We start from the raw sequence: 57,671 nt of genomic DNA on the forward strand, positions 1-57,671 counted from the left end.
TGCTCCGCCGGTGACGAGGAGACGTGTTTTCATCGCCCGCATTGTAGACCAATGCCAAAAGGAAAATCTTGTGTGAAGACAGACGGTTCCTTAGAATACCTGCAGGGGCAATATTTTTGGAAGGAACCGACTCATGCAGAAGATTGATTTGCGCAGTGATACCGTGACGAAACCAACGCCCGCCATGCGGGAGGCGATGGCTCAGGCCGAGGTGGGCGATGATGTGTATGGAGAAGATCCGACCGTGAATCGATTAGAAGCCATGGCCGCTGAAATGTTAGGCAAGGAGGCCGCGGTGTTTGTTCCCTCAGGGGTAATGGGAAATCAATTGGCTCTCCGCTTGCACACGCGACCCGGAGATGAAGTGATTGTGGATAGTACATCCCATCTCATTCGCTATGAAGGGGGATCGGCATCTTCTCTCTCCGGTGTCCAATTGGTTTGCGTGCCGGGTGATCGCGGTCGCCTTTCGCCGGAATCGGTTGAAGCCGCCATTCGGCCAAAAGGACTTCATAACCCTCCAACCACGTTGGTGTGTCTGGAGCAGACGCATAATGTGGGTGGCGGATCGATTTATTCCTTGGAGCTTATCCATCAAATTGCAGAGCTGGCCCGCACCCATGGATTGGCCCTGCATTTGGATGGTGCTCGGTTGTTCAATGCCGTGGTCTCAACCGGTGTGGCGGCTGCTGACTATGCCCGTCCCTTTGATACGGTGTCGTTTTGTTTGTCGAAAGGTTTGGGTGCTCCCGTCGGGTCGATGGTGGTGTCGGATGCGGCCCGTGTTCAAACATTGCGCCGTCTTCGCAAAGTGTTTGGCGGAGGGATGCGGCAGGTGGGCATTCTGGCCGCTGCCGGTGTGTATGCACTTGAGCATCATATTGCCCGATTGGCTGAGGATCATGTGAATGCGCATTATCTGGCGACACTCTTGGAAGACATCCCGGGTGTGGTCGTTGATGTCAAGGCAGTGGAGACCAATATGGTGATGTTTCAGGTCCCCCATTCTTCTAAAACGACCGACACGTTGTTAGCTGACTGCCGGGAGGCCGGAGTCCTGTTGAATGCCATGGGGGATCGGGCGTTTCGGGTGGTGACGCATTTGGATGTCAATCATGAAGATATGGTTGCTGCCGGGAGGGTGTTCAGGCAGGTTTTTTCAGCCGCGGTGTGAATGTCTCCCCTGAGTTCGTTGACAGGGTCCGGGACAGTTCCTACAATTTCTATTGATCAGCCTGATGAAGGGAGCCAACGTGAGTTTATTGGATACGGTTTCGTTTCAGCATATCACGAGAATTTTAGAAGTGACGGATGAGTTGGATATTTCCCGGGAGGCCGTGGAAATTCCCCTCGCCCCGGCAAGTCCAGGGGTGGTTCGTCGGTTGTCCAACGGCAAGCTGGAAATTGTCGTTGATGCCGATCTGCCCTTCGATGATTGGGTACGGACACTGCCTGAAAAGATTCAGGCGGAAATGCCGGACGATTAAGTCCGATTAGTCAGCATGTGTAACCAAGAGGTAGGCAAAGGAGACCGTACTCATGGCTGTGCGTGATCGAGAGTGGCCTGGGTATACCATTTGGTACTGTTGTCAGGAATGTGGCCGCTTGTGGACGTATCAAGGGTCAGATGTTGTGGCGCTGGACCTCTCCAGTTCATTGGGACCGGCCATGGTCGGGGACGGCGTCCGCGGGCGGATGTGTGCAATTTGTGAGGGGCGATGTCACGCCCCATCGGCTGAAATTTGACGACCGTGATGGTCTGGGGAAGACAGGCGTTTGGCCCAACGACCCCGCGCTTCCCTGACTCATTTATTGAGAACCAACCGCAACGGGTTGTCCCTTCATGTCTGTCTCGCCGGACTGTTTCGTGGTTTTTTCCACTGACCATTCATGGGGCGTAATCTTTAGGAGATGTCCTTTAAGCGTATAGAATTCGCCTTCCGGTATTTCCACCTGATCCGCGCCAGTCACGTTAATAGCCAGCACCCGTTTCTTGTCTCCTCTGTTGGATAAAATGATGCCGTTCTCCAATCGTTCCAGTTGATAGGCTCCTTGTTCGTTAATGACCAGGGAATTGGCTTCTATCTTTGCGTGCATTTTTCCAACTTTATCGAAAATGGCAAAGTTGACTCGAACAGGGGTTCCTCCGGTTTTTCGGAGCTTCATTTCAATTTGGGGGAGTCCGTCAATTTCTACAATTCCATTGGAATTGCGGTACCAATGCGGTCCGACTTTCACATCCATGCCCACCATGCCTCCTTTGTTCTTCAGTGAATAAACTCCAAACTGATCCGTATTGTACTGACCGGATCAGCCTGGTGGCTAGAGGAAATGTTCCTTGGATGAGTGTTGAAAACATATGTGGTACCTCGGGATGGTTGTAGGAATGCGTATGGGCGGCTTGCCCCTGCTCACATACTCCTTCGTGCGCTCCGCTCGTCCAAACGGGCAGCGGCTTTTTTTGAGCATCCTCAGGACAGGGCTGGGCGGGACTTCTTTCGGTCAGGCTCAGGACAGGATTTGAGCATTCCTTGAAATGGTGAGGGGGCTTGGGATGTGTGGGAAAGAATGCGGGAAGGTCGTCACACGTAAATGGAGTTAGGACTTATCCTTTATTCGATTCAAGATGAGGGCTATGCATCCACCCAAGAGGCCTCCCCCAAAGATCGGCGGTCCCAATTCGACCAGTTTAATTTCCCAAATAGGTTCATTAGCCAGCATGAGATCGCGAATCCCGCCTTGAATCATGATGACAGCTAGTGCCATGAGCGCGCCAATCATGAACCACCATCGAAACACTTTAAACGAATCCATGAAATGTCCTTATGCCAATTATGCTTGAATGGGTCGATCTAATGTTCGGTACTGAATCGCTTCGGCAACATGTGTGGATGAAATCATAACCGATTCTCCTAAGTCGGCAATAGTTCGGGCCACACGTAAAATCCGCCCATAGGCCCGTGCGGACAACCCCAGGCGGGTGACGGCTTGATCCAACAGGGTGTTTCCGGCTTGATCCAGTTGGCAATATTTTTTGAGCAAGCGAGGCTTCAGCTGGGCATTGTTGAGGGTCTGCTCAGCGCGGTAGCGGTCGATTTGACGATGTCGTGCCTGGATCACTCGTTGACGAATGGTTGAAGAGGCTTCACCGGTTATCCTGCCCGATAGCTCTTTGACCGGGACTGCGGGGACTTCGATGTGGATATCCAGCCGATCAAGGAGTGGACCGGACAGACGGCTTCGATACCGTTGAATGTGATAGGGCGTACACACGCATTCATGGGTAGGGTCTCCGCAATATCCACATGGGCAGGGATTCATCGCGACGATCAACATAAGTTTGGCGGGAAACGTGAGGCTGGCCTGTGCGCGGGTCAATGTGACGGTTCCATTTTCCAGAGGCTGGCGTAAGCTATCCAAGAGGGACCGCTTAAATTCCAAGGCTTCATCTAAAAAAAGGACGCCATGATGGGCCAGAGAGACTTCTCCGGGACGGGGGATGGATCCTCCTCCAACGAGGCCGGCTTCCGAAATGGTGTGATGGGGGGCACGAAAGGGGCGATGGGCGAGGAGGGCCGCATGAGGTGGAAGGTTTCCCGCCACACTGTGGACCTGACTGGCTTCCAAACATTCCTGAAAGCTCATGGGTGGAAGAATACCTGTTAACCGTTGGGCTAACATGGTTTTTCCTGACCCTGGCGGACCCACCATGAGAAGATTGTGCCCACCTGCCGCAGCCACCTCCAGGGCACGCTTGGCCTGATATTGTCCCACCACATCGGCAAAGTCCTCCTCAGTGGAGGAGAGTCCGGGGTGCACAAGGGGGAAGGTGTTTTTTGCAGGAAGGAGAGTGAGCGCCTCCTGGAGAAATTCCACCACCTGAGGAAGGGTCGAGACGCCAAACACGGTGGCGTGGTCGACCACGGCAGCCTGTGAAGCATTGTCGTGAGGCAGGATCAATGAAAAGGGGTGATGAGTGGCAATAGCCATGGACAGCGCCCCGGGTACCGCTTTGATTCTGCCATCCAGTGCCAGTTCTCCGACAAAAATATAGGAGGTAACGGCGTCTTGGGACAGGACCCCTTCGGCTACCAAAATGCCGATGGCAATTCCCAACTCAAGACCGGCCCCTTCCTTTTTTAATCCGGCTGGCGCCAAATTGACGGTGATTTTTTTTGCAGGAAAATGGAACCCTGTGTTTTTGAGAGCGGATCGAACCCGGTCCCGGCTTTCACGAACGGTCGCATCGGGTAACCCCACGATGGAAAATTGTGGAAGGCCTCCACCAATATCCACCTCAATTTCAATGAGATTGGCTTCTAATCCCACCAATCCCACACTTTGAATTTTGGCTAACATGTTTGTCTTATCTATCCCCGTTTCCGAAGTGTGGTGGCTGTGCATTCACGAATCTTAGGTCACGTTTTTTTGAAAACTCCAACCAACTCATGTGGCGGGTTCGGCCTGCGGGTTGCTGAAAGTTTCTGCCGTCCATAAGGGTTCACAGATATTGTGTAATGGGCTCATGCATGGGGCTTCTGAAAAATTTGCACTGTGAGCGAGTGCTTAGGGGGAAGATACGGGCGGTGAAAGAGCGGGGAGTTTCGGTGCAGGGGTAAGAGACGGGGGATTCGGAGGGGACGGAAGTACAGGACTTGGTCCCTCCGTGGAAAGGGTAGTTCCCTTCTCAGGGATCTGAACGGAATCCAATATGTCTTTGAGTTCCTTGCTTTCAATATTGTCTAACGACTCTGCGTTCGGGGGGGGAGCAGTTGAGTCCTCTAAGGATTGCGGTCTCTTGGGAGTAAGCGCTGAAGACTGTTCAGATTGAGACGCAGGTTTCTCCGTGACTGTGGGGACAGTTCTTTGTTCCGTTGCTGGAGGATTTGTTTTCAATGCCGGTGTCGTGACCGGAGTAACCGGTTTTTGGGAAGATGGTGGATTGGCGAGGTTGGAATGGCCTTGGGATGGCGCCGAGTTTGGTTGATCCGAAACCCGGGTGTCTTCAGATGTATGTTGTGGGCTCGGGTTCAGAGATTGTGTAATAGTGCGTGCCGGAGGAGCAGGCAATGGTGTTTCAGGATGATGTGATGCATCAGGTCTCAGGGAGCGATCCTCCACCACCGTTGTCGGGGATGGGGGTGTCGGGATTGCCCGGTTTGAATTGTCACCATTTGGTGTGTCGCTGGTGTTCACGTGGGGAACTTCTGTCGTTGAGGTATTGAGCGGAGAAGAAATCGGGTTGTCAGGAGGTATGGTCGTGAATGAGTCTCTTGGCGGAACGACAGGAACCGGTTCGTTGATGAGTGGCTGCTCGGGGACCCTGAGCTGATTCGATGCCAGAAAAGGGATGCCGAGTTGTTCCTTATATATATAACCCATGGTGCCACCAATAAAAAGAAACAAGGTGATTCCAATCGTTACGCCTAATTTTTTTCTCGTCTTGGCTCGGTGTATTTCTTGATAGTCGGTAGAGTGTTTCGGCCGGGTCACGGCCGGCGGTTGGTTGGGAGGGGGTACTGATATGGGTGCCTGTGGTGCAAGGCTCGGTGTCTCTATCTTGGCTGTTTGGATTTCTGGCGTTGGTTGAGGTTCTGCAGGGACCTCTGGCGGCCTCAACACTTCAGGGGCAATTTTTACCAATTGCTGATTCAAAATGGTGAGAACATGGGTGGCATCTTGAAGTCGCTGTGAGGACTGATTCCGGGTCATTTGGCGGATAAGCTCACAGATGGCTTTCGGGACATGGTCCGGGAAGTCAAACATCGGGTCAGCCTGGTCGAAAGCCAGTTTCCCCATAATCGATGTCTTCGGAAGACCGGAATAGGGCACTCGCTTGGTGAGCATGTCGTACATCATGAAACCCAAGCAGTACAAATCACTGCCGAGGGTCAGAAGTTCGCTTTTGGCAGTTTCCGGAAGCAAGTAGGGTAATGGTCTGAGTAACTCAGCGTCACCGTTTTTCAGGATGTCCATCAGGATCCATGAAAGTCCGAGGTCCATGACTTTGATCTGGCCTTGAGGGCCGACCAGGACGTGCCCCGGATGGAGTGTGCCGTGAATGATGCCTTGAAAGTGGATATGAACTAACACTTCCGCAATTTCACGTGCCAGCAAGAGCATTTTTTCGACTGAAAGAGGCCCTTCATTCTGAATGACGTGTTGGAGACTGGGCGCGTCAAAAAATTCCATGCAGACGACAGGGGTGCCGTCCTGCTCTTCCACTTTGAAGATTTTAATGAGATTGGGGTGTTCTAATCGAAGGAGGGATTTGGCTTTTTCGATAAAGGCTTTTCCACGAATGAGCCGACCATTGATATGGGTGTGATACACCTTAATCGCCATTTCCTGCCGCAGTTCGAGATCATACCCATAGTAAATGGTTCCGGTTTGGCCTTTGGCAATTTCTCCCTGTATTTCAATTTTTCCAGGCAACAGTTGTGTAGTCATACAAAAAAACCTAATTCTTTACAGAAAATTTGTGATGAATGAGTGCGTCTGGTGGTCGTGGCTCATTGAAACGAAGGCACCCCTAATAATCAAATGTGGAAATCTCGGAGCCATGGAATTCCTGCTCATCTTGTCGGAATACCGTTTGATTTTCTTGAATGGAGGGGATTCTTGGTCTCTTGGAGGTTTCGAATGTAGGACGTAAAGAGAGGGCGTTTCTCAGAATCGGATGGCAGGCATAAGAGGAGCACAGGGGACAATCCTTCGCTCAGAGAACCTTAAGGGCTGTTCCTACCTTCCGTAATGCTCTGAGGGCGGTCTCGAGATGCTCAAGCGAATGATCGGCTGTCACCGTGATGCGGAGGCGGCTGGTCCCTTTAGGGACCGTGGGGGGGCGGACAGCCGGAATCCACACGCCCTCTGCCCGTAAGTGTTGGCTCATCTGGACCCCGATTTCCGGGTCGTTCACCATGATCGGGAGAATAGGGCTCTGAGTGTCGGTCAGTTGGAATCCCATGGTTACTAAGCCATGATGCAAATAATCTCGATTTCGCCAGAGCATCACTCTGCGTTGGGGTTCTTGACGGATGACACCCAGGGCTGCGCTCGCTGCGGCGGCAATGGCGGGTGGTGGGGCAGTAGTATAGATAAATGAGCGTGCGGTATTAACCAGATAGGCCACGAAATCTTTCGGCCCGGCAATAAAACCGCCGCTGGACCCAAGGGCTTTACTGAGGGTGCCCATCTGCAGGATGTGGCGGGAGTCTAAGCCAAAATGTTCCAGCGTGCCTCGACCGGTTGCGCCCATGACCCCGGTGCCATGCGCGTCATCAATGAGCAGAGTGGCACCATACTCTTCTGCCAATCCGGCTATCTCGGGCAGCGGAGCCACATCTCCATCCATACTAAACACCCCTTCAGTCAGAATGAGCGTCGAAGTCCGGGAGCGTGTTTTTGTCAGAAGACGCTTGAGATGGCTGACGTCGTTATGATGGAAGACGCGTAGCGTGGCCCGGCTGAGACGGCAACCATCGATCAGGCTGGCATGGCATAACCGATCCGCCAAAATCAGGCTATCTGCCCTGGCAAGATTTGGGATCACTCCTAAATTGGTGGCATAACCTGAAGAAAAGGTGAGAGCCGCCTCTGTTTCCTTAAAACTGGCCAATTCATCTTCTAAAACGTGGTGAGGCGTGACGTTGCCGGAAATTAACCGTGAGGCTCCAGATCCTACTCCAAATTTTTCGATGGCTTTTATGGCGGCATCTTTTACCTGTGGATGGTTGGCCAGCCCAAGATAGTTATTGGAGGCAAAAAGTAGGACTTCCTGCCCTTCCACTGAAATGACCGGAGCCGAGGGGGAGTTGATGAGAGATAACTCCCTCAACAGGTGTTGTTGCGCTAAGGTTTGGAGGTCTTCTTTGAACATTGAGAGGGCCACAGGATTTTGAAATATTACCTATAGGATCTGTCGTCCACAGGTATTTCGTAATGCGATCAACCCTGTTACAATAAATATTGACTTGAAAAAACCATAATGATTACAATGGTTTATTTATACAGACAATAAATTTACCACAAATGGGGAATTTTTTTTATCGGAGAGGTGATTGAGGGGTTTTCCCGGGACGATGTGGTTCACCAGGTTTCGTCCGTCGTCAAATTAACCAGAGGGTGAGAATTATGAAAATCACTGGTGCAGAAATCTTCTTAGAAGCATTAAAGCGTGAGGGTGTGAAAACCATGTTTGCCTTACCAGGCGGAGTGGTTCTCAAAATATTCGATGTCTTGCACCAGCAAAAAGATATTCGGGTAATTCTGACACGACATGAGCAAGGTGCCGGGTTTATGGCCGTCGGATATGCGAAAGCCATGGGCAAACCCGGCGTGGCGCTGATTACATCCGGCCCCGGCATGACAAATGTTATCACGTCTCTCGCAGATGCGTATATGGATTCAGTTCCCATAGTCGTCTTTTCAGGGCAGGTTCCGACCGCCTTAATCGGCAACGATGCCTTTCAAGAGGCCGACAATATCGGTCTCAGTCGTCCGTGCACCAAATACAATTTCCTGGTCAAGGACGTGAAAGATTTAGCACAGACGATTAAGGAGGCCTTTTATATTGCCACTACTGGTCGCCCTGGCCCGGTTTTAGTCGATATCCCTAAAGACATTTCGCTCGATAAAGCGGACTTTCATTACCCGACTTCTGTTTCCATTCGCGGGTACAACCCCACCTACGACGGAAGTCGGTGGAAAATTAAGCAAGCGGCGGACGCGATCATGAAAGCCAAGCGTCCAATTTTATATGTGGGTGGAGGAGTCGTGTTATCCGGGGCCTCTCCGGAGGTGAAAGAGCTGGCCGAGTTGACGCAAATTCCCGTCGATATGACGTTGATGGCGCTTGGGGCATTTCCTGGAAACCATCCACTCTCTCTGGGCATGCTGGGTATGCATGGGACGTATGTCGCGAACATGGCCATGCATTATTCTGATCTGGTTATTGCCGTTGGGGCACGATTTGATGATCGGGTGACGGGCAAGGTTTCAGAGTTTTGTCCCGATGCGAAAATTATTCACATTGATATTGATCCGACCTCTATTCGGAAAAATATTCAGGTAGATATTCCTATTGTCGGTGACTGTAAGCGAGTGCTCATCGAATTGAATAATATTCTTCGCGCCACGGTGAATGGGAATCAAAAAGAGCAAAGGAAGCCTTGGTGGGATCAACTGAATGCCTGGAGGCAAGCACACCCTCTGCGCTATGATCAAGATCCTGACGGACAAATTAAGCCACAATTTCTTATTGATCGCCTGTATCAGCTGACGAGCGACCGAAATCCTATTTTGGCCACCGACGTGGGTCAACATCAGATGTGGGCAGCTCAATATTTTAAATTACAAAATCCTCAATCCTGGTTAACATCAGGGGGATTGGGGACCATGGGTTTTGGATTGCCGGCCGCTATGGGTGCGCAAGCTGCGTTTCCGGATCGACTGGTTCTGTGTGTCGCCGGTGATGGCAGTATTCAAATGAATACTCAAGAATTGGCGACCGCAGTTGTCGAGCAACTACCGGTTAAAGTTTTTATTATTAATAACCGGTTCCATGGCATGGTTCGGCAGTGGCAGGATTTGTTTTATGAGGGCCGGTATGCGTCAAGTTACCTGGGGACCGTTCCTGATTTTGTGAAATTAGCGGAAGCCTATGGGGCTGCTGGTATTCGAATTGAAAAGGTTTCGGAAATGGATAGCGGGATTCGTGAAGCGCTTTCCATTAAGGGTCCGGTCGTGATTGACGTCCCGACTTATCAGTTTGAAAATTGTTATCCTATGATTCCGGCCGGAGGCTGTAATCACGAAATGTTATTAGCAGATCCCCCGGACTTAAAAAAGCCCAATGCCATGCAAAAAATTGGTACTCAGGCGGATTCGGATTCTGTCATCACAGCTTAGAGTACAACCATAAAGGGTGTTATGGAACACATTATTTCGTTGACGGTAGAGAATAAATTCGGATCTTTGTCCCGAATAGCGGGCCTCTTCAGCGGGCGAGGGTTTAATATCGAAAGTTTGTCAGTTGCCCCGACGCTGGATCCCTCTGTGTCCATGATGACCTTGGTCACCAAGGGGGATGATCCGATTATCGAACAAATCCTGAAGCAGCTGAACAAACTCATTGATGTGATTAAAGTCGTTGATATTAGCGAAAGCGAGTTTGTTGAACGAGAAACTGCACTAATTAAGGTTCATACCCGGCCAGAGGATCGAGCGGAAGCTCTTCGCATTGCGGATATTTTTCGAGCTAATGTTCTGGATTCCTCTCCTACCAGCTACACCATTGAAGTCACGGGAGATGTGAGGAAAGTCCAGGCGATCATCAATCTCCTACAGCCACTTGGCATCAAAGAGCTGGTACGAACCGGCAGGATTGCCATTGGGCGCGAACCGACACGCTCGACACAAACCCAATCCCGACCGCTTGCGAAAGCGAATTAATCAGGCCAACCAACATCTGCCTTTAGACTAAGGGGATCCGTCCACCCTGATCGACGGAACGACTAAGGACTATTTTATCTTTATGAGGAGTGCATGATGAAAATTTATTATGAACAAGACGCAGATCGACAGATTTTAGCCAAAAAAACTGTGGTCGTAGTGGGGTTCGGTAGCCAAGGCCATGCTCATGCCTTGAACATGCGGGATAGTGGTCTTCAAGTGGTCGTGGGCTGTCGGGAGGGTTCGTCATGGAATAAGGCGGAAGCGGCTGGGTTGAAAGTCATGCCGACTGCGGATGCGGTTAAGAGTGCCGATGTGGTGATGCTGTTAGCTCCAGATGAAGCCCAAGCCGCCATTTACAATAAAGATATTGGTCCAAACTTGAAACAGGGAGCCTATCTAGCCTTTGGGCACGGGTTTAATATCCATTTTGGGCAAATTCAACCTGCCAGCCACGTGAATGTGTTTATGGTGGCTCCCAAGGGTCCAGGGCATCTGGTCAGGTCGGAATATACCAAGGGGACGGGCGTACCGTGTTTGTTAGCCATTCACCAGGATCCCGGCGGGCAGACAACGAAGGTCGGATTGGCCTATGCCTGTGCGATTGGCGGAGCCAGAGCGGGTGTCATTGAGACATCCTTTCGAGAAGAGACGGAAACGGATCTTTTTGGGGAGCAGGCGGTCTTATGTGGAGGGCTTACCTCCCTGATTCAGGCAGGATTTGAAACCTTGGTTGAAGCCGGTTATTCGCCTGAAATGGCCTATTTCGAGTGTTTACATGAAGTGAAGCTCATTGTGGATTTGATCTATCAGGGTGGCATTGCCAATATGCGCTATTCTATTAGCACGACGGCCAAATATGGCGATGTGACACGAGGGCCACGTGTGGTAACCGATGAGACTAAGAAAGTGATGAAAGAGATTTTGGGAGAGATCCAAAGCGGTCGATTCGCCAGAGAGTGGGTGCTGGAAAATCAAGCGAACCGGCCCGTGTATAATGCTCTCTTGAGAAGGGGAGAGGAGCACCCGATTGAAGAGGTCGGTTCACGGTTGCGAGGAATGATGCCATGGCTGCAAAAAGATCAGCTTGTGGATAAACAGAAAAATTGATGAGAAGATTGCGGGACGTGAGACCCATTCCCAATGGCTGATCAGGCAAAAGGGATTCCTGTTGCCAAAGAAGGCATCCCTTTTATCGCAGGGGGAGGGCTTCTGACGCTTGGGAGTTGGATGGCCGGATCGGTCTGGCTCACTTGCCTGATGGGATCGTTAACCCTGTTTACAGCCTGGTTTTTTAGAAACCCGGCCAGAACGATTCCTCAGGGGAAAAACCTCATTGTGTCTCCTGGGGATGGGACGGTGGTAGCGGTGGAAGAGGAATTCGAGCACCGGTTCCTCAAAGAACCCAGTATCAGAATCAGTATTTTTTTAAATGTATTCAATGTCCATATTAACCGGATGCCAGCTGCAGGAGTGCTCCAGGATGTCGTCTATGCTCCCGGGAAGTTTTTAGTAGCCAGTCGTCCGGAGGCATCAGCGGAAAATGAGCAAAATGCGCTGATGCTCAGGCGTTCCGATGGAAAAAAAATTCTGTGCGTCCAAATTGCCGGATTAATTGCCAGACGAATTGTCTGTTGGGTCACCCCCGGTGAACGGGTTGAGGCAGGCGAACGGTTTGGACTTATTCGGTTTGGATCTCGGATGGATTTGTATCTTCCTCACGATAGTGCCATTCACGTCAAGGTTGGCGAGAAGGTAAAGGGAGGATCGTCCATCGTGGCGGAGCTGCTATGCGTGGAGCCTTCATGAAACAGCCCAAAAAACGACGTGTCGTCTATTTAATTCCCAATCTGCTGACCACAGGAAATCTCTTTAGTGGCCTGGCCTCAATCCTGTTTGTCTTTGGAGGAGATTATGGGGCTGCGGCCATTGCGATCCTTGTGGCGATCGTCTTTGATGTATTGGATGGGACGTCAGCCCGTCTGATGAAAAGTACGAGTGACTTCGGGTTGCAATATGATTCGTTGGCAGATGTCGTGGCTTTCGGCGTGGCTCCGGGCTTGCTGATGTATTCGTGGGCGCTGAGTGGTCCGAAGATGTTGGGCGCGGCGGTGATGTTTGCCTTTGTCGCATGTGGTGCCCTGCGTCTGGCCAGGCATAACGTTTTGGCGACAACAGGTGGAGACGGCAAGCCGTTTACCGGGCTCCCTATTCCCGGTGCAGCAGGGGTAATGGCCACGTTGGTAATTTTTGATCAGCATGTTGCGCCGTTAGGGGAGAAGGTGAAGCCTATTCTTGGGATTATCTTGACCCTGGTGCTGGCGTTTCTCATGGTGAGTACGTTTCGTTATCGTAGTCTGAAAGAATTGAAAACGCAGGAGCACCACCACTTTAATTATTTGGTGTATGCAGTCCTCATTCTCATGGCGGTCTTAGCGTATCCACAGGCGATGCTATTTGTCGTGTTTGCAGCCTATGCGCTTTCGGGCGTATTGGAGCAAGGCTGGAAGCTGGTGGCAGGTATGATGGGAAAAAAGCCGGGAGAAGAGGTTAGGCCGGATGGACTCCATAAATGAATGATCCGCCATGCAGAGGAGAAGGGGCGTTAGTTGAAGACCAAATGTGGGGGTAATGTGCCATGACACGGATGATTCGAATTTTTGATACCACCTTGCGGGATGGAGAGCAGTCTCCTGGCGCGAGCATGAACATCGAAGAAAAAATCCTCGTGGCGAAGCAATTAGCCCGGTTAAATGTAGATATTATCGAAGCCGGTTTTGCGTTCAGTTCTCCTGGTGATTTTGAAGCGATTCATCGTATTGCCCAGGAAGTGGAAGGTCCGGTTATTTGCAGTCTGGCCCGGGCGAAACCGGAAGATATAGACCGGGCTTGGGAGGCACTCAAAGGCGCACCCAAATGCCGAATTCATACGTTTTTGTCTTCTTCGGATATCCACCTGAAACATCAATTTCGTATGACCAGGGACGAAGCCCTTAAGAGGGCAGTGGAGATGGTTCGCCATGCCCGGGGGTATGTTGAGGACGTGGAATATTCTCCCATGGATGCCACTCGCTCCGATTTGACCTATCTCTGTGAAGTGGTGGAAGCCGTAGTGGAGGCTGGAGCGGGAACGGTGAACATTCCGGATACGGTGGGGTATACCACTCCCGAGGAGTTTGGAAAGATTATTCGGACATTAAGAGAGCGAGTCCGGGGGATGGAGACGGCCATTATTTCCGTCCATTGCCATAACGACTTGGGGTTAGCTGTCGCAAATTCCATGGCCGCCATATATGCGGGAGCAGGGCAGGTGGAATGTACGATCAACGGGATTGGTGAACGAGCCGGCAATGCGTCGTTAGAAGAAATCGCGATGGGACTCCGTACGCGTACCGATTTTTACCAGTCCGATACCAACATACGCACGGAGGAAATCTCCAAAGCCAGTCGGTTGGTCAGCAATATCACTGGAATGGTGGTTCAGCCCAATAAAGCGATTGTGGGTGCCAATGCCTTTGCGCATACGTCCGGTATTCATCAGGACGGGTTGCTCAAGGACAAAAGTACTTATGAGATCATGCGTCCGGAATCAGTCGGATTAACTCAAAGTCGGTTGGTGATGGGCAAATTGTCCGGTCGGCATGCCTTTCGTGAAGAACTGGCGAATCTGGGGTACACCCTTTCTGATCAGGAATTGCAAGAAGCCTTTGAACGCTTTAAGCGTCTGGCGGATCAAAAGAAGGAATTATTTGAAGAAGATCTGGAAACAATCGTCAATAAGGCAATCACCAAAGTTCCTGAGCGCTATGCCTTAAAGGGGTTGCATGTGGAAAGTGGCCTGGATCAGCGCCCGTCCGCAATGGTGGAATTGATGATGGATGGGCGAATTGCGAAACTGACGGGTACGGGTGATGGACCGGTGGATGCGGTGTACCGGACCATTGCGGCCCTGACTGAAACGAAAAGTCTTCTTCGTGCCTATATCGTGAAGGCGATTACAGGTGGTACCGATGCCCAGGGAGAAGTGTCGGTCCGCGTCGAGGAAAATAGTGAAACCGTTACCGGTCACGGATCAGATACGGATATTATTCTTGCTTCTGCCCAGGCCTACCTCAATGCGCTCAATAAATTGGCGGATTTGGCGGAACGGCATGCCAGAGCCGAACAAAAAATCGGGTTGTGTTGAAGAAGGCGTTCCCTTCATCTCAGTCAATGAGCTACTGATATCCTGCCATTTTCTTCTTCCATGGGTGTGTGCTTTCTCTCAGACCGTTTAGGATGCGCGTTTATCGCCGGAATCAAACCAAATATGTTCATAATACTATTGGGGGAATCATGAAGAAACGGATTGCCGTATTGCCGGGTGATGGGATCGGGCCTGAAATCATGCCACAAGCGATTCGGGTTCTCGAGGCCATTGGACAGAAGTGTGGGCATCAATTTACCTTTACCTATGGGCAGGTTGGCGGGGAGGCGATTGACGCGACGGGCTTTCCATTACCGGCCGAGACCCTGAAATTGGCTCAATCGAGTGATGCCGTCCTTTTGGGAGCTGTGGGGGGCCCGAAGTGGGAAGGCCTCGAGTATGAGCGGCGGCCGGAGCGAGCTTTACTCGGGTTGCGAGAACAGCTTGGGCTTTTCGCTAACCTCCGACCGGCCAAAATGTATTCAGCGTTGGTAGGGGCGTCCAGTCTCAAGCCTGAAGTCGTGGCAGGTATAGATATTCTGGTTGTTCGGGAATTGACCGGTGGGATTTATTTTGGCAAACCGAAAGGCATTGAACAAACGGCGACAGGACATCGGGGATTCAATACCGAAGTCTACACGACGGAGGAAATCCGACGGATCGCGGAAGTGGCTTTTCAGGCAGCCCGGAAGCGGCGTGGCCTTGTTCACTCAATCGATAAGGCCAACGTGCTGGAGTCGTCCGAGCTCTGGCGGCGAGAAGTGATCAAGGTGCATCAGGACTTTCAAGATGTGGAATTGCGTCACATGTATGTCGATAACTGTGCTATGCAACTCGTTCGCTATCCGAAGCAATTCGACGTGGTGGTGACGACCAATTTGTTCGGGGATATTCTGAGTGATGAAGCGGCGATGCTGACCGGGTCGATAGGCATGCTCCCTTCTGCCAGCGTCGGAGCGACAGTGGGGATGTTTGAACCTATCCATGGAAGCGCTCCGGATATTGCGGGAAAAAACATCGCCAATCCTATTGGGACCATTGCTTCCGCCGCCATGATGTTGTGCTATGCGTTCGAATTGACGAACGAAGCCGAGATGATTGAATCCGCTATCCAAACGACTCTAGACCAGGGATACCGCACGAAAGATATTGAGAGTCACGGGTGTATGCTGGTTGGAACCGCTGAAATGGGCGATCACATCGTAACGCAGTTAGGACACTAATCAGATGATTGGGCAAGGACAGAGTGGGCAGATTCTTACGATAGCGGGAACGGGGGAGCCCGGATATGAGGGCGATGGACAGCTGGGGACTCAAGCGGTCCTGAATGAACCCAAAAATGTGTGCTTTGACGCTGAAGGCAACCTCCTGATTGCCGATTCAGAAAATCATGTCATTCGCCGTTTGCGGCATTCGACCGGTGTCATCGAAACGATAGCCGGGTTTATGGTCATGCGACGCGCCGGAGGAGAAAATCCACAGTCTCCGACATCATCTCCAACTTCTCACGTCGAAGGGGAGATTGATCCTCTTGCGGATGTGGATGAGATTCCTGGCCAGGCCTACTCTCAAACGCCTGATTTGAGTGGAACGGTGCGCTACATAGTTGGACGGGGGATGGGCAAAGATCGGTTTGCGGGAGATGGGACCTTGGCCACAAAAGCACAATTAAATTTTCCCTCTGCCGTCGCCGTTGATGCGGCAGGTAATCTCTTTATTGCCGATACGTGGAACCACCGCATTCGGCGTGTAGATTCCAAAACGGGGATAATCCAGACCGTAGCCGGGACCGGCCAGGCAAAGTGGACGGGGGACGGCGGTCCAGGAGCTTCCGCTTCCTTGAATGAACCGGTGGCATTAGTCGTGGATGGTACGCGACTCTATATTGCCGATCAGAGTAATAATCGCATCCGTATGCTGGATTTGGAATCGGGTGTCCTTACAACCATCGCAGGAACCGGAGAGTCCGGATATACGGGGGATGGCATGCCTGCGATTGAGTCTGCGCTTGCGGGACCCAGCGGGTTGGCACTGGATCGCTATGGAAATCTCTATATTGCCGATACTTTTAATGGCCGTATTCGAATGCTTGATCATCGCACAGGGATTCTGTCCACGGTGGCGGGGGATGGCGCCGAGTTTCGCTACGAGCGTGGGGCAAATGAACAATCTCAGGCGTTGGCCAGACCTTATGGCATCGCGATAACACCACAAGGCCATGTGCTTATCACGGATTCCGATCATCACTTAATCCGGAAGTGGGATGCCGTCAATAAAGAAATGACTCTGGTCGCCGGCAATGGCCAATCGACATGGGCTGGTGATGGAGGCCCGTCTTCGAATAGTAGCCTCAGTTTTCCGTTTGGTGTGGCTGTTGACGCCTTGGGCAATATTGCGATTGCCGATACCTTTAATCATCGCATCCGCTATATTCCCGTCTAAGAAGAATCCCAGAGGCCATCAGGGGGTATCAGAATTTTCGGCCTCGGGCCTGGGTTGGAATGCTCTCCGGCGATGGGTTTCCCTTTCGTCTTTTTTGAGTCAAGGATTTTGAACTGATAGGATGTGTCTACTACTGAATGCCATCCGTGTTTTTCTTGAGGGAGTGCGCCTGACATGATAAAGAAAAAATCGGCCTATACGGTTGCTGTGGTGGGAGCAACCGGTGCTGTTGGTACGGAAATGATCCAGGTCCTGGAAGAACGGGATTTTCCTGTCGAGGCATTAGTCCCGCTGGCCTCCGCCCGGTCCGAAGGCAATGAGGTGATGTTTCACGGTCAGACCCTTTCCGTCAAGGTGCTGGAGCACAACTCGTTCGTGGGAGTGGATGTGGCCTTGTTTTCGGCAGGAGCCGGTGTCAGCAAAGAGTTCGGTCCAATGGCTGTAAAAGCTGGAGCCGTGGTGGTGGACAATAGTTCCGCATGGAGGATGGACCCCAACGTACCACTCGTGGTGCCTGAGGTGAATGTCCATGCTCTTTCGGGACATCGGGGGCTGATTGCTAATCCCAATTGTTCCACCATTCAAATGGTCGTGGCTTTGAAGCCGCTGCATGATGCAGTCCAAATCAAACGGATTATTGTCACGACATTTCAATCCGTGTCCGGAACCGGCAAGGATGCGATGGAAGAGTTGATTGATCAGTCCCGGCAACTACTCAGTTTTGGAGAAGCCAAAGTGTCGGTCTATCCGCATCAAATTGCCTTTAATTGTTTGCCACATATTGATGATTTTTTACCGAATGGGTACACCAAAGAAGAAATGAAAATGGTCAACGAAACCCGGAAAATTCTGGGTGAATCGATGTTGCCGATTACGGCAACGACGGTCAGGGTCCCGGTCTTCATCTGCCATGCGGAATCCGTGAATATTGAAACTGAGCAAAAGCTGACCGCCAATGACGCACGAGCGATACTGTCTGCCGCTCCGGGCATTCAGGTCTACGATGATCCCAGTCGCAATTTGTATCCTCTACCGATCGATGTGGTGGGAACTGATGCGGTATTTGTGGGACGGGTAAGGGAAGATGAATCGGTGACTCATGGATTGAATCTGTGGATTGTGGCGGATAATTTGCGAAAAGGTGCCGCGCTCAACGCCGTACAAATCGCCGAGGAACTTATCCGGTAATGCGTGAGAGTCGACATGATGAGTGGAGTGGGAAAAGCTCTGATGCTGTTGGGGACTATCCTCCTGGTGCTGGGGGGAATAATTTGGGTCTGGGGGAAATGGTCTGACGGTGAGGGCGGCTTGGGCTGGCTTGGCCGGTTACCCGGCGATTTTATCATCAAGCGGGATCATGTGACGTTTTACTTTCCTCTTGCGACCAGTCTCATTCTCAGTGTGGTGGGAAGTGTGATCTTTTATCTTTTCTTCCGGCGGTAGGCAAGAGTTATGGCATGTGTGACACGTCGCGTCGCCCTAGGTCTACTCCTTGTGAGTGGGGTGATGTTGTATTCTCCGGTCATTTGGGCGAATGAACCGGTTATTCGCGTGGGGCTTGTCCAGGCTGCTCAGGTTCTTTCCATTCAATCTGCGGATTCGTTTTCCCTCCTCCTGCCTTCCGGGAAAAGATTTCATGCTTCAGGTCAAGTGACTGTTCGAAGGCGAGGTGCTGGTCTTCTTCTCAATGACCGTGTCGTGACTGAGTCGAGTTTGCGGATTGAAGGATCCACAGGGACCTATCAGGTACGAGTGGAGACGAAGAACGGAAAGGGTGCCCTCAACAATTCACGGCCAGTTTGGGTGGTTCGCGGTCCGCTTGAAATTCGATTGGACCCATCCGGATTCACCTTAATTAATTGGGTTGAACTTGAATCGTATGTCGCAGGCGTAGTTTCGGGGGAAGTCGGGGCCAAGTGGCCCTTGGAGGCCCTGAAAGCACAAGCCGTTGCGGCCAGAACCTATGTGTTGTACAAAAAAGTTGAAAACCAATTGCAATCCTTCGATGTCGTCGCCGGTGTGCAAGATCAAGTCTATCATGGCCATTCCGTACAAGCTGAATCCGTGCTTCAGGCCGTTAAAGCCACCAGGGGCCAAGTGGTGACGTATGAAAATCGCCCCATCTTTGCAGCCTATTCGTCGACGGCAGCTGGTCCCACTGAGGATGCGTTGTATGTGTGGGCACTGGATCTTCCCTATCTCAAAGGTGTCGACTGCCCGTTTGACGAGCAGGCCCCACGCTATGATTGGCGCACATCATTTACGTTCGACTTTCTTGAGCAGCAACTGCTCACAGAGGGGTATGACGTTGGCAACATTGCAACCTTTACGCCCTATACTTTTACGCCATCGGGTCGTGTTGATCGTGTGCGCCTGCTCCATTCACGTGGAGAAATTATTCTGCGTGGCCAGGACTTGCGACGAGTTGTGGGATACTCCAAAATTTTCAGCACCCAGTTTTCCATCGAATCATTGGGTCAGGAAGTGGTCGTGGTGGGTCATGGGGCGGGACATGCGGTAGGAATGTGCCAGTGGGGTATGCGCGAGATGGCCGAGTTAGGGTATGACTACCAATCGATTATCCGACATTATTACCCCCACACGATACTTCTTCCTATTGACCGTGTACTCTTCACGGCTGTCGACTAATTCTTTTACTTTCTTTTCTTGCCTGGTCATGGATCTTTCTCAATTCAACTTTCCCTTTGACCAGACCCTAGTGGCCAAATATCCGGTTCATCCACGCGATCATGCCAGATTATTAGTGCTGACCCGATCTTCTGGAGAGATTACCGATCGGCAAGTCAAAGACCTCCCAAGTTTATTACGACCAGGGGATTTGCTCGTGGTGAACAATACCAAAGTCATTCCGGCTCGCCTCTGGGCGAAGAAGATCCCAAGTGGGGGCCGGGTGGAATTGCTGTTTGTTAAAGAAATCGGTACAGATCATGCGGAAGTCCTCATTCAGGGAAAAGTTGGAGTCGGACAGATTGTGGAATGTGAAGGGTCTGCCCGCGCGCAGGTCGTGGAAAAAGAGCCTGGTCGAACGGTGATTCATTGGCTTGGCCCGGGTGCATTGCGGACATGGTTACTGTCCCATGGAGAAATCCCCCTTCCCCCGTACTTGAAACGACAACCCGTTTCACGCGATCAAGAAGATTATCAAACCGTCTTTGCCAAAGTAGAAGGGGCTATTGCCGCGCCAACCGCCGGATTGCATTTTACGCCACAATTGATCGCGCAACTGGCAGAGAAGGGTATCGGGACGGCCACGGTTACCCTGCACGTTGGACCTGGAACTTTTCAACCGGTCAAGACAACGAACATCACACGTCACATCATGCATCCGGAATGGTTCGAGGTGTCAGGGGTGACCGCTGAGAGGATTCGTGAGGTTCGGAAGCGAGGCGGGAGAATCGTCGCTGTCGGGACGACCGTGGCACGAAGTCTGGAGTCAGCTCTAGATGACTCCGGCGAGCTCAGGCCCTGTTCAGGAGAGACCCGCCTCTTTATCCTGCCGGGATTCAAGTTCCGGGTCATTGATGGGCTCCTGACTAATTTCCATTTTCCCGAAACGACACTCTTGATGTTAGTTGCAGCGTTTGCGGGATTAGAGGAGGCCAGGAATGCGTATGTCCATGCAGTGTGTGAGCGCTATCGGTTCTATAGCTATGGGGATGCCATGCTTATTCTTGAATAATGGCGATGGCCGGAATAGGGGATAATCCGGAAGTCATTTTCTTTGCAAAGACTATCTCACGTATGGCCAAGGGCTCATGCTATGGAGGCAAGAGGAAAGGTCTGTGCTTACGGTGCATCCACGGGTGGCTCAGTGGGGGATTCCAAACCGATGAGAGTGTCAGGGTGAAGTCGGAGATTTTTTTTACAGCAGTTCCTCGTGAATCGTCACGTCTCCACGAGCTCGAAGAGCCGTCTGAACGGCCTGCATGGCTCGTTGTTTCTTTTGCATGAGGAATTGAAGGCGAATCTGTTCCAAGACGTTGGGGTCAGGTTCGGCCCCATCAAGCGTTTGTCGGTCAGCGAGTTCCTTGACTTCTTTCATTTCCGTCGGGGTGAGTGTTGTGGCTTCAGAGACAAGGAGTCTCGCCTTTTCCGCCAGCAATTCGTTCCGGCGTTGCTCCTCATATTGATGAGGTTTCATCCGGTTGGCCGCTAGGAGTCGCTGGTAATATTCTGTATCGAAGACGCCATCTTTTTGGAAGTCCTTTTGGCTCACAATCGCATCGTGGAGTTCTTGAGCCGAGACAGCTAAATTCATTTCATCCGCCAGTAATTGCCAGGATTTTGTGGTGATCAATCCCTCGAGAGCGAGTTGCTTAATGGTCTCCTCTTTGACGTCTTCTTGTTTGAGTTGGTCGCGATAGAATCGGAAATAGCCTTGCTTCGTCCGAAGATATTCATCCTTGGTGACTTTATAGGGGCCGACGGTTGCCACCGCGTTGCCTTGAGTGGACTCGTACCCATACCAACCCATGCCGATGACAAAGGTGACGGCGATGCCCAGGATGAGTAACTTGAGAATCCAGGGATATTTAGCGGAACCCTCGCGTATAATTCGAATCATGCGTCCTGCCTCCTCGGAATTTCTTTGATGACCATGATGAAATTTTAAGGGCCGGTAACGGGAAAGGCAAGTAAGCAGGTCGTGCCAATTCAGTTCTTTACATCGGTAAGGCGGCATGGTAAAGCAACGGGCCGGAGAATGAGAAATATGACCATGGGAGTCGTCGTGTATGTCGTATGAGGATGTCCCGGAAAAGGCTGTCTTTGATTCTCAGGAGAAAGAGGCGTGGAGAGGCGATCATGGTGCCATGAGAAATCAATGGCACCTATCGGAGTCTCAATCATTATGGGCGTGGATGGTCAACAGAAAGATCGGTGAAAACACATGAGTGAGGTTCGAGTTCGCTTTGCGCCAAGTCCCACTGGATTCCTCCATATTGGTGGGGTGCGGACAGCGTTGTTTAATTGGTTATTTGCGCGACATGAGGGTGGAACCTTTATCCTCCGTATTGAGGACACCGATCGGGACCGGTCCACGGATGAGGCTATTCAGGTCATTCTGGATGGCTTGAAATGGACCGGGTTGAATTGGGATGAGGGGCCTTTCCGCCAAACCGACCGCTTAGAGCTGTATCGTGACCGGGCGATGGATCTCTTGAATCGAAAGCTGGCTTACTGGTGCGTCTGTACGCCTGAGGAATTAGAGACGAGACGAAAAGAAGCCCAGGCTAAGGGCGAATCCATCAAATATGACGGGCGGTGTCGAGATCAAGGCATTTCCGACCCTGTCGAACCGGCGGCTCTTCGCTTTCTAACCCCGCAGGAAGGGCAGACAGTCGTCAATGATCTCATTAAAGGCCAGATTGTATTTGATAACACAGTCATGGACGACCTCATCATCCTCAGGTCCAATGGCTATCCCACCTATAATTTTTCGGTGGTGGTGGATGATGGACTGATGAATATTTCCCATGTCATTCGCGGGGATGATCATGTCAACAACACCCCGCGACAGGTCCCGCTCTTTTCAGCTTTGGGATTTCCGGTGCCTCAGTTTGCTCACCTGCCCATGATTCTGGGGTCTGATAAAACGCGTCTATCCAAACGTCATGGAGCCACATCGGTGATGGCCTATAAAGAGATGGGGTATCTGCCGGAGGCGCTCATCAATTATCTGGTCCGTTTGGGATGGTCCCATGGAGATCAGGAAATTTTCTCAATTCAGGAAATGGTCGAGTTTTTCGATTTCAAGCAGGTGCAGGCCTCGGCAGCCGTCTTTAATCCCGAAAAATTACGCTGGGTCAATGCGCAGTACATTAGAAACAGCGGCCCTAAATTGGTGGCCGACGCTCTCTTGCCTTTTTTGCAGAGCGCAGGCTATGGCCAGGCTGCCTTGTCTAAAATTCCTGGAGGAGCAGAGGCCTTGATCCCGCCCTTGCGAGAGCGATCGGAGACGCTATTGGACATTGTGCAAGGGGCTGTACCCTATCTGGCAGAGCCCATGACGATGGAGGAAGAGGCGGCGAACAAACATCTCACCGAGACGATCGCTCCAATTCTCAAGGAATTTGCCGATCTGGTGGAGGTTGTTGAGGACTTTGCCAAGGAGACTCTGGAGCCTATTCTTCATGGTCTTATTGAGCGTCATGGACTCAAAATGGGCAAAGTGGCTCAACCGTTACGCGTGGCATTGACAGGCCGGGCAGTCAGCCCCGGCATTTATGAGGTGATGGCGTTATTGGGAAAAGAGCGGTCACTTCAACGCATCCGTGCCGGGGTTAGGCGAGCCATCACGGGCAATAACCAGCCTTCCTGATTTGTCTTGCTGCTTCGCTTGACTGCTTCTGAACAGTGAATTAAGCTCAGCCTAGGTTGGGGGATCGTCTAGCGGTAGGACGCCAGATTCTGGATCTGGCTGCCCAGGTTCGATCCCTGGTCCCCCAGCCAACTTTCCAAGATTCCACATTTTCTTCCAGAAAATCCATCGCTATCAGGAAATAATCCACCCGGTTTTATCTTCAATGGACGGATAGGATCCAGGTCCCCGTATTTTTGTCATTTCTTGAGTTCACTCAACCCACGGAGACGGAAAGCTTAGGATTAGGAAGAACTGTTTTTGTCTGATTGTTGAACTGGTTAAGTAATCTTGAGAAAATTAAAGGGCAGAGGGGAATGTTCAGCTCTGAAGGAAGCCTGAGTGTTCGGGGTCGGATGGGAAAAGACACCGTGTCATATTACCAAGAATGATCATGTAAGAGGGAATGCCATGAATCTTCATCAACGGGGGACCGAGCTGATTAATGCATTAAAGGGCCATGTACTCGAGGTCCTTCATGGGCATCCGGATGCAGAGCCGGGAGGAACGGGAGTTTTTCAGGAAGAAATCGCCCGTCGGGCAGGGTTGCATAATATGGGTACCGGGGAATTGGACCACACCTGTGGTGAAATGTTGCGGTTGCTCCATAAGGAAGGCAAGATCAAACTCGTTGATGAGGCCGAGCCGGATGAAAAGAGAAAGCGCTGGCGTTTAACCTCACAATAAGTTTTGGCTCGTTTCTCCAATTTTGCACTTCAATTGATGAGAATTGTTTGAGGGAGGTCGCCAGGGGAAGGCGTGATCATTCACTGAACGCTTTTTTTCTTGAAAATATCCTGGATGAGATTTACTCTTATTTGCTTTTTTCTCCCAAAAGTCGTGGGAGGTCGTTTTTTCTCCAAAGAACGGCCTCTATACCTGTTTACGAAATGGCCTTTTAAGGAAAGGGTAATTTCACACTGATAGCCCCCGCTAACTCACCTTCTTTTCCCCCTTCTTTCTCGTAGCCAGATACATCTCTTTCACCTTTGGGACCCCCATGACAGATTAAGCAAGCTTTCTCATAGTAGAGTGGCAGCATGACCCGTACACTCTTTTCATCTTCAATGGTCTTACTGAAAACTTCATTCCGATCGCCAGGGGCAGAAGTTGCAAAGGTTTGCATCATTTCTCTTTCAAAGGCATCAGCTTTGTTTTTGGGGTTTCTTAAATAATGATCGGGAGCCGTCTGCTTTAAATAGACTTTTGACCAATTTTGGAAACGCCTGGCCGTTTCGGTGCCAAAGGTGGCGGGAATGAGCCCTTTGAATTTGACGCCTTCAAAGTTTATGACTGTTTGATAGCTTGCTACGGTTTTCTGACTTTCTTCTACGAGTCTAGTCAATAATGGCTTGGCTTGATCTGGAATTTGTGCATTCTGCAGGTTATGCAAATCGATTCCCATTCGTTCCTTGTATAAGGCTACCATCTGTTTCTCGAATACCTCCGGGGTAAAGCCCTTGTCACCTTTGCTTGCATCATTGATTAACGCTTGATTCTGGCCGATTGTCACTCGACCTGCATCCAATAATGTGGCCAAAAGCCGACCAGTTTCCACGATGTCGGAATTGGCCTGGGCCATTAAGGGGTTGATCCATACCCACCATATCATTAACGCACTCCATCTTCTCACAACTCGAAGGGACACCTGTTTCATACTGTCTCTCCCTCATAAATAAGGATATCGCAACCTTCTTGTGACAACTTCCGGATTATTCTTTGAAACGTAATATGTAAACTTGGAAAAATAAGGGCGCACGAAAAAAAGCAAATTTGCCGTGAAGCTGAGAGAATGCTGCCTGGGATCTCCTTCACGCTAAGCGCCAAAGAATACAAGAACCTGAAAATCTGTTCAACTCAGAAAAGCAAGTAAGGAAACTGGGAAGACGGAAACGACGTAAATTTTTGCTAACCCATTTGGGGCATAAATAGAGAGCTCGCGGGGTCTACAGCAATTCCCTATGATCTTACACGTGACGATTAATAAATAAATGGGCGTCATTGGGATATTCAGGAAAAACCTGCCAGGTACATATTCATGCAAGGAAGTATGATCGAAGTTCAATATTGAATTTATGACCCGGATAAGTGGAAGGTCTATGATGCTCTGGCGATTTCCGCCCCTAAACACATAAAAAAGCTTATCTTTCTCGATTTCTATCCCTTGTTAATTCTATCCACACCAAAATTTCCACGGTAAATATCCTCGAGGACCATGGGAAGAAGTCATGTGGCTCAATGTACATCCATTCTTAAGAGATGCGTCTCACCCCTAAAGTTCATAAAAAATATGGTCGATAAAAAACCGTATTCATATGTATTTTGCTATTCGTTGCCATCATCGGAATCAAATTGACCTAGACGGTGCTCCTTTCCATCTTCAGAAAGGGAACACTTTTCTTTTTCCAATCCCCCGTCGGACAACAAAGAATAGTCCAATCAGAATGAAGCAATGGCAACTCAACTGCTCTCCTCTTTGAGTCATTCATCCATCCCGACATAGGATTCACTCTAAATCCTGCCTCGAATTTTATAGGGCTGGCAGATAAAAATTGCTGAATTTTCTCTGTATTTTGGGGGAGTCTCAATACCATTTGACCCGTTTTCGCTTGTTAAGAGTAATGAAGAAGGGTTGCCTTCATAATGGTGTATGGGTAGTTTTTATCCTTCAAATTCGGAATCATAATCCCAAGCAATATTTGAACTTACCTCCCCCTAATGAAATCAAGAGAATTCCAATTTGCCGAATCCCTTGCTTTAGGACACAATTCGTGGCATCCACAAGCCTCGCACACATACTTTCTATGGAGTGGTTGGCATTCTTGAGATATACTAATTTCCCTCGCTCATGCATCTTATGCATATCTCCACACAACGTGTGGGGAAAATGGCATACATTTTCAATGAAACATCATGTTTTTTCTTCTTTAGTTGTCATGGACCAAAGGGAATAGTAGATTGAATGAAAATCGCAGGCAAAATAGCTTTTTTGATCGGCTTCCCGCCGAATTCTCTCTCAGAGAGAGTACATAGAACTGTTGAAAGGAGGAAATACAATGAAAATTATGATGCCGGTATCTGTCATGCTTTGGATAATGCTGATTAGTGCCCCACTCCTGAAAGCAGAGGTGATTGTTGAAATATCTGGCGGAGAAGAGGAAGGGATGTCTCTTAAACATCGCCAGGGAAACCCTCGACCTGGTAAAGCCCCAATGCGGATCGAAGAGCCGGATGGGACGCTACGACCTCTTGATTCTGGCTCGATACCCGAGAGTCGTATGAGTACGGAGGGCTTACGGGATGTTCCGGATGCGGGGGGAGGAACAATGGTGAATATTGAGGGCCGGTTTCAGTCAATTCTGAAGGTGCCTGACGGAGCGGACCATGCGATTCATCATCATGAACCTGGGGACCGAGAGCCTTTGAAACCCTGAAGATTATTGGAAGACTCTTTTCATCCATGAATTATTCTAAAGTCACCAGACTGGGAGGCCCCTCTCCTTCTCAGTTACCGATGCCCTTCGGCCTTTGCGTGTCTGGATTTCTGGTCGTTTTATTCTTTGGCTGCTTTGGACCTTTGACCGAGACCTTCGGTGCCACCATTATTATTGTGAATAAAGATGGTCCCGGGGAAGGATTTAACGATCCTGCGCCTTTTACGCCAGTGGGTGGAAATACGGCCACCACTCTTGGGGAGGCACGGTTGAAAGCATTTGAGTATGCGGCAAATATTTTAGCGCAGGTGCTGGTGAGCACGGTGGGCATTCGAGTCGATGCTCGAATTGATTCTTTAGGAACAGGAATACTGGGATCGGCTGGCCCTAATACTGTCCATCGGAATTTTCCCAATGCTCCTGTGGCGAATACCTGGTATGTCCAATCTCTTGCCAATAAGCTTGCAGAACAGGATCTGGATCTTACGACCAGTGATATAAGTGCCACCTTCAGTGCAAATTTCACGAATTGGTATTTTGGGCTGGATGCCAATCCCCCATCTGGACAATTTGATTTTGTGACCGTGGTACTTCATGAAATTATTCATGGCCTTGGATTTTTGTCACTCGTTGATGTGCAAACCGGAGAGAAATTCTTAGGAACCAATGATGTATTTATGGGTTGGTTGGAGCTTCATGGAGCCAGTCCGGCCAATTACCCCGTCATGACCGATAGCCAAAGGCAATTTGCGAATGTGGCGAACCCGGATCTTCATTTTGTCGGTGTCAATCTTCAAGGCGGCTCCGGGACCCTGACAGCCGGACGAACGGATACTCATGTTCAGATGTACGCTCCAAACCCGGCTCAATTAGGTTCATCGGTGTCTCATTTCACGAACACGATTAAGCCTGATCAGCTTATGGAGCCCGGAATAGCTTCCGGAAGGGCGATTCATGATCTCGGGTTAGCTCAACCTCTGTTGCAAGATTTAGGATGGATATTTGAGGCTGGCGTGAGTTTCCCAACTCGGAATGATGTTAATGGTGACGAGAGGGCAGACCTCGTGTGGCGCAACACGAGCACGTGGGCTCTCGCGATTTGGTTGATGAACGGTTTTACGATTGCTTCCTCCGGTTCATTAGGCGTGGTGTCGTCAAAGTGGCAGGTTGCCGGTACTGGAGATGTCAATGAGGATGGGAAAGCAGATGTTATCTGGCGTCACAGCGATACAGGAACGGTCGCGGTGTGGCTGATGAATGGTCTCACGGTCATGTCGGTGGGCTTTCCGGGTAGTGTCTCTATGGATTGGCAAATCGCGAGTGTAGGTGATGTCAACGGCGACGGGAGGGCGGACCTCGTTTGGCGCAACACGAGTAGTGGGGAAGTGACGATTTGGTTAATGAACGGTTCCACGATTGCTTCTTCCGGCCATTTGGGCGCCGTACCGTTGGAGTGGCAAATAGTGGGAACGGGAGATATGAATGCCGATGGAAAAGCGGATCTTATATGGCGGAATAACCTTACCGGCGTAGTGGAAGTGTGGCTAATGCAAGGGCTCACGGTCCTGTCAATAGGTTTCACCGGAGGGGTCTCCACGGATTGGCAAATTGCAGGGGTGGGTGATGTGAATGATGACGGGATGGGGGATTTTGTTTGGCGGAAAACGAGTAACGGGGAGGTTGCAATTTGGTTGATGAATGGGGTGACTCTCAGTTCGCCGGGATTTTTTGGCGTGGTGCCTCAGGGGTGGGAGATTGCTGACACCAGTGATATCAATGGGGATGGGCGGGCAGATATAATTTGGCGTAACAATCAGACGGGTACGGTGGCGGTGTGGATGATGAATGGGCTCACTATCATGTCGGTTGGCTTTCCGGGCAGTACCTCACTCAATTGGGAAATCCAACATTAAGCAAAGTTAAAAAAAATCTACAACCTTGTGTTTCACCCCACATACCGAAATGTGTCTAAATGGTTGTTTTCTGATACCAGCGAGTTGAAGTGCGAAACGCATGTGAGTGCATTTGGCGGGAGTCTAAAAGCTGGATTGGGATCAAGAGCACCGGTCGTTGTCTTAGTTGTCACGCTGGTGCTGGAATTTGCCTTTTCCTAATGGAAAGTTATTGTTTCCGGGTGCATTCCTTTTAAGCGGTCAAAATATTTCGAGCCATTTGTTGAGATTAGTCCAATTGGGAGGGCATGATTTGGTAATGACAAACATTTTCCCTTATATGTGAGCATGGATATGCTAACGGCCAATGTGAAATGGTGGTGGGCCGCTATGCTTGCGGGCAGCATCTTACTTGCGGTACCTGGGCATTCCGAGATTGGGGCCATCTTAGGCGATGTGGTTGGGCATTTTTTTTCTGCCCTGATCTTAGCCATTGTGCCGATTCTGGGATATCGTCTGTTCTATGAACGGATTGGTGAAAAAGAAATCACATATATCTTTGGTGCCGCTTGGATCTATCTTGTGTTTTCGCAAATGGTTGGATGGTAAGAAACTAACTTTATTGCACTGAGTTTAGTCATTCCCAAGCTTTTTTAAGGATTATCGGCATACCCTCGACAAAAAATAGAAAAGAGGAATATAAGGCGTTTGAAAATTCATCGATGCGGTAGATTGCGAGCCCCCTCCGGTTCAATGCTTGATGTCACTTCTAATCACAATGATGCGTTATCAGTGATCCCTGCAATCTCTTTGAGAGCATTTATCTCGCACGCAAACTTGATTTTGATTACATCACGGGGGAACATAAACAGACCTGTAGATATTAGTAATCATCACGCACGTATTGGCCTCCTGAGCAGAGAAATTTGGGTTACTTTACTGATTCCTTAGGGACCAACTCATGTGAGGCCGATTTTCCTGGCGAGAGGGCTTTGGGAAATCGCCCGGGTTCCCTGTGCTTCAGGTGTAGGTTCATCAGATTAGAGGTTCGTTAACACATTGCGTCTGTATAATCATAAGATTGATTCATGAACCATAGGATTCATTTTTCTACAATTATTTTTGTTTTATTGTGATTAAGGTTTGGCAGGCTTCATGAATTCTTGAGAAATTTGAAGTTTTCTTTCCCAGGATTCAAGGATCTGACAAAGATTCCGATGAAACATCCAGAACTAAAAACGGTTGTATCCTGAAAAAAGCAAACCATCTGAAAGGGTGGGACGCAAAGCTATGGGCCTACGTCTCGGAGTTTGAGATAAGGTTGCCAGGTTGCCAGGCAAGCCACAGAGTCTCCTTGATCATGAGCGGAGTGGCTTCGCTCGGCATGACTCACATGCATAAAGGAGATCTCGTATGTTACACAATCAAGGTTTCTCTCGAATAACCTTTCCCCGAACCCATTCCTTTCCATTTGCATTGAGTGCATTATGGACCGTTGTTGTGTTTCTCTGTCTTTTTTCCTCCAATGCACTGGCGGGAGAAGTCACCCTAGCCTGGAATCCTCCTTCCGCAGAATATGGTGGATTCATTGTCGCCTACGGAACTTCAAGCGGCAGTTATACGGAGACTCAAGATGTCGGAGCTCAGGCCATGTATACGGTGACAAGCCTGAATCCCGGTCAAACCTATTATTTTGCGGTAAAAGCTTACGACCGGGCTCGTAAAATTGAAAGCCCGTTTTCGAACCAGGTGAGTGTTACCTTGCCTATCGGTAATGCGCGCCCTGCCCCTCCTAAGGATGTAAAGGTTTATTGAAATTTGTTTTCTGGGAAAAATGATTACAGATAGATTGTATTTGGATGGGGTGCATCAACGGAAATATCGTAAGCGGTTTTCACACGGGACTTGTGAAGCTGGCTCCGTGATACTGAAGTTTCCCTACCTCTAAGAAAATTTGCAGAACGAGGCTGTTCCGCGAATGTCCTGTTTATCAGGAATTCTTCTCCGGCATTCGTTAAACAATGAATATGAGGACAGGGTCAATGACCTGAAATCTCATGAATATTTTGCGATTTTCTCAAGTCTCACTCCGTCGAGATTTTTGTAAATGTTCTCAAGAAATTTACATGAAGTCCTACATTATCCCTGTATTTAAAACTGAAATCTTCCCGGTAGAGTGTTATGTGTTTCCCCCACCTTTGATCGACTTTATCCTGTAATTTTGGTATTCATCCCCATCTAGAAAAACGGTCTACGAAAAAAACCCTTATACTTCACTTCTACTAAGGTAGAAGGACTGTTTCTAGTGCGGGTTCCTATGGTAAGGTCCACCCCTTGTCAGGGAACTCACCTTGCAATTGACTTAACAGGTTGATGAGGGCACCATAATCTTAGAGTTCGTCATGCCCAAAACTATAGAGCGTTCTTCTGACTCCACCCCCCGCACTTCCATCGAATTGAAAGTAATAAGGTAACTGTAATGATTAATTCCGTATGGCGAAAAACAAGAGCGGTGCGTCTTTCCCCATTTGGCACACTCAGTGAGCGGAAATGGCCGATTGCTCTTATTCTGACTGTTCTCGTTGCCTGTGAGGTATTGTCCCCCGTCGAGGGACAGGCTCAATCTTTTTCTGATATGGGACTGTTTTATTTTACCGGGTCTCACCAGCCTATTCAGAATCGGGGGGGGCTTTTTCGTGAATATATGACGGGAAATGGTTTAGGGGATGGTATCAAAGCCGGTCCGGTCCTACTCCGTCCGTTTTTAGGTGCATCGGAAGTGTATACCGACAATGTCTTTAAGAGAGACACAAATACGAAAAGTGACTTTCTTACGACCATCGCGCCTGGAATTCAGGCGTTCATGCCGTTTGCCGGAGGTAAGCATTCAGTCCTTCTTGACTATCGTGCTGCCCAATTTCTCTACGCAAAATTTACCGAAAATAATGCCCTGGCCCAAGATGCTCTTGGACACGTCAGTTTGAATTATCCGGGTGGTTTAGCCATAGACTTGCAGGGAGGCCATTTAGAAGGGTTTGACCCGAGAGGATCGGAAGTGGATACCCAACAAAGGGATATTACCAAATGGAATGTGAATCAGTTTTTAGGCCAGATTGAATTCACGGGACAAAAGGCTGGTATCCGTCTTCGCACAAATTTTGATGATGTAAATTACACCAACAATGGGCAGGCTGCCTCGCGTGACCGGAGCCGTGCTAGTGCCAATCTGAGCGTGTCTGTCGCTGTAACCCACTCAACCCGCGCCCTCGTCGGCGTTCGAATAGTCAACAATGATTATAATACGAATAAGCAACAGAATAGTTTCGGTTACGGGGCATATACCGGCTTCAGCCTGGCACCTACCCGCCAACTCTCAGGGGAATTCAATATCGGGTACCAGGTTTTAAATTTTGACCACGCGCTCATCGATGAAGACTCAGCCCGTGGCCAGGCCCTCCTTGCAAGGGGGTTAAGCCTAGGATCGGAGCAGCAGACCTTCTTTTATATGCGAGGAAACCTGGATTGGAACCCTACTTCCCGGTTAAGCTTTCGTCTCCGTCCCTTTTCGAATATTAATCAGTCAGCGGTTCAGGGTACCTCCACCTATAAACGAATAGGCGTCGACGTGTATGGGAGACAGTCATTTACCAGCCGTCTGGCCCTCAGGGGTAATTTCTACTACGCCAACGATAATTTTAATACGAATAGAACGGATGATCGATTTCGCTTAAGGATAGGACCGGAATACCGTACGGTTAAATGGCTGGGCTTTCGCTTTGATTATATTTTCGAGAAGAGAACCTCAAATATAGCCAATTTTGATTTCAACAGTAATACGTTCATGATTTCCATCGAAGGAATAATCTAGAAAAACGGAATGCACCTTTGATTCATTCAATTCTCTCGGAACTGTTTCTTGACCTTCGCCATTTATGGGACTAACATTTTTGTGAGTTGTTGAGATCGCCTCGTGGCGGTAGTCCTCTCATCCTTTTTGAACAACATGGGGTGAAGTCTTCGGTAAAGATTTCTACCAATTGATAGATCCGGAAATCCCTTAATTTCTTCGTATGTTCCCAATAGTGATATCTTTTTTGTTGTGGCAAGAAAGCACTAATGACTAAGGGACGTGATGGGAAATGTTCGTGGATGGGATGAGTCCATGTTTTTCCGTGTTCACTGCTAGATAAGGAGACTCACTATGAGATCCAAACCAGGAATGACGAGATGGATAAGAGGTCTGGTGCTAATGGTCTTCTTAATATTTGGGGCACTCATGGGACAGGGGATGGCAGTGGCCACGGAAGTCCCAATCCAGGTTGAAGGTGATCGGCTAACAGGTCATCTCTCACAGGTGACCTTACGAACGGTGCTGGAGCAATTACAGAAACAGTTGGGTATAAAATATGAAGCCCCTGCCGAAGAACTGAATAGAGTCATTTCGGTCGATCTACAGCAAGACAAAATACTCCCGGCCTTGGCCAAAATTCTGGCGCAGTGGGATTATGCGTTTACGGTCAATGCGGCGGGACGCTTGCAATATCTCTATGTAACTCCAAAGGCTCCACCAAGAGAACCGGTTTCTGAGACGAGGAACACAACAGATATTGGATCATCTGATGGTTTGGGTGAATCGGAATTGAGTGCAGATCGGCAAATGGATCCCGGGCAAGAAGAGATGGATCCCCGTTCATTCCTGTCTCAGGAAGGGGAGCCTGGTGACAATTTTGCTCCAGCCTCCTCATCCTTCTCATCTCCAGGAGAAAGCCCTGGCTTAAGGGGCCCGGTTGTGGGTGTTCCCATGGATATTCAGCCGGTTCCCGCAGGAACCACGATGCCCATGGTGCCGCCAAGTAGTGCTAGTGGGATGCAGGTGACGCCGCCGGCCAACTCACCGGACATGCCAATCATTCCAGCCACAGCCTATCCACCGATGGAGATTGAGCCGGTTCCCAGCTACCTGCAGGAGGAGATGCTTCGGAGTATGCAACCGTAACCGGAAAGTTGAGCTTCAAATAGGAATTCATTTTTAGCTGGTTGCGTGTTGGTCTGAGCACGGACGAGGATGGATTTAGGCTTCAGATGTTGCCGGTGCATCTCTTTTTTGCCAAAAGTACGTCATCGACATCTTGAAAATCTCTTGGAAGATTTAATGACCTCCGGCCGGATGGTTGATGGTATGGTGTTGATTTTGATATAAATCCCCTTTGCCGTATTTGGCCTTTTCCCCCCTCAGTTATGTAACTGGAATCTTCCCGAAGCTTGAGTAGGCCATTTCTTTCTGACGCATACCCCAAAATTCATTTTAGAATTTTTTTCACTTCCTGGTCGCCCGCCCCTTTGATTTCATTGGTTTAATTACCGGAATTGAGAAACTAAGCGGATGGTTCGAGTCGATGTCTTATGAGTCAGAATCTCGTGCAGGGAGATTGGGTAAGGTAGCGTTGAAAAAATGGGTTTGTTGGAGGGATCATTCGCATTTGAATTTACACTCGGTCAATCTTTTCCAGGTGCAAAGACAAGGCTCATTCTTGGCTAAAATCGATAAGTAGGCATGAATAATACGTACAATCCTTTTTCACCACTGATCTGTGCTTGGCAGCACAGGACCTTGATTGCTCGCCTTGCCAAGCGAGAGATTGATGCTCGTTATCGAGGGTCGATGCTTGGGGTAATCTGGGCCTTTGTCGTCCCGATGCTCATGTTAGGGGTTTATACGTTTGTCTTTTCGGTCGTGTTTCAGATTCGATGGGAGGTGCCCACGGAAGAAAATGGCGCCTTTGCTCTGTTATTATTTTCCGGGTTGATTATTTTCAATCTGTTTTCCGAATGTGTCACGCGTGCTCCTGGTCTTATGCTTGAAAATGTGTCGTATATAAAAAAGGTAGTGTTTCCTCTGGAGATAATGCCTTGGGTATCGATATTGGTGGCACTTTTTAATGCGGCCGTAAGTCTTCTGATTTTGTTTATATTTTACCTCATAGTCCATGGTTTCCCACCCCTAACGGTGTTGCTGTTGCCGGTGGTACTTTTTCCGTTTGTCCTCTTAATTGTAGGATTAGGTTGGTTTCTGTCTTCCATGGGGGTGTTTCTGCGTGATGTCCAGCCGTTGGTAGGCGTGATGACGACGATGATGATGTTTCTCAGTCCTATTTTTTACCCCCTATCGGCTATTCCTGAAACCTATCGAGGATTCATTCAGCTCAATCCGTTGACACCTGTCCTGAATGCGTCGAAATCGGTCATATTTTTAGGGCAAATGCCGGAATGGGTAGACTGGCTCCTGTATACGGTTGTTTTTTGGGTAGTGGGTTGGTTGGGCTTTGTCTGGTTCCAAATAACGCGAAAAGGATTTGCTGATGTCGTCTAAGAGCCTCTTTACAAAACCCTCAATCTTCTCACGGGACAAGAGTAGGGGAGAGGAAGCTCAACCCCCCTATCTCTTGTCGCAAGAATACAAGACTGCGGGGGTAAGTGGGCAAACCGTGCAGGAGGCCAATGACGTCGCCATACGCGTGCAAAATCTCTGCAAGTGCTACCAGATTTATGATCAACCACAGGATCGATTAAAGCAGTGGATATATCCACGATTGCAAAGATTTGTCGGTAGGCCCTCCAAACAATATTTTTGTGGATTCTGGGCGCTCAAGGAAGTCTCGTTCGAGGTAAAAAAGGGTGAAACCGTTGGCATTATCGGTCGCAACGGCAGTGGAAAATCTACGCTTCTGCAAATGATCTGCGGAACGCTCACCCCAACCAGTGGCAGCATTTTTACCTATGGCCGGATTGCCGCCCTGCTGGAATTGGGTTCGGGCTTCAATGCTGAGTTTACCGGGCGCGAAAACGTTTACATGAATGCCGCAGTGCTTGGACTGAGCAGAGCAGAAACCGATGCGCGTATCGATGACATCATTGCATTTGCCGATATTGGCGACTTCATTGAACAACCGGTAAAAATGTACTCAAGCGGGATGATGGTTCGACTCGCTTTTGCTGTTCAATCCCAAGTTGCCCCCGCTATTCTCATTGTGGATGAAGCCTTAGCCGTTGGTGATGCAAAATTCCAGGCCAAATGCTTTGATCGTTTAAAGAAACTCAAGGATAGTGGGACCAGCATATTGCTGGTCACCCACTCTAGCGAACAGATTGTGACGCATTGCACTAAGGCACTATTGCTTGAAAATGGGATGGTGCTGGAGTCCGGCCAACCTCGCGTGGTGGTGAATCGTTATATGGATTTGTTGTTTGGCAAAGAAAAAAAATCACCAGACGCCGAGCCCATCGTGGCAGCCACAACCGCTGCAAACGAGGCTGCGAACCTTAGGTGCTCGTTAAGTTATACGGAAGATGTGTTTGCCACTCGTCCCGGTTACAATCCGCACGAATATCGCTGGGGGGATGGTTCGGCCTCAATTTTGGATTTTTATTTGTCGGCAGATGGGGACATGTATCCTTATGCGATTTCGACGGGACAAACGGTCCATTTGGGTGTTTCATTTAGGTTTTCAAGTAGCCTAGTGCGACCAATATTAGGGATTACAATCAAAACCAAAGAAGGTGTAACCATCTATGGGGCTAATTCCGAAACACTTGAAGCCAAAGAATTCAAATCATTGGGTCAGCATGGTCAAGTAGCTTATGCCAAGGCTGTCTTCTGTTGTCGTCTTGCGCCTGGAGACTATTTCCTTTCCTTAGGTATTGCCACCAAGCAGGGCGAAGTAGACACGCCTCACGACAGGCGTTATGACGCGATTCATTTTCAAGTTCGGCCAGAAACTAAATTTTTTGGCCTGGTGGACTTGGGTCTCCACTTAACGGCTCAGGAAATTGCGTTATGAAATCACTCCTGTCAAAAGCGGGCTATGGGCTCAATCCCAAAACTGACGTCTGGTCGAGACCTGAATATCTCGGCATTGATTACGATGATGGCGAGATCATCGAGCAACGCCTCGCTGGGATCATTGAGCAGGCGAGTGATATTTCTGTTTTGTCTACAGAGTTACGTCAGCATTGCACGGACTGGCCGTCTCTGTACCACCTCAGCAGCACCCGAGCTAATATCTTGCGTCCATTTCAAAGCCTGTTGGAAGCCACGGATGTCCTGGAAATTGGCGCGGGATGTGGCGCCATAACACGTTATTTGGGGGAGTGTGGGGCCCATGTACTGGCTTTGGAAGGAACTCATCGCCGTGCAAGTATCGCGCGATCACGCACCCGTGATCTACCAAACGTCATTGTGGCGTCGGACAAATTTGATGACTTCAAATTGAATCACCAGTTTGATGTCATCACACTCATCGGTGTGCTCGAATATGCAAACCTGTTCACGCCGGGGGAAGATCCTGCACTCGGGATGTTACAGCGAGTGAGATCCATGTTGAAACCCAATGGGAAGTTGATTGTGGCGGTTGAGAACCAACTGGGGCTTAAATATTTTTCTGGCGCACCTGAAGATCACGTTGGGCAAGCTATGTATGGTCTAGAAGGACGATACCGCAAAGATCAGCCACACACTTATGGGCGCAAAGTGCTGGCAGAGATGCTCAGACAGGCTGGTTTTGCGAGTTCGGAATTTATGGCGCCATTCCCTGACTATAAGTTGCCAGCTTCAATCGTAAGTGAAAGTGGGTTTTTATGTGAGGAGTTTGATGCCAGTGCTCTGGCATGGCAAAGCGTCAAGCGCGATCCACAACTGCCGCCACTTCTGGCAATCTCACCTGAACTGGTTTGGCCGGTTCTCACGCAGAACGGAGTGGCGTTGGACTTGGCAAACTCATTTCTCATTGTGGCGGGGATATCTCTCAAGCACGTGTTGGATCCGTTTATCCTGGCCTGGCATTTCACAAGTGAACGGTCCAAAGAGTTCTGCAAGGAAACGCGGTTTTTATCCATCGACAATGGCGAAATCGAAGTTCAGTACTATCCCCTTGTGTCCGGTTCAACCATGCATATTCACGGTCGACTCTTGACGTTTAACATTCCAGAAAAAGCCGAATATGTGCACGGTAGGCCATTGTCTCAAGAGCTCATCCAGATTGTCACTCGGGATGGCTGGTGTATAGAAGAAGTTGCCGCATTTTTGAACCGATACCTGCAAATACTGCTTTCGATGAACGTATCTGGCGAAATTTCCTTGCCAATCGACTCTCCGGACATACCGTTACCAGGTGAACTTTTTGACGCGCTTCCGCAAAACATCATCGTTAGCCATGACGGGACATGGCAGGTCATAGATCAAGAATGGACATTGAACGATGACCTATCGGTCGGCAGGATGATTTTTCGTTCACTGCATTTGCTCATTCATTCGGTGACGCGCTTTGGCACAACTGACCATGATTCTCTTGACACGCCATTAAGACTTTTTCTTGCTGTATTCAAAGCCATGGGCTTTGTCGTAACCGATGATACGATCGAACGTTACGCCAAGCAGGAGATAGAGTTGCAAACCGAAGTTGTCCGGCGGCCCTTGAGCTATGATGAATTTCTTCAATGGCTGCGCACGACTCCTTTGCCTCGTCAAAATCTGAATCAAGCCCTGGTTGAGCGTGATGGTCAGATCGCCAATCTCAAACAAGCTGCGGCTGAACGCGAAATGCAGATCGCCAGTCTCAATAAGGCTGTGGCTGAGCACGAACGGATTGTTGGGGAATGGGATCAGCGTTTTGGCGTTCTGTATGAACGACTGCTGACGAAAGAGGAAGAATTACGTCGCATGCATTCATCCTTGCTTTGGCGAAATATCAGCAAAGTACGGATCTTGAGGGAACGGCTATGTCCAGAGGGCTCATGGCGTGGAAGGGTTTGCGCAAGGTTGGTGCATTGGTTGAAGGGCTCAGATCTTCCTGTGACGCAAAATCGCCAATCCCCTGGTGGCTCGCTTGATCGAGTCCTAACGAGTGCAAAATCCCTATTGCCCGTTTCCCCTAACCGAAAACATCAATTGGTGTCGTTTGTCTTTGGACGGTTCGGCTCTTTCTTTCAACAGACGGAAAGTTATCGGCGGTGGAAAGACAGGCAATTGCCTGTCCTTCATGAATCTGGAAATCTGCATTTCTCTCCTCAGAATCCTCCTCGTCAGCCGGTTTCTCTCATTCAGCTTGAACCGGGTGGGATGACCACGCTCATTCAGTCCTTCAATTTCACTGAAGTGGAGCAGCCCTTGGTGTCCATCGTGATCCCTGTCTACAATCACCTGGAATACACTGTTTGTTGTTTGGCTTCGATTTTGAGTCATGTGCCTCAGTGTAGCTTTGAGGTGATTATCGTTGATGATGGGTCTCAGGATGAGACCCCCAATATTCTCCCGGATGTTCAGAATATTCGTTATTGCAGGAATGAGACAAATATTGGATTTCTCAATTCTTGCAATAAGGGTGCAACATTGGCTCGCGGCCAATATCTGTTGTTACTGAATAATGACACCCAGGTGCTTGAGGGATGGCTTGATGAATTGGTGAACACCTTCCAAGAACAATCAGAAGTTGGCCTTGTGGGTTCAAAATTGTTGTATCCAAATGGTGTGCTCCAGGAGGCTGGGGCCATTATTAAACCGGATGGCTCAGCGGAGCTGGTGGGGTTGAATGGTGATCCGGACAGGCCAGAATATAATGTGGTGCGGGAGGTCGATTATTGCTCCGGAGCCTGCTTGCTCATCAAGGCTGAATTATTTAAGACCCTGGGGGGATTTGATGACATCTATGCACCCAGTTATTGCGAAGATTCGGATTTAGCCTTCCGTGTGAGAAAGTTAGGGAAGCGGGTCTTCTATCAACCACGTTCCGTGGTCGTTCACCATCTCAGCGTCAGCACCAATGATTCCAGGCACGCGAAGCTGCCTCTCATTGCGAAAAATAGTCGGATTTTTATGGAACGATGGAGCAATGAGCTGAAAAAGCTACATGAGGTTCGTGCGATCGCGTTTTTTCTTCCTCAATATCATCCCATTCCTGAAAATGATAGGTGGTGGGGCAAAGGTTTTACGGAATGGACGAATGTGACGAAAGCGCGGCCAAATTTCCAAGGTCATTATCAGCCCCATCTGCCGGCGGATTTGGGATTTTATGATTTACGTATGCCTGAGGTACGAGAAGAGCAAGCCCGGTTGGCTCGCCAGTATGGCATTTCGGCCTTCTGCTATTACTATTACTGGTTTGCCGGAAAGAAACTACTGAATCGTCCCCTTGACGAAGTGCTGCAATCCGGTTCCCCGGACTTTCCGTTCTGCCTTTGTTGGGCCAATGAGAACTGGACGAGACGATGGGACGGATGTGAGGAGGATATCCTCATCGCACAGAGTCATACCCAGGCGGATCATGCTGGCTTTATTGCGGAGATTGCCCCCGCGCTGCTGGATCCACGGTATGTCAGAATACATGGAAAGCCTTTGGTGATTGTGTACCGACTCGGCCAGTTTCCGGAGCCGAAACGGACTGCGGATTTGTGGCGGGAATACTGTGTGAACGCGGGGATTGGAGAAATTTACTTAGCCTATGTTCAAAGCTTTGATCGGATGCCGATGGGAGATGATCCAAGTCTTTATGGGTTTGATGCGGCTATTGAATTTCCCCCTCATCGGTATCCGGTGCAAGCTGAGCTCTCACAACCCTTGATTAATCCTGAGTATCAGGGTGTGTTGTTTGATTATGTCCAGACATCCGAAAACTTTATACGAAGAACCTGGCCATCTTACAAACTCTTTAAAGGCGTGATGCCTTCGTGGGACAATACTGCGCGCCGGCAAGATGTCTCTCATGTTTTTGTGGGTGCAACTCCCGAACGATACGAATACTGGTTGCGACAGGTCGTTGAACAAACACGGCGATTCCATTTTGGCGATGAACGAGTGGTCTTTATTAACGCATGGAATGAATGGGCCGAAGGGAACCACTTAGAGCCTGATCGGGCATTTGGTCATCAATATCTGGTGGCTACCAAAAACGGTCTGGGATAACCGACGGTTCTCAATTTTCTATAAAAAATGATTATGTTTACGTGGTTCAATGGAAAGCATGATTTCCTTCAATATGTAACTCAAATTAAATCGTATCAACTCGAGGCAGAGCGCTATCTTTCTTCGCAAAATGAGGTTTCCGGGTATTGTGCCGTATGTCGGGGGGTAAGGAAATTCACGGTAAATGCTGGAGTCTATTTCGGACTTCTCCCTAATCTCCGGGAAGGGTTGGTCTGTGAGTGCGGGTTGGGAAATCGCAATCGCCTGATCTATTCGGCCATTGCATTGGAGTCGGCAAATTATGCCGATGTGCAGATGGCTATATTGGAGAGAACCTCTGTGTTGTTTCAACGTCTTCAGGAAATCTACCCGGGGATTATCGGATCTGAATATATAGGAAAGGATGTCCAGGGTGGAACTATGCATACGGCGTGCGGAATCTCCGTCCGACACGAGTCTATTACGGGGTTATCATTTTCATCATGTTCGCTTGATGTCATTGTTCATAATGACGTGCTTGAGCATGTCTTTGACTATAAAAAAGCGTTGGAAGAACTTTATCGGGTTCTGAGGAAGGGTGGAACTCTCATTTTTACCTGTCCCTTTTTCTTCAGGCTTGACCGGGAAATTCAAAAGGCCCGGATCCTGGCTGATGGATCTCTCGAGTTGTTGATGGAGCCAGAATACCATGGTGATCCCATTAACCCTCAGGGGGCATTGACGTTTTATCACTATGGCTGGGGATTGTTGGATGATTTAATCCTGTGCGGTTTTCGCGATGTCCGTGTCGGTGTCAATTACGATGTGTTTTCTGGATTGGTCTCGAATAATCATCCCGAGTATGAATATGGCAATATGCTTCCCATCATTATTCGTGCGGTGAAGTAGTGGCTTTCCGAACTGACAGATTGTGATGTGTGTCTGATGAGTCTTCCGGGATGGCAAAGGTTTCATCATTCCTTCAGGAGAATCCTGCGTATGGTCAATTTAGCTGAACAACCGGTAAGCGCGAGAGGTGAGATGGGGGCCTTGTGGCTGGACCTGCCTGATGCGGAACAGGAGGCTGTATCACGAGCCGCTCGGTATCCTTCGCACTATCCCAGGTTGGCCAAGGAGATGATCACCGAGGGATTTACCATTTTAAAAGGGGTGATTGAGCCCGGTCTTTGCGATGCGGTGGTCAGTGATTATCAACGATATCTTGAAACCAATAAGGGATATGCCAATCAGTATATCGATGCCAAGGGGCGCCATCACAGATTGGTGAATTTCCATATGTCCTCCGAGAATGCCATGAAAATCGGATGTCACGATGAAATTATGAGGGTATTAGATTATCTCTTCGGGTATAAAGCCGGCATTTATACGTCGTTAACCTTCGAATATGGCACCGAGCAGCCCATCCATCGTGATGCCCCTTTTTTTCATACCTTTCCTGTCAACTATTTTGTTGGCGCCTGGTGTGCCCTGGAAGACATAGAGCCTGATGCCGGTCCATTGATGTATGTGCCTGGAGGTCATCGATTTCCTTGTGATCAGCATGCGATTTATAAGCGGGTTCGTGAGGCAAATCCTGATCAGCCGGATGATTGGTTGGTGCGCCATGCTCTCGAAGCCTATTATGGGGAAGTGATGACCCGATCAGGAGCCATCGGAGCAACGAAGCAGGCTGTGTTGCAAAAGGGCGATGTCGCCATTTGGCATCCTCAACTGCCTCACGGTGGTGCCCCTGCAGTCAATCCACAGAGGACTCGGCGAAGCGTGGTATTTCATTGCGCACCGGAGACCTTACAGGTCTATCAGCACGATGTCTTTTTTCAGTTTGAGGACCCCGGGTTTCCTCCACCACGTTATGCCTTCGGATCCTATCAGGGCCGGAATTATGCTCTCGCAGGGGAAACCGCATTTCAATAGTTGGTGGCCCCTATAAAACGCCGACGATGAGTATGTCGTAATACAGTAGAACAATTTTCTTCTCTCCTTCATGATTGTGAATGGACTGAAGGATTGGAGGTGGGTTTTTCAAGGTTTCCTTTGTTCATCCAGGTAGATTTTTGCGGATGCAACGGGAGGTATAGGTGTTCAGGATACATATGATAAAGGTTGTAGGCTAATCAATGGGTACTTTTGTAGATTTTGTGGGCGTGGCAAAACAGGCTGTTCGTCATCATGGAGGAATCACCATGGTGTTTCGACGTCTGTGGCAGGTGTTAGCCTTTGAAGGATTTCTCGGACTGAAGAAAAAAGTAAGGCAATTGCTGGCTAATCGAAAGGCCTTCGCGTCCAGTGACGAATCGGATGGGATGATCCAATTGGAGACAGCCCCCAATATTGAAAAACATTCCAGTTCCCTGAGGGCTGTCCTTGCCCCTGGCGCCCTTCTATTGGGCCATCCCTATGAAGTGCTTGGTATGGGGGAGCATGTCCGATTGTCTGCCGCGGCATGTTCAGCGGCGGAAGTCCCATTCGGTATTCGAAATGTTCAGGGAGAGTATGGCATCCATTTGGCCGACATCCACCAGGATTTCCCTTTCATGGATAAGATTTCCAGAACTGGAGCCTATCGGGCCAATGTCTTTCACATCAATGCGGATGAGATGGGAAATGCTCAAATTCACCTGGGCAAGGACCTTTTTGCGGGTCGGTATAATATTGGATATTGGGCATGGGAGTTAAGCCATTTTCCCGAGGCGTGGTGTCCGTCGCTTCAATTGGTGGATGAAGTTTGGGCTCCTTCTCGATTTATTGAACAGGCCATTGCCGATAAAACGGCTTCCCCGGTCATCAGGATGCCCTTGGCCGTGGAATTTCCAGAGCCCAACGGTGTGCGCAGGGAGGCCTTCGGATTGCCAGAGGATCGATTTTTGTTTCTCTTTTTTTTCGATTTTACCTCCTATGTCCATCGAAAAAACCCGCAGGCGGTCATTCGGGCTTTTTTGCAGGCTTTTCCCGATCTGTCGGATACGCGAGTCGGATTGGTTATTAAGATGAATGGCATGGGCTTGCGTCCAAAGGAATACCAGGCGTTTCTTGAATCCATTGATTGTGAGGATCCTCGAATCATCTTGCTGGATAAGGTGTTGACTGACCGGGAAACCAAGTCCCTGGTCAAGCTGTGCGATTGTTTTTTGTCCCTGCACCGGTCAGAAGGCTTTGGCCGCGGGCTGGCGGAAGCCATGTATCTCGGGAAGCCGGTGATTGCGACCGGCTATTCGGGGAATCTTGATTTTACCAACGCCCACAATTCGTGCCTGGTTGATTACCGGCTTATTCCAGTCGGGGACCAGGAGTATCCGTTTGCCAAGGGGCAGAAATGGGCGGACCCTGACATTGAGCATGCGGTGTGGTTTATGAAGCGAGTCGTCAATGAGCCGCATTATGCGCAGACAATTGGTCAACATGCGGCGGACTTTATTAAAACCCACCATAGTCCGTTGGCCGTGGGAACCAAATATCGCGCTCGGCTTGCCGCCTTGAAGATCGTGTAACGGGTCCCGAAGGAGTAGAGATCATTTTTTATCTTGTGTGGTCCGTTCGATAAACTTTTCTCAATGGAGGCTTCTCTCCTACAAGAAGCGGGAAAATTTACAGACCATAGCGTTGAGAGTGACATGGCCATAGTCCGGGTATAATCAATGGGAACTTTCCTTAAATTTGTTGGTATGACGAAACAGACGGTTCATTCCCATGGCGGGATCACGATAGTTTTGCGGAGTGTATGGCAGATCCTTGTTTCCGAAGGATTCCGCGGTCTGAAGCGACGACTTATACCTGTAATGGGAAGTTGGATTGCATCCTTCGATTTACATCGCGTGGGGCAAGGAGTCAGATCGAAAGGGGCAATGGTTGGGGAAAGGACGTCGCCTTGGCATGCGGCCACTGGTGTCAGGCCTTCAATAGAGGCAATCGAGCGGGGAAATGGCCTTGGATCCATTAAAACCGTGGTCTCGCCCGGCGTTTTATTAATCGGGCATCCCTATGGGGTACTTGGTATAGGTGAGAATATACGGCTGTCTGCGGCGGCATGTTCGGCGGCACAAGTCCCATTTGGGATTCGAAGTGTTTATGGGGAGCATGGGGTTCACGTTGCCGAGGTCCATAAGGATTTCCTTTTTATGGATAAAATTTCCAGAACTGGAGCTTATCGGACTAATGTATTTCATCTGAATGCAGATGAGATGGAGAATGCCCGAAGGCTCCTGGGCAAGAACCTTTTTGCGGATCGGTATAATATTGGATATTGGTCGTGGGAGTTAAGCCATTTTCCCGAGGCGTGGCATCCGTCGCTTCAATTGGTGGATGAAGTTTGGGCTCCTTCTCGATTTATTGAACAGGCCATTGCCGATAAAACCGCTTCCCCGGTCATCAGGATGCCCTTGGCCGTGGAATTTCCAGAGCCCAACGGTGTGCGCAGGGAGGCCTTCGGATTGCCAGAGGATCGATTTTTGTTTCTCTTTTTTTTCGATTTTACCTCCTATGTCCATCGAAAAAACCCGCAGGCGGTCATTCGGGCTTTTTTGCAGGCTTTTCCCGATCTGTCGGATACGCGAGTCGGATTGGTTATTAAGATGAATGGCATGGGCTTGCGTCCAAAGGAATACCAGGCGTTTCTTGAATCCATTGATTGTGAGGATCCTCGAATCATCTTGCTGGATAAGGTGTTGACTGACCGGGAAACCAAGTCCCTGGTCAAGCTGTGCGATTGTTTTTTGTCCCTGCACCGGTCAGAAGGCTTTGGCCGCGGGCTGGCGGAAGCCATGTATCTCGGGAAGCCGGTGATTGCGACCGGCTATTCGGGGAATCTTGATTTTACCAACGCCCACAATTCGTGCCTGGTTGATTACCGGCTTATTCCAGTCGGGGACCAGGAGTATCCGTTTGCCAAGGGGCAGAAATGGGCGGACCCTGACATTGAGCATGCGGTGTGGTTTATGAAGCGAGTCGTCAATGAGCCGCATTATGCGCAGACAATTGGTCAACATGCGGCGGACTTTATTAAAACCCACCATAGCTCACGGGCGGTGGGTACAAAATATCGAGGGCGACTTATGGCTTTAAACCTGCTTGACGAACTATGAAGGGAAAGACCCTTCCTCCTCATAGGGTGAATGGTGATAGGCAGTGTCTCATTGATGCCGTGAAATGACGGTGAATGATGTGTGACCCAGGGATAATAGAGTAATGAAGCCTGATCTGAGAGAAGTGGAAATGGTCTTTGATTTATTTGTCCCTCCCGTCGGGGGGGGTGGAGGCTACCCCGTCCGGAAGTGCCGAAATGTTCGCGATGGCTATGCCAGAGGGTGGGGATTGCAATGCGGCCAATTGCGCGAGTCGGTTCGGAAGGATGCGTTATATCAAGAGGCATACAGACTGGCTTCCGGCCGGACTGTGGTCTCTGAAGATAACCGGATGAATATTTTCCTGATTCTGAAATATTTTCTTCCCTATATTCCCTTTGGCCACATTGTCGAATTTGGATCGTATAAAGGGGGGAACGCGCTGTTTATGGCTTATGTGGTCGATCAACTGTATCCTGGCAGGAAAGTCTTTGCGCTGGATACTTTTGCAGGAATGCCGGCAACCGAATCGGCTATCGATGCCCACGGAGCAGGAGATTTCCAAGACGTCGATTTGCAGGAGTTGCGAGAATTTGCTGATCGGGAGGGTGTGAAAAATGTTGAGTTTATCAAAGGGTTGTTCCAGGAAACCGGCCCCTCTGCTGTCGACAAGATTGGAAGCATTGTCTTGGCCCATATCGACTGTGATATTTATTCGGCGGTGGCCTTTTCATATGACCTCGTGAAGCCCTTTATGGTTTCAGGTGGGTATGTGGTGTTTGATGATGCGGCCACCTCAAGCTGTTTAGGCGCGACCGAAGCGGTGGAAGAATTGGTGATTCGTCGGGACGGATTGCATAGTGAGCAAATTTTCCCGCAGTTTGTCTTTCGGTCTCATGGAGTGTGATGACCTATCCCTTCCATGATAAGTCAACGTGATTATGAAAGAATGTAGCAAATCGATTGCTCGGCGATTATCCGAGCCAAACTTCATTAACCGGTTTTTCGTCGGGAAGGGTCTGGATATCGGTGGCCATCCCGATCCTTTGGGGTTATATCAGGAATTGTTTTGTCGGATGGAGGATGTGCGAACATGGGACCTGATTGATGGCAATGCGCAGTTTCTTGAGGGTGTGTCGGATGAGACATTCGACTTTGTGCATAGCAGTCATTGCCTGGAGCATCTGCATGATCCTGTCGTAGGACTCCGGAATTGGTTTAGGGTCTTGCGGCCAGGCGGCCATCTCGTCATTACCGTCCCGGATGAAGATTTATATGAACAAGGCCAGTTTCCGAGCACATTTAATGCCGATCATAAATGGACGTTTACCATTTTCAAGATGCAGTCCTGGAGTCAACAGTCTCTGAATGTTCTGGATTTGGTACGTGACCTTGGTTCTGCTGCCGAGCCGGTCAAAATTGAACAACTCATTTCGACGTATCGGTTTAATCTTCCCAGATACGACCAGACCTTGAGTTCGGTTGGGGAATGCGGGATCGAGATGGTCATTCGCAAGCGTCCCATCGCGGAAGTGGAAGCAGGGGGGCGTTGGAGTCGATCCTCAGATCAACCTCGAGACGAAGTGCGGATTCATCTGAATCAGTACCGGGACGATCTTCGGACGCTTAAACATTTTAACCGGGAAAAACCACCGTTTCACAATGACCAGCCGCTTTGATATTTGGAGGGTTCGATGATCATCCGCGCGCGGGCGCCTCTTCGGCTTGGCCTGGCGGGCGGCGGCACAGATGTGTCGCCCTATTGTGATTTATATGGCGGCTGTGTGCTCAATGCCACGATTGATCGATACGCCTATGCGGTCCTGGAGGTGTTGACGAGCCATAAGGTGCAGTTTTGTTCTGCTGATCGCCAGCATTTTAGTGAGTATCAGTTGGGAGAATCCATTCCACGCAATGGATGTGTCGATCTACATCGAGCCGTCTATCTGTACATGGTCGAGCAGTTTAATGAAGGACGGCCGTTGCCTGTGAAAGTTACCACTTACTGCGATGCTCCTGTAGGTTCTGGGCTAGGATCCTCCTCGACTCTGGTCGTCGCGATGATTAAAGCCTTTGCGGAATTGCTGAACGTCCCGCTAGACGACTACGCGTTGGCTCATTTGGCGTTTAAGATTGAACGAGTCGATTGTGGTTTGCAAGGTGGGAGACAGGATCAATACGCCGCGACATTTGGGGGGTTTAACTTTATTGAGTTTTATGCAGACAATCGGGTGATCGTTAATCCCTTGCGTATCAAAAACTGGATCATCTGCGAGCTGGAGGCTTCATTAGTGCTTTTTTTTACCGGGGTGTCCAGATCTTCCGCAAAGATCATCAGTGATCAGAGTACCAATGTTGAGTCTGGCACTGACTTGGCCCTTTCTGCCATGCATGCCATGAAGCGTGAGGCCTGTACGATGAAGGAAAGTCTGTTAAAGGGGGATTTCACTGGACTGGTTGAGTCCATGCGCGAGGGATGGGTTAGCAAGAAACGTTCAGCCAAGAGTGTGTCCAACGCGCATATCGATGAAATCTACGAAGCGGCAGTCAAAGCTGGAGCCTTGGCCGGAAAGGTGTCGGGGGCTGGCGGTGGAGGATTTATGATGTTTTTTGTCCCACCGGAAAAACGCATGGAAGTAATTTTTGCGTTAAAAAAATTCTCCGGCCAAGTCAGTAACTGTCATTTTACCAAATACGGGATGCAAGGTTGGAAGATAGAATAAATAGAATTGTGGGGAAGTCGTCAGACTGCGGTTGATCTTTTTAAATAGTTGTTTGAAAAAACCCAATGTGTTGGTGAAGTAAATTGAGGACCTGCTTAGTCCGGACAACGACGGACAGGGATTGTAAGTTTTTTGGCTGATGCGTAGTCAACTGAATTCTGTGAGAAGCTGAGTCGCTGGTATTTTGGGGCCGGGTTATCCTCCTCGGGCATGTGTTTGATTATGGGCGAAGGCAGGAATGATTCATGTGGTACAAGTAGGAATCAGAAAGGCCATTATTCTGGCTGGGGGACGTGGCGAAAGGCTTCAGCCTGTCGTTCCCGATCTTCCTAAGCCCATGGCGCCTGTGAGAGGCCGGCCATTTTTGGAGTATATTCTCGATAGACTGGTCGATGCTGGGCTGACCGAAGTTACTCTATCAGTTGGGTATAAGGCGGAGGTTATTGAAGAGCATTTTGGGCAGGCTTACCGCTCACTTCACATCAGATATTCAAGGGAAAGCTATCCATTAGGAACTGGAGGAGCGATGGCCTTAGCGCTAAAAGGCGATGAGTCCTCCCCGACTTTGGTCCTTAATGCCGACACGCTCGTTGACATTGATTATCCGGCCCTGATGGCCTGGTATGCACAGACCCCAACGCAGGTCGCGATCGTACTTCGGCATGTCCCGGATGTGAGTCGGTATGGTGCCGTCGTGCTCCTGGGTGAACGGGTCGTAGAGTTTCAAGAAAAGGGTCAGGAAGGCCCAGGCCTAGTAAACACAGGTGTGTACGTTGTTGGACCTGAAATCTTTTCCCAATATGGAAGCGGAGATCACTTTTCCTTTGAGACGGATATCCTTCAGCCGTATTGTCGAGAGCTGCAGCCACGCGCGTTCGTCACCACAGGATATTTTATTGATATCGGCACGCCAAGCGATTATGAACGTGCTCAGAGAGAAGTGATTTTTAGTCGGGTCAACTGAGCGGAACTGGCTCAGGGGGCCATCCCTTCTATCAGGTTCAAGAACGAGTGTTGAAAAAAATAACAGAACAGGATCCAAACAACCTTCCTGATTTTGATTTACAATGTTCCTGATTTCGCCGCAGGGTTTGTTCCGGAGGAATAAGTGTCCGGTTACTGTTTGACGATAATTTATGTACCAATAAGGATCGAACTCTGAAATGACCAGGGTGTTGGTAAAGGGCAGGGAGGGAATGGCAAAATGAAACATTTAGGAATTTTTCTTGCAATTAGTATTACTCTAATCGTGTTCGGATTCGAAAACTCGGCACAGGCTTACCTTGATCCCGGTACCGGAAGTATGGTGTTGCAGCTCTTATTGGGTGGCATCGCCGGCGTCGTGGTGATTCTCAAATTGTACTGGAGGCGATTTGTCGGACTATTTCGTGGAAATGCTCAAGAAGAATCCCAACATTCCTCTTCCGAAGATCAGAAGTAATGGGTGGTGTCCAACCCCTGCCAGGATCCTTCCGTGATCCCAGTGGGAGCGTATATAAGTTTGAGGAACGCATCCTTAGGACGGTGAATGAATGTTTTTCTGGAGATTTCGATTTTGTCACTTCAACGGGATTATTCCAAACGCTTGCGACCGAAGGTCTGCTGCTTCCGTTTGAGGTCGTGTCATCAGACGTTCTGGGGCTCTCAGATCCAAAGCCTCGATATGTTTTGGAAACTCCGAGGCTCCCATTTATCTCTTATCCGTATGAATGGTCATTTCCGGCATTGAAGGCCGCCGCACTTCTGCATTTACGAATCCATTTGCAATCATTGGAAGTCGGTGTCACACTTTCCGATGCCTCGGCCTACAATATTCAATTTCAGGGAAGTCAGCCCGTTTTTATTGATCATCTCTCCTTTAGGCGCTATCAATCTGGTGAAATGTGGGTTGGTCATCGCCAATTTTGTGAACAATTCCTGAACCCTCTGTTGCTTCGCGCATTTTTTGGCATATCTCACAACGCCTGGTATCGGGGAACCCAGGAAGGAATTGGAACTGGGGAGATCCGGAGATTACTGAAGTGGCGACATTACTTGAAGTGGAATGTCTTGACTCATGTCGTTTTGCAAGATCTTTTCCAAACAACCTCGACGAAAAACACCAAAAGCCTTCAGGATGATTCGTTAGCCAGTGCCTCGTTCCCCCTTTCTTCTTTCAAAGGTATGCTGAAAAAATTGTCTGACTGGATTGGTCAGTTGAACCCTCTCAATAAGGGAGAAAGCACGTGGGGTGACTACGATAAAACCTGTACTTATTCCTCAATGGAAACCAAATCCAAAAAGCAATTCATTCTTGAATTTGCCCAAACGGTCCAGCCCAGACTGTTATGGGATTTGGGATGCAATACCGGTGAATATTCAGAAACGGCGTTGAATGGCGGTGCCAGAAATGTCGTAGGGTTTGACTTTGATCAAGGAGCGTTGGATGGTAGCTACCATCGAGCAAGCGAGAGGGGTCTCTCCTTTCAGGCTCTGTTTATGGATGCGGCTAATCCCAGTCCGAATCAAGGATGGAACGGGCAAGAGCGAGAGAGTCTTCAGTCTCGTGCCTCAGCCGATGCCGTGTTGGCACTGGCTTTGGTCCACCACCTGGCAATTGCCAGAAATATTCCTCTGGTCCAGGTTGTCAATTGGCTGATCATGCTTGCGCCACAGGGGGTCATCGAATTTGTTCCGAAAAATGATCCTATGGTGCAGGAATTGTTAAGTCTACGCCAGGATATTTTCCCAGATTACACCGTTGAACATTTCATGGCGCTTATGGAAAAAAAGGCGGTGATCATTAAGAATGAAATCGTTTCAAAAAGCGGACGAGTATTGGTGTGGTTTAAACGAATGTAATTCAGGACCTCGTACTCTGGCTGAATGTACCTGAGCAATGGAACCATCATGAAAAATCTGAGATGTCGCTGCAAAACGCCTTGAATATTTCCGCACACTTTCCTCAAAGACACTTTTTATCCTTACCATAAACATCTGAATTCGCCCTAATCTCTGTCATCAGGGACCTAAATGACCACTTCGTCAGATAAGCTAAATATAACTGGTATGCGTAGGATCCTTATTGAATTTTTGCATTTGTTTGCTCTCGTTGGTTTTGCGGTTGCCCAGCCGCTCTATGATCTTCTTGGGCAGAATCCGGAGTTTTTTGTTTCTTATAAGGCCGGTCCGGAGCTGATCATCGGTATGGTCTTCGTCCTTTCGATGGGGATGGCATTAGGCCTCGTGCTGCTTGAACTTGCCGCTTTGCTGGTTGGTACGCGAGTCCGGAATAGCCTGCATGTGGTATTTGTCTTTGGTCTGGGGTTCCTCACAGTCCTCCCTCCGGTGCAGCGATTGGTGGGTGGATCTGATCTCTTGATTGTCGGATTTGCATTACTGATTGGTTTTTTCTTTTCGGCCCTGTATGTACGCTGTCAGGCGGTCCGGCTGTTTCTCACGGTGCTTTCACCCGTCGTGGTGGCCTTTCCACTGTGGTTTTTGTTGTTTACTCCCGCCGGTCGTCTTGTCATGCCGGAGGCCATTGAAGCACAGACTGACATTGAGATTAACAATCCTGTGCCGGTGGTCCTTATTGTGCTGGATGAATTCAACATCACCGCGTTATTGGATGCGGATGGTCAAATCGATCCGGTGCGTTTTCCAAACTTTGCCGCTTTATCCGCACAAAGTTATTGGTTTCCTAATGCGGTTGCCACGTATGTAGAAACCGCAGCTGCCGTGTCTGGAATTTTGACGGGGCGGCAACCAAGAGCTGGTGTTCGACTCAACCCGACAGCAACAGATCATCCTCAAAATTTGTTCACCGTGTTGGGGGACCGTTATGCCCTTAATGTCGTGGAGTCCTTGACAAGTCTTTGTCCCCATACATTATGCAAGGAAAAAGATGCTGATGCCGGGTCGTCCCTTCGTTACAAGTCCTTTTTTGCAGATCTGGCAGTGATATATTTACATATTATTGCCCCGCCAACATTAGGAAAACAGTTGCCCCCGCTCCACGCTCAATGGACGGGTTTCGGCGAGGAATTGTTGAAAAAAGGGATTCTTGGACGGGACGAGGGGGATATCCATCTGGATATTGCCACTGGGGGGAAAAAATCAAGAGAGTCGCAAATCACTTCTTTTCTTGCTCAAATCAAGCAAACATCAAGTCCTGTCCTTCATTTTCTTCACGTCATCCTCCCTCATACGAAGTATGAATATTTGGTGTCTGGTCAGCAATATTTTAATAAAGAACGACTCATTCCTGTCGGATGGATCGATGGACCGGGTTGGGGAGGGAGGTGGATTGGAAAAGAATCCTTGATTCTTACGGCGTACCACCAATACCTCCAGCAAATAGGATATGTTGATCAGTTCCTCGGGAAATTGCGAAGTTCACTGGAAAGGGCAGAGCTTTTCGATAAGGCGCTCATTATTGTGACCGCAGATCATGGTGTTTCCTTTCAGCGTGGGCTATCCATGCGAGAGGTACAAAAAGGAAATGAGAGCGATATTCTAAAAGTTCCCATGTTCGTCAAGCTTCCTGGGCAACGTGAGGGGAGCATTCGTGAGCGACTTGTCAGCGGAATTGATGTGTTGCCAACCATTGCCGATCTACTCGGCTTTAAAATTCCCAGGGAAATAGATGGATATTCCATGTTGGACAATGAAATCCAACCGCGGGACGAGATAGATTTTCTTGGAGTAGGAAAAATCCAATCCCAGGACCTAAACGGATTTCCTCGTCTCAAGTGGCAGGTCGATCATTTTGGGGAGCACACGGCACTCGACCGACTTGTGCCAAAAGGACCGGCTTCAAATTTGATCGGACAAGAACTTGGCGATTTGGATATTGGTCACTCAACTTCCCTTCAATACATAAATGAAAATCCTCATCAATTAAATCAGGTGAATCTTGAAAATGGATTCCTCCCTGCCCTTTTTAGCGGACAAATCATTGGCACGAGTCAACGAAACATACCGATTGCTATTTCCCTAAATGACCGAATATGGGCTACTACCCAGGCATCCTTATGGGCCGGAAAGCGGAATTATTTTTCTGTGTTATTTCCTCCTTCCGCGTTCCAGTCCGGTGAGAACCAAGTGAGAGTTTTTCTGATTGGAAATCATGATGCAAAATTAACTTCCATACCCTTGGCAAGTCAGGGGGCTTTGAGCGATGAGCAGACAATGATTCGTTTGAAACATGAAGCTTTCGGGCAATCAAAACTGGTGTTTTCCGGTGAGCGGGAAATCTTGATCGATGTGGGTGAAAAACATCTGACTGGGAATCTGGATCGTGTTCTCCTTTCAGGGGAGTCAATTGTTGTGGAGGGATGGGCTGCTGATCTTGAAAAGAATCAACCGGCTGAAGAGGTTTTCATTTTCACAGACGGAAAATTAATGGCGAGTACAGAAGTAGGTATCTCCAGGCAAGATGTCGTGGAGGCTCATCAACAGAAGGCATTGTTCCACAGTGGGTTCAGGATTAAAATTCCGGTGGACGTTCTCAAGCCTTATCCCAGGGATATCAAATTAATTGTTGCCTCATTGAGCAACCGAGCATGGGAATTTCCCTTTTCTCCAAATCAAATCGATTTCATTCGCTCTACGCTGGAGAAAGAGGGTTTCAGCCAATGACCAGGCCGATAGTGGCACATCCAGTCATTAGTCGTGACAAAGCCAGGCTATCGCTTGCCCGGAACCCCATAAACACATCTTATTATGTGAGGAACAGTTCCAGCTTTTGAATTAGTGCGGTGCTTGGCACCTGGCTATTCGAGCCTTTGTCAGAGAAGGGTCTTTACGTTGGAATGGGTGGGGCATGTTTTGTTGATTCGTCTGATCTGTATATTATGGAAGATATCCTTGGTTTGGTCTGTCTAGTGCTGGAAACCAAAAGCTTGTTTCCGCTGTGATGGGTGTTAATTAATCATCCTCAGGGGATTGAACCGGTTTCCTCAACATATTTCCTAAACCATACTTTCGATGGGCATGAAATAGAAAATGATTATCCCAAATTAACGCAAAATTCCCGTCTCCTTGTGGGCGAGCTTGCGGTGGAAGTCTCGGAGCAAATGAAACAGAACGTGGCCCTGGTTGTTGGATCGATAATTATTGCGATTTTAATAATGGAGGCCTTCCTGCGTGGTATGGGAATTCCATCTACCCTGAACTCAGGATGGGGATGGGCAAATTCTGCGGGTAGAAAATTTTCTAAATATGATGCGTTAACCACCAATCAATTTGGATATCGAGGACAAAGCATTCACTATCAGGCCGAGGACTATGTGGTGTTGCTTGTGGGCGACAGCCAGGTCGAAGCTTATGCCGGCCGGCCGGAACATATGCCTGAACAGTTTCTTCAGGAATTTCTAACTAGTCAGTTGCATAAACCAGTCAAAGTGTTTTCCCTTGCCTCTTCGGGGTGGGGTCAGGATCAACAGCTACTCGCCATACAAGAATATTTCAAGTTGTATCGGGCAGACCTCGTTTTATTGTGGGCAACCCCGGCAAATGATTTTTGGGAAAATGCCTTTCCTGATAGAAGTGCAACCCAGCAGGCCGGACCCTTAAAGCCGACCTTTAGACTAGTCGATCAGAAGCTGCATGGCCCTTATTTTTTATCTGGTTCCTATTTACATAATAGCGCCCTTGCCCATTTAATAGAGAGGGTGATGTCAAATTTACAAAATGAAACGTTAGAGCAACGCATTCTTCGTCGCTGGCTTCAAGAAATGCCATCGTCCCATGAAACCCACAAAATCGAAAATAAACATGCCTGTGAGGGACTGACAGTTATTAATCAAGGAGAGTTTTTTAACACCATATTTGAACTCAACGATAATATGGGGTACACCGTAAGGTCCGGACAGGATGTCCTGAACAGCAGGAGTCTCTTTTCTGCCTATATGGTGGATCCATCCAGGCGGGATGAATATCTGGTTGCGATTACCGGAAGTTTATTGCGGCATGTAAAAGAGGAAGTCGAAAGGCATCATTCAAAATTCCTTGTTTTCTATCCTGCTCGTGAAGATTTTGAGAAGCGCGCAATGCAAATGGTTAAATGCGTGTCGGATTCTCAAGACAATCTTTTTAGAGTATCTTTCGACTATAAAGCCGGGTTGCAAAGGGTGATTCCTTCTGATGATCTTGTGATTTTTGATTTGCCAGGTGGAAACGAAATTGTGATTTCACCAAGTGATAGGCATTTAAATGATTATGGAAATGAATTAGCTATGAAAAACCTGAGTTTTATTTTGAGAGAGCGTTTCCTAGTCAATCGATAATTATTTTTCCCCTTTGAGGCTTTGGTGATCCCTTGGTTCCGCTATCTTCCAAACCATAATCGGGGTACCCAGAATGACCAAGTCTTTGGCAGGCCGGTCTTCCTCCTTTGTGGAGGCAATGCCGACGGGATATCTATACATACATGACTCTCTGGCCTCACGCTCTTATCTGCGAAAACCGTTTTCTACTTTCTGCTGAGTATGAGGATGTTCACTGCAGGCTCACACGTTATCGGGGGCAATGGCACCGGATGGGCAAGATGAGAAGGGAATCAACCCGCAGAAACAAAAAGGGGTCATTCATGCCTACAGTCAAGAGATTTCACCAACTAAGTGGGATGGTTGTCAGAAAGCTTTCTGGAAAATAAGCGTTGGTTGTGCCGAAGTAGGATGCCATGACGAATTCCGGATCAAAGGAAAGTATGCTGAATACCCCGAAGCTATGCTCCATCATCATTGTGACCTATAATTCCAGCTCCTGCATCAGTACCTGTTTAAGTCCCTTACTCAACATTTCTGATGTTGAGCTCCTGGTTGTGGATAATGATTCGAAGGATGGGACTGCAGTGAAATTGCAGAAAGAATTTCCGCAGGTTACCCTTATTGCCCTTCAAGAAAATATTGGTTTTGGCCGTGCGTGTAATATCGGGTTGGCGGCTTCGAGCGGATCCTTTGCCCTATTTTTGAATCCGGACACCATCGCGACCGAAAAGGCTATTCGAACCCTTATCCAATTTTATGAGAAGCATCCTCGAGTAGGAATTGTCGGGGGTCGTCTTGTTGATCCAGCTGGCCGCCCTTTGCAATCAATGGGGGATACGCCTTCATTGGCTGGCCTTGTGCTGGATAAACCGTTGGCCTGGGTGGCTCAGCGTGTGGGGCCTCGAGGACTCCTTCGTCGGGGGATAGCCCGGTGTTCGACAAAATTTTGCATCCCTCATGAAGCGGAGCCTGTGGCATGGGTTTCCGGTGCTTTTCTTTGTTGCCGGCGTTCAATCTGGGCTGAAATTGGCGGCTTTGATGAAAAGTTTTTTTTGTATTATGAAGATGTTGATCTGTGCCTCAGGGCCATGCAGGTTGGTTGGGAGGTGTGGCACGTTCCTGAGGCAGTCATAGAGCATCAGTCTGGAGCTTCATTCGGGGGCGATCTTTCTCAACAAAAGGAAATTTATTATGTTAATCAATATTATTTTTTCCGGAAACATTTTGGTCGCCCGGTCGCATGGGCTTTATGGGTTTTGCAGAGTATCTATGCTCGATTAGGTATGTATCGTGGCCTTGGAACCGACCGAATAGGTCGTGCTCTGCTATAGTGTGTATTTTACGAATCATAGAAACTTTACTTAGGAAATTTAGCACGTAATGCGGGTCCTCCAAATTGTTGCCGATGGAAAACCAGGTGGAGGAACCACGCATGTTCTACAGATTCTCAAAGGTTTACGGCATGCCGTTTCTTTTTATCTCATTACCGAAGAACAATCATATTTAATGAAGGAAGCCGGCGCTCTTGGAATTCCCTGTCAGGGGCTTCGGTTTTTCATTAGTCGGCTCAATCCTGCCATCCCTTTCCAACTTCGAGCATTGGTTATGGCCTTCCAACCTGATCTGGTTCACGTCCATGGTGGGCGTGCAGGGTTTTTCTTTACGGTATCTCTCTTGAAGATCCCGATGGTCTATACCATCCATGGATTTCATTTTATGGGAAAATCGGCGGGAATTCGCTGGCTGGCGTTAATGGCGGAACGTTGGAATTTGCGACGTGCGCGCCATTCTATTTTTGTGTCGAAATATGATGTGGTTCTTGCAGAAAAATTTCAATTATTATCAGGTCGTGATAAAAGGTCAGTCATCTATCCCGGTCTTTCTTTGAACAATCTTCCAC

The 57,671-nt window shown here is 49.1% G+C and carries 48 protein-coding genes, 1 tRNA gene and 1 riboswitch (2 of these 50 cut by a window edge); of the genes, 41 read left to right on the forward strand and 8 right to left on the reverse strand.

The features are described 5' to 3' along the window. On the reverse strand, positions 1-33 hold the 5' portion of the coding sequence (locus PQG83_RS20040) for an SDR family oxidoreductase (RefSeq protein WP_312744886.1). Its footprint begins 822 nt before the window's first position; 33 of the gene's 855 nt are visible here — the first part of the coding sequence; the start codon lies at positions 31-33; its stop codon lies off the left edge, out of view. A gap of 100 nt (positions 34-133) precedes the next feature. Here PQG83_RS20040 and ltaE point away from each other — a divergent pair, with 100 nt between their 5' ends. From ltaE to PQG83_RS20055, 3 genes are all read left to right on the forward strand, one after another. Next, positions 134-1,174 (forward strand): low-specificity L-threonine aldolase, encoded by a 1,041-nt coding sequence (gene ltaE / locus PQG83_RS20045; RefSeq protein ID WP_312744888.1) that lies wholly within the window; start codon positions 134-136, stop codon positions 1,172-1,174. A gap of 79 nt (positions 1,175-1,253) precedes the next feature. Next, positions 1,254-1,487: a hypothetical protein gene (locus PQG83_RS20050; protein WP_312744891.1), complete on the forward strand. Its 234-nt coding sequence runs from the start codon at positions 1,254-1,256 to the stop codon at positions 1,485-1,487. A 52-nt stretch (positions 1,488-1,539) separates the two neighbouring features. Then, positions 1,540-1,746, forward strand: a complete 207-nt coding sequence (locus tag PQG83_RS20055) for a hypothetical protein (RefSeq protein WP_312744893.1) — start codon at positions 1,540-1,542, stop codon at positions 1,744-1,746. A 63-nt stretch (positions 1,747-1,809) separates the two neighbouring features. On the opposite strand, the gene PQG83_RS20060 is transcribed toward PQG83_RS20055, so the two are convergent. The 5 genes from PQG83_RS20060 to bioF all read right to left on the reverse strand — a co-directional run bounded on the left by PQG83_RS20060 (position 1,810) and on the right by bioF (position 7,879). Next, a complete protein-coding gene (locus PQG83_RS20060) occupies positions 1,810-2,244 on the reverse strand; it encodes a hypothetical protein (protein WP_312744896.1) in 435 nt (144 codons plus the stop codon). A gap of 354 nt (positions 2,245-2,598) precedes the next feature. Further along, the gene (locus PQG83_RS20065) at positions 2,599-2,814 is read right to left on the reverse strand and encodes a hypothetical protein (RefSeq protein WP_312744898.1); all 216 of its coding nucleotides are present in this window, start codon (positions 2,812-2,814) and stop codon (positions 2,599-2,601) included. An 18-nt stretch (positions 2,815-2,832) separates the two neighbouring features. Continuing rightward, positions 2,833-4,359, reverse strand: a complete 1,527-nt coding sequence (locus PQG83_RS20070) for a YifB family Mg chelatase-like AAA ATPase (protein ID WP_312744901.1) — start codon at positions 4,357-4,359, stop codon at positions 2,833-2,835. Between the two features lie 207 nt (positions 4,360-4,566). Beyond that, positions 4,567-6,450: a serine/threonine protein kinase gene (locus tag PQG83_RS20075; RefSeq protein ID WP_312744903.1), complete on the reverse strand. Its 1,884-nt coding sequence runs from the start codon at positions 6,448-6,450 to the stop codon at positions 4,567-4,569. 268 nt (positions 6,451-6,718) lie between these two features. Then, positions 6,719-7,879, reverse strand: coding sequence for an 8-amino-7-oxononanoate synthase (bioF, locus tag PQG83_RS20080; protein WP_312744906.1), 1,161 nt, complete (start codon positions 7,877-7,879; stop codon positions 6,719-6,721). A gap of 254 nt (positions 7,880-8,133) precedes the next feature. Between bioF and ilvB the strand changes: the two genes are divergently transcribed. The 12 genes from ilvB (at position 8,134) to queA (ending at position 20,780) form a co-directional block, all read left to right on the forward strand. Next, on the forward strand, positions 8,134-9,909 hold the full coding sequence (ilvB, locus tag PQG83_RS20085; RefSeq protein WP_312744909.1) for a biosynthetic-type acetolactate synthase large subunit: 1,776 nt from the start codon (positions 8,134-8,136) through the stop codon (positions 9,907-9,909). Between the two features lie 21 nt (positions 9,910-9,930). Continuing rightward, a complete protein-coding gene (ilvN, locus tag PQG83_RS20090; RefSeq protein ID WP_312646734.1) occupies positions 9,931-10,452 on the forward strand; it encodes an acetolactate synthase small subunit in 522 nt (173 codons plus the stop codon). 96 nt (positions 10,453-10,548) lie between these two features. Beyond that, positions 10,549-11,562, forward strand: a complete 1,014-nt coding sequence (gene ilvC, locus PQG83_RS20095; RefSeq protein ID WP_376753616.1) for a ketol-acid reductoisomerase — start codon at positions 10,549-10,551, stop codon at positions 11,560-11,562. A 33-nt stretch (positions 11,563-11,595) separates the two neighbouring features. Further along, positions 11,596-12,261: a phosphatidylserine decarboxylase family protein gene (locus PQG83_RS20100; RefSeq protein ID WP_312744915.1), complete on the forward strand. Its 666-nt coding sequence runs from the start codon at positions 11,596-11,598 to the stop codon at positions 12,259-12,261. Next, positions 12,258-13,028: a CDP-diacylglycerol--serine O-phosphatidyltransferase gene (pssA, locus tag PQG83_RS20105; protein WP_312744918.1), complete on the forward strand. Its 771-nt coding sequence runs from the start codon at positions 12,258-12,260 to the stop codon at positions 13,026-13,028. Before PQG83_RS20100 ends, pssA begins: the two co-directional genes overlap by 4 nt. Before the next feature lie 62 nt (positions 13,029-13,090). After that, on the forward strand, positions 13,091-14,638 hold the full coding sequence (locus PQG83_RS20110; RefSeq protein ID WP_312744921.1) for a 2-isopropylmalate synthase: 1,548 nt from the start codon (positions 13,091-13,093) through the stop codon (positions 14,636-14,638). Positions 14,639-14,787: 149 nt separating this feature from the next. Then, positions 14,788-15,861: a 3-isopropylmalate dehydrogenase gene (leuB, locus tag PQG83_RS20115; protein ID WP_312744923.1), complete on the forward strand. Its 1,074-nt coding sequence runs from the start codon at positions 14,788-14,790 to the stop codon at positions 15,859-15,861. Between the two features lie 4 nt (positions 15,862-15,865). Next, positions 15,866-17,080, forward strand: a complete 1,215-nt coding sequence (locus PQG83_RS20120) for an NHL domain-containing protein (RefSeq protein ID WP_312744926.1) — start codon at positions 15,866-15,868, stop codon at positions 17,078-17,080. 174 nt (positions 17,081-17,254) lie between these two features. Beyond that, positions 17,255-18,268, forward strand: a complete 1,014-nt coding sequence (locus PQG83_RS20125) for an aspartate-semialdehyde dehydrogenase (protein WP_312744929.1) — start codon at positions 17,255-17,257, stop codon at positions 18,266-18,268. Between the two features lie 15 nt (positions 18,269-18,283). After that, a complete protein-coding gene (locus PQG83_RS20130; RefSeq protein ID WP_312744930.1) occupies positions 18,284-18,523 on the forward strand; it encodes a DUF2905 domain-containing protein in 240 nt (79 codons plus the stop codon). A gap of 9 nt (positions 18,524-18,532) precedes the next feature. Next, positions 18,533-19,729, forward strand: coding sequence for a SpoIID/LytB domain-containing protein (locus PQG83_RS20135; RefSeq protein WP_312744932.1), 1,197 nt, complete (start codon positions 18,533-18,535; stop codon positions 19,727-19,729). Positions 19,730-19,757: 28 nt separating this feature from the next. Beyond that, the gene (gene queA, locus PQG83_RS20140; protein WP_312744934.1) at positions 19,758-20,780 is read left to right on the forward strand and encodes a tRNA preQ1(34) S-adenosylmethionine ribosyltransferase-isomerase QueA; all 1,023 of its coding nucleotides are present in this window, start codon (positions 19,758-19,760) and stop codon (positions 20,778-20,780) included. Positions 20,781-20,963: 183 nt separating this feature from the next. Here the strand turns inward: queA and PQG83_RS20145 are convergent, their stop codons facing one another. Then, on the reverse strand, positions 20,964-21,665 hold the full coding sequence (locus PQG83_RS20145; RefSeq protein ID WP_312744937.1) for a SurA N-terminal domain-containing protein: 702 nt from the start codon (positions 21,663-21,665) through the stop codon (positions 20,964-20,966). Positions 21,666-21,989: 324 nt separating this feature from the next. On the opposite strand from PQG83_RS20145, the gene gltX reads away from it, so the two are divergent. From gltX to PQG83_RS20160, 3 genes are all read left to right on the forward strand, one after another. Continuing rightward, positions 21,990-23,420 (forward strand): glutamate--tRNA ligase, encoded by a 1,431-nt coding sequence (gltX, locus tag PQG83_RS20150; protein WP_312744939.1) that lies wholly within the window; start codon positions 21,990-21,992, stop codon positions 23,418-23,420. Between the two features lie 57 nt (positions 23,421-23,477). Next, a tRNA-Gln gene (locus PQG83_RS20155) sits at positions 23,478-23,551 on the forward strand. A gap of 319 nt (positions 23,552-23,870) precedes the next feature. Then, positions 23,871-24,146: a hypothetical protein gene (locus tag PQG83_RS20160; protein WP_312744942.1), complete on the forward strand. Its 276-nt coding sequence runs from the start codon at positions 23,871-23,873 to the stop codon at positions 24,144-24,146. A gap of 211 nt (positions 24,147-24,357) precedes the next feature. Here PQG83_RS20160 and PQG83_RS20165 read toward each other — a convergent pair whose 3' ends face one another. Then, on the reverse strand, positions 24,358-25,116 hold the full coding sequence (locus tag PQG83_RS20165; protein WP_312744945.1) for a Tll0287-like domain-containing protein: 759 nt from the start codon (positions 25,114-25,116) through the stop codon (positions 24,358-24,360). Positions 25,117-26,515: 1,399 nt separating this feature from the next. Between PQG83_RS20165 and PQG83_RS20170 the strand changes: the two genes are divergently transcribed. The 23 genes from PQG83_RS20170 to PQG83_RS20280 all read left to right on the forward strand — a co-directional run. After that, the gene (locus PQG83_RS20170; protein ID WP_312744948.1) at positions 26,516-26,893 is read left to right on the forward strand and encodes a hypothetical protein; all 378 of its coding nucleotides are present in this window, start codon (positions 26,516-26,518) and stop codon (positions 26,891-26,893) included. A 26-nt stretch (positions 26,894-26,919) separates the two neighbouring features. Beyond that, entirely contained in the window at positions 26,920-28,806 is a 1,887-nt protein-coding gene (locus PQG83_RS20175) for an FG-GAP-like repeat-containing protein (protein ID WP_312744951.1), read from the forward strand. Between the two features lie 333 nt (positions 28,807-29,139). Continuing rightward, complete coding sequence (locus PQG83_RS20180; RefSeq protein ID WP_312744954.1) at positions 29,140-29,394, forward strand: hypothetical protein; 255 nt, start codon at positions 29,140-29,142, stop codon at positions 29,392-29,394. A gap of 638 nt (positions 29,395-30,032) precedes the next feature. Continuing rightward, positions 30,033-30,122, forward strand: a riboswitch (cyclic di-GMP riboswitch). 76 nt (positions 30,123-30,198) lie between these two features. Continuing rightward, positions 30,199-30,600 (forward strand): fibronectin type III domain-containing protein, encoded by a 402-nt coding sequence (locus tag PQG83_RS20185; RefSeq protein ID WP_312744957.1) that lies wholly within the window; start codon positions 30,199-30,201, stop codon positions 30,598-30,600. Positions 30,601-31,264: 664 nt separating this feature from the next. Continuing rightward, positions 31,265-32,653: an outer membrane beta-barrel protein gene (locus tag PQG83_RS20190; protein WP_312744959.1), complete on the forward strand. Its 1,389-nt coding sequence runs from the start codon at positions 31,265-31,267 to the stop codon at positions 32,651-32,653. 333 nt (positions 32,654-32,986) lie between these two features. Next, positions 32,987-33,781, forward strand: coding sequence for a hypothetical protein (locus PQG83_RS20195; protein ID WP_312744960.1), 795 nt, complete (start codon positions 32,987-32,989; stop codon positions 33,779-33,781). Between the two features lie 558 nt (positions 33,782-34,339). After that, on the forward strand, positions 34,340-35,155 hold the full coding sequence (locus tag PQG83_RS20200) for an ABC transporter permease (protein ID WP_312744962.1): 816 nt from the start codon (positions 34,340-34,342) through the stop codon (positions 35,153-35,155). Continuing rightward, positions 35,145-36,623 (forward strand): ABC transporter ATP-binding protein, encoded by a 1,479-nt coding sequence (locus PQG83_RS20205; RefSeq protein ID WP_312744963.1) that lies wholly within the window; start codon positions 35,145-35,147, stop codon positions 36,621-36,623. The genes PQG83_RS20200 and PQG83_RS20205 overlap by 11 nt, the downstream gene beginning before the upstream one ends. Then, on the forward strand, positions 36,620-40,738 hold the full coding sequence (locus PQG83_RS20210; RefSeq protein WP_312744965.1) for a glycoside hydrolase family 99-like domain-containing protein: 4,119 nt from the start codon (positions 36,620-36,622) through the stop codon (positions 40,736-40,738). Before PQG83_RS20205 ends, PQG83_RS20210 begins: the two co-directional genes overlap by 4 nt. A 33-nt stretch (positions 40,739-40,771) precedes the next feature. Continuing rightward, the gene (locus PQG83_RS20215; protein WP_312744966.1) at positions 40,772-41,626 is read left to right on the forward strand and encodes a class I SAM-dependent methyltransferase; all 855 of its coding nucleotides are present in this window, start codon (positions 40,772-40,774) and stop codon (positions 41,624-41,626) included. Positions 41,627-41,716: 90 nt separating this feature from the next. After that, positions 41,717-42,652 carry a phytanoyl-CoA dioxygenase family protein gene (locus PQG83_RS20220; protein ID WP_312744968.1) on the forward strand — a complete coding sequence of 312 codons (936 nt, stop codon included), beginning with the start codon at positions 41,717-41,719 and terminating at the stop codon, positions 42,650-42,652. Between the two features lie 203 nt (positions 42,653-42,855). Beyond that, the gene (locus PQG83_RS20225; protein WP_312744971.1) at positions 42,856-44,226 is read left to right on the forward strand and encodes a glycosyltransferase; all 1,371 of its coding nucleotides are present in this window, start codon (positions 42,856-42,858) and stop codon (positions 44,224-44,226) included. A gap of 288 nt (positions 44,227-44,514) precedes the next feature. Further along, positions 44,515-45,816: a glycosyltransferase gene (locus PQG83_RS20230; RefSeq protein ID WP_312744972.1), complete on the forward strand. Its 1,302-nt coding sequence runs from the start codon at positions 44,515-44,517 to the stop codon at positions 45,814-45,816. 103 nt (positions 45,817-45,919) lie between these two features. After that, positions 45,920-46,702 (forward strand): TylF/MycF/NovP-related O-methyltransferase, encoded by a 783-nt coding sequence (locus PQG83_RS20235; protein ID WP_312744977.1) that lies wholly within the window; start codon positions 45,920-45,922, stop codon positions 46,700-46,702. Positions 46,703-46,736: 34 nt separating this feature from the next. Beyond that, positions 46,737-47,474 carry a methyltransferase domain-containing protein gene (locus PQG83_RS20240; protein ID WP_312744980.1) on the forward strand — a complete coding sequence of 246 codons (738 nt, stop codon included), beginning with the start codon at positions 46,737-46,739 and terminating at the stop codon, positions 47,472-47,474. Positions 47,475-47,489: 15 nt separating this feature from the next. Beyond that, positions 47,490-48,518 (forward strand): GHMP family kinase ATP-binding protein, encoded by a 1,029-nt coding sequence (locus PQG83_RS20245; RefSeq protein WP_312744982.1) that lies wholly within the window; start codon positions 47,490-47,492, stop codon positions 48,516-48,518. Positions 48,519-48,765: 247 nt separating this feature from the next. Then, on the forward strand, positions 48,766-49,482 hold the full coding sequence (locus PQG83_RS20250; protein WP_312744984.1) for a nucleotidyltransferase family protein: 717 nt from the start codon (positions 48,766-48,768) through the stop codon (positions 49,480-49,482). A gap of 240 nt (positions 49,483-49,722) precedes the next feature. Next, the gene (locus tag PQG83_RS20255) at positions 49,723-49,959 is read left to right on the forward strand and encodes a hypothetical protein (protein ID WP_312744986.1); all 237 of its coding nucleotides are present in this window, start codon (positions 49,723-49,725) and stop codon (positions 49,957-49,959) included. Continuing rightward, positions 49,959-51,359: a class I SAM-dependent methyltransferase gene (locus PQG83_RS20260; RefSeq protein WP_312744987.1), complete on the forward strand. Its 1,401-nt coding sequence runs from the start codon at positions 49,959-49,961 to the stop codon at positions 51,357-51,359. Before PQG83_RS20255 ends, PQG83_RS20260 begins: the two co-directional genes overlap by 1 nt. Positions 51,360-51,566: 207 nt before the next feature. Further along, positions 51,567-54,140 (forward strand): sulfatase-like hydrolase/transferase, encoded by a 2,574-nt coding sequence (locus PQG83_RS20265; protein ID WP_312744990.1) that lies wholly within the window; start codon positions 51,567-51,569, stop codon positions 54,138-54,140. 281 nt (positions 54,141-54,421) lie between these two features. Beyond that, entirely contained in the window at positions 54,422-55,789 is a 1,368-nt protein-coding gene (locus PQG83_RS20270) for a hypothetical protein (RefSeq protein ID WP_312744992.1), read from the forward strand. A gap of 395 nt (positions 55,790-56,184) precedes the next feature. Beyond that, complete coding sequence (locus PQG83_RS20275) at positions 56,185-57,102, forward strand: glycosyltransferase family 2 protein (RefSeq protein WP_312744995.1); 918 nt, start codon at positions 56,185-56,187, stop codon at positions 57,100-57,102. Between the two features lie 49 nt (positions 57,103-57,151). Next, on the forward strand, positions 57,152-57,671 hold the 5' portion of the coding sequence (locus tag PQG83_RS20280) for a glycosyltransferase (protein WP_312744999.1). The gene runs 563 nt beyond the window's last position; the window shows 520 of its 1,083 coding nt (coding positions 1-520); the start codon lies at positions 57,152-57,154; its stop codon lies off the right edge, out of view.

The organism is Candidatus Nitrospira neomarina, assembly GCF_032051675.1.
GTDB lineage: Bacteria > Nitrospirota > Nitrospiria > Nitrospirales > UBA8639 > Nitrospira_E > Nitrospira_E neomarina.

Coding starts and splice junctions, on each gene's coding strand:
- PQG83_RS20110 (WP_312744921.1), top strand. CDS start 13,091: ATGACACGGATGATTCGAATTTTTGATACCACCTTGCGGGATGGAGAG.
- PQG83_RS20210 (WP_312744965.1), top strand. CDS start 36,620: ATGAAATCACTCCTGTCAAAAGCGGGCTATGGGCTCAATCCCAAAACT.
- ilvB (WP_312744909.1), top strand. CDS start 8,134: ATGAAAATCACTGGTGCAGAAATCTTCTTAGAAGCATTAAAGCGTGAG.
- PQG83_RS20130 (WP_312744930.1), top strand. CDS start 18,284: ATGATGAGTGGAGTGGGAAAAGCTCTGATGCTGTTGGGGACTATCCTC.
- PQG83_RS20170 (WP_312744948.1), top strand. CDS start 26,516: ATGAAAATTATGATGCCGGTATCTGTCATGCTTTGGATAATGCTGATT.
- leuB (WP_312744923.1), top strand. CDS start 14,788: ATGAAGAAACGGATTGCCGTATTGCCGGGTGATGGGATCGGGCCTGAA.
- ilvC (WP_376753616.1), top strand. CDS start 10,549: ATGAAAATTTATTATGAACAAGACGCAGATCGACAGATTTTAGCCAAA.
- PQG83_RS20165 (WP_312744945.1), bottom strand. CDS start 25,116: ATGAAACAGGTGTCCCTTCGAGTTGTGAGAAGATGGAGTGCGTTAATG.
- PQG83_RS20175 (WP_312744951.1), top strand. CDS start 26,920: ATGAATTATTCTAAAGTCACCAGACTGGGAGGCCCCTCTCCTTCTCAG.
- PQG83_RS20180 (WP_312744954.1), top strand. CDS start 29,140: ATGCTAACGGCCAATGTGAAATGGTGGTGGGCCGCTATGCTTGCGGGC.
- PQG83_RS20195 (WP_312744960.1), top strand. CDS start 32,987: ATGAGATCCAAACCAGGAATGACGAGATGGATAAGAGGTCTGGTGCTA.
- PQG83_RS20160 (WP_312744942.1), top strand. CDS start 23,871: ATGAATCTTCATCAACGGGGGACCGAGCTGATTAATGCATTAAAGGGC.
- PQG83_RS20060 (WP_312744896.1), bottom strand. CDS start 2,244: ATGGATGTGAAAGTCGGACCGCATTGGTACCGCAATTCCAATGGAATT.
- PQG83_RS20125 (WP_312744929.1), top strand. CDS start 17,255: ATGATAAAGAAAAAATCGGCCTATACGGTTGCTGTGGTGGGAGCAACC.
- PQG83_RS20200 (WP_312744962.1), top strand. CDS start 34,340: ATGAATAATACGTACAATCCTTTTTCACCACTGATCTGTGCTTGGCAG.
- PQG83_RS20120 (WP_312744926.1), top strand. CDS start 15,866: ATGATTGGGCAAGGACAGAGTGGGCAGATTCTTACGATAGCGGGAACG.
- PQG83_RS20055 (WP_312744893.1), top strand. CDS start 1,540: ATGGCTGTGCGTGATCGAGAGTGGCCTGGGTATACCATTTGGTACTGT.
- PQG83_RS20135 (WP_312744932.1), top strand. CDS start 18,533: ATGGCATGTGTGACACGTCGCGTCGCCCTAGGTCTACTCCTTGTGAGT.
- PQG83_RS20065 (WP_312744898.1), bottom strand. CDS start 2,814: ATGGATTCGTTTAAAGTGTTTCGATGGTGGTTCATGATTGGCGCGCTC.
- gltX (WP_312744939.1), top strand. CDS start 21,990: ATGAGTGAGGTTCGAGTTCGCTTTGCGCCAAGTCCCACTGGATTCCTC.
- PQG83_RS20145 (WP_312744937.1), bottom strand. CDS start 21,665: ATGATTCGAATTATACGCGAGGGTTCCGCTAAATATCCCTGGATTCTC.
- PQG83_RS20190 (WP_312744959.1), top strand. CDS start 31,265: ATGATTAATTCCGTATGGCGAAAAACAAGAGCGGTGCGTCTTTCCCCA.
- PQG83_RS20260 (WP_312744987.1), top strand. CDS start 49,959: ATGGGTGGTGTCCAACCCCTGCCAGGATCCTTCCGTGATCCCAGTGGG.
- ltaE (WP_312744888.1), top strand. CDS start 134: ATGCAGAAGATTGATTTGCGCAGTGATACCGTGACGAAACCAACGCCC.
- PQG83_RS20225 (WP_312744971.1), top strand. CDS start 42,856: ATGGGTACTTTTGTAGATTTTGTGGGCGTGGCAAAACAGGCTGTTCGT.
- PQG83_RS20265 (WP_312744990.1), top strand. CDS start 51,567: ATGCGTAGGATCCTTATTGAATTTTTGCATTTGTTTGCTCTCGTTGGT.
- PQG83_RS20100 (WP_312744915.1), top strand. CDS start 11,596: ATGGCTGATCAGGCAAAAGGGATTCCTGTTGCCAAAGAAGGCATCCCT.
- PQG83_RS20230 (WP_312744972.1), top strand. CDS start 44,515: ATGGGAAGTTGGATTGCATCCTTCGATTTACATCGCGTGGGGCAAGGA.
- PQG83_RS20205 (WP_312744963.1), top strand. CDS start 35,145: ATGTCGTCTAAGAGCCTCTTTACAAAACCCTCAATCTTCTCACGGGAC.
- PQG83_RS20255 (WP_312744986.1), top strand. CDS start 49,723: ATGAAACATTTAGGAATTTTTCTTGCAATTAGTATTACTCTAATCGTG.
- PQG83_RS20185 (WP_312744957.1), top strand. CDS start 30,199: ATGTTACACAATCAAGGTTTCTCTCGAATAACCTTTCCCCGAACCCAT.
- PQG83_RS20220 (WP_312744968.1), top strand. CDS start 41,717: ATGGTCAATTTAGCTGAACAACCGGTAAGCGCGAGAGGTGAGATGGGG.
- bioF (WP_312744906.1), bottom strand. CDS start 7,879: ATGTTCAAAGAAGACCTCCAAACCTTAGCGCAACAACACCTGTTGAGG.
- PQG83_RS20235 (WP_312744977.1), top strand. CDS start 45,920: ATGAAGCCTGATCTGAGAGAAGTGGAAATGGTCTTTGATTTATTTGTC.
- PQG83_RS20215 (WP_312744966.1), top strand. CDS start 40,772: ATGTTTACGTGGTTCAATGGAAAGCATGATTTCCTTCAATATGTAACT.
- PQG83_RS20275 (WP_312744995.1), top strand. CDS start 56,185: ATGACGAATTCCGGATCAAAGGAAAGTATGCTGAATACCCCGAAGCTA.
- ilvN (WP_312646734.1), top strand. CDS start 9,931: ATGGAACACATTATTTCGTTGACGGTAGAGAATAAATTCGGATCTTTG.
- pssA (WP_312744918.1), top strand. CDS start 12,258: ATGAAACAGCCCAAAAAACGACGTGTCGTCTATTTAATTCCCAATCTG.
- PQG83_RS20075 (WP_312744903.1), bottom strand. CDS start 6,450: ATGACTACACAACTGTTGCCTGGAAAAATTGAAATACAGGGAGAAATT.
- PQG83_RS20070 (WP_312744901.1), bottom strand. CDS start 4,359: ATGTTAGCCAAAATTCAAAGTGTGGGATTGGTGGGATTAGAAGCCAAT.
- PQG83_RS20240 (WP_312744980.1), top strand. CDS start 46,737: ATGAAAGAATGTAGCAAATCGATTGCTCGGCGATTATCCGAGCCAAAC.
- PQG83_RS20245 (WP_312744982.1), top strand. CDS start 47,490: ATGATCATCCGCGCGCGGGCGCCTCTTCGGCTTGGCCTGGCGGGCGGC.
- queA (WP_312744934.1), top strand. CDS start 19,758: ATGGATCTTTCTCAATTCAACTTTCCCTTTGACCAGACCCTAGTGGCC.